This is a genomic window from Arthrobacter sp. UYEF20, from assembly GCF_040546335.1.
GTDB lineage: Bacteria > Actinomycetota > Actinomycetes > Actinomycetales > Micrococcaceae > Arthrobacter.
In genome coordinates this window covers 285,597-342,298 of record NZ_JBEPNP010000003.1, presented here as the reverse complement: position 1 = coordinate 342,298, position 56,702 = coordinate 285,597, and the positions used below count along the sequence as shown (strand labels likewise).

50 protein-coding genes, 3 pseudogenes and 1 riboswitch (2 of these 54 cut by a window edge) are annotated in these 56,702 nt (G+C 66.1%); of the genes and pseudogenes, 30 read left to right on the top strand and 23 right to left on the bottom strand.

Annotated elements, in window-relative coordinates; translation table 11 throughout:
• Window positions 1–1,227, top strand: partial view of an APC family permease gene (locus tag ABIB26_RS05735; protein ID WP_354240395.1) — the 3' portion only. 255 nt of this gene lie to the left of the window's left edge; only the last 1,227 of its 1,482 coding nucleotides appear in the window; the start codon falls outside the window, past its left edge; it ends in the stop codon at window positions 1,225–1,227.
• 231 nt (window positions 1,228–1,458) lie between these two features.
• Window positions 1,459–1,566 (top strand): annotated as a pseudogene (locus ABIB26_RS05730) (L-serine ammonia-lyase, iron-sulfur-dependent, subunit alpha); the annotation flags it as partial.
• Between the two features lie 14 nt (window positions 1,567–1,580).
• Here the strand turns inward: ABIB26_RS05730 and ABIB26_RS05725 are convergent.
• Window positions 1,581–2,210 carry an NUDIX hydrolase gene (locus ABIB26_RS05725; RefSeq protein WP_354240393.1) on the bottom strand — a complete coding sequence of 210 codons (630 nt, stop codon included), beginning with the start codon at window positions 2,208–2,210 and terminating at the stop codon, window positions 1,581–1,583.
• A 3-nt stretch (window positions 2,211–2,213) separates the two neighbouring features.
• Entirely contained in the window at window positions 2,214–2,831 is a 618-nt protein-coding gene (locus tag ABIB26_RS05720) for a TetR/AcrR family transcriptional regulator (RefSeq protein ID WP_354240391.1), read from the bottom strand.
• 342 nt (window positions 2,832–3,173) lie between these two features.
• On the opposite strand from ABIB26_RS05720, the gene ABIB26_RS05715 reads away from it, so the two are divergent.
• From ABIB26_RS05715 to ABIB26_RS05670, 10 genes are read left to right on the top strand one after another with little or no spacing between them, the layout of a single operon-like run.
• Window positions 3,174–4,694: an ABC transporter substrate-binding protein gene (locus tag ABIB26_RS05715; RefSeq protein WP_354240389.1), complete on the top strand. Its 1,521-nt coding sequence runs from the start codon at window positions 3,174–3,176 to the stop codon at window positions 4,692–4,694.
• Window positions 4,695–4,723: 29 nt separating this feature from the next.
• Window positions 4,724–5,725: an ABC transporter permease gene (locus ABIB26_RS05710; RefSeq protein WP_354240387.1), complete on the top strand. Its 1,002-nt coding sequence runs from the start codon at window positions 4,724–4,726 to the stop codon at window positions 5,723–5,725.
• Window positions 5,722–6,621, top strand: a complete 900-nt coding sequence (locus ABIB26_RS05705) for an ABC transporter permease (RefSeq protein WP_354240385.1) — start codon at window positions 5,722–5,724, stop codon at window positions 6,619–6,621. Before ABIB26_RS05710 ends, ABIB26_RS05705 begins: the two co-directional genes overlap by 4 nt.
• Window positions 6,618–8,402: an ABC transporter ATP-binding protein gene (locus tag ABIB26_RS05700; RefSeq protein WP_354240383.1), complete on the top strand. Its 1,785-nt coding sequence runs from the start codon at window positions 6,618–6,620 to the stop codon at window positions 8,400–8,402. The genes ABIB26_RS05705 and ABIB26_RS05700 overlap by 4 nt, the downstream gene beginning before the upstream one ends.
• Before the next feature lie 11 nt (window positions 8,403–8,413).
• Window positions 8,414–9,217, top strand: a complete 804-nt coding sequence (locus tag ABIB26_RS05695; RefSeq protein WP_354240381.1) for an SDR family NAD(P)-dependent oxidoreductase — start codon at window positions 8,414–8,416, stop codon at window positions 9,215–9,217.
• Window positions 9,214–11,307 (top strand): acetate--CoA ligase family protein, encoded by a 2,094-nt coding sequence (locus tag ABIB26_RS05690; RefSeq protein WP_354240379.1) that lies wholly within the window; start codon window positions 9,214–9,216, stop codon window positions 11,305–11,307. Before ABIB26_RS05695 ends, ABIB26_RS05690 begins: the two co-directional genes overlap by 4 nt.
• A gap of 47 nt (window positions 11,308–11,354) precedes the next feature.
• Window positions 11,355–12,527, top strand: a complete 1,173-nt coding sequence (locus ABIB26_RS05685) for an acyl-CoA dehydrogenase family protein (RefSeq protein ID WP_354240377.1) — start codon at window positions 11,355–11,357, stop codon at window positions 12,525–12,527.
• Window positions 12,528–12,532: 5 nt separating this feature from the next.
• Window positions 12,533–13,318, top strand: a complete 786-nt coding sequence (locus tag ABIB26_RS05680) for an enoyl-CoA hydratase/isomerase family protein (RefSeq protein ID WP_354240375.1) — start codon at window positions 12,533–12,535, stop codon at window positions 13,316–13,318.
• Window positions 13,315–14,178 carry a 3-hydroxybutyryl-CoA dehydrogenase gene (locus ABIB26_RS05675; protein WP_354240373.1) on the top strand — a complete coding sequence of 288 codons (864 nt, stop codon included), beginning with the start codon at window positions 13,315–13,317 and terminating at the stop codon, window positions 14,176–14,178. The genes ABIB26_RS05680 and ABIB26_RS05675 overlap by 4 nt, the downstream gene beginning before the upstream one ends.
• Before the next feature lie 31 nt (window positions 14,179–14,209).
• Window positions 14,210–15,220: an alpha/beta fold hydrolase gene (locus tag ABIB26_RS05670; RefSeq protein ID WP_354240372.1), complete on the top strand. Its 1,011-nt coding sequence runs from the start codon at window positions 14,210–14,212 to the stop codon at window positions 15,218–15,220.
• Between the two features lie 96 nt (window positions 15,221–15,316).
• Here the strand turns inward: ABIB26_RS05670 and ABIB26_RS05665 are convergent, their stop codons facing one another.
• The 11 genes from ABIB26_RS05665 to ABIB26_RS05615 all read right to left on the bottom strand — a co-directional run bounded on the left by ABIB26_RS05665 (window position 15,317) and on the right by ABIB26_RS05615 (window position 28,409).
• On the bottom strand, window positions 15,317–16,501 hold the full coding sequence (locus tag ABIB26_RS05665; RefSeq protein WP_354240370.1) for a thiolase family protein: 1,185 nt from the start codon (window positions 16,499–16,501) through the stop codon (window positions 15,317–15,319).
• 71 nt (window positions 16,502–16,572) lie between these two features.
• Window positions 16,573–17,511 (bottom strand): cytochrome b/b6 domain-containing protein, encoded by a 939-nt coding sequence (locus tag ABIB26_RS05660; RefSeq protein ID WP_354240368.1) that lies wholly within the window; start codon window positions 17,509–17,511, stop codon window positions 16,573–16,575.
• The gene (locus tag ABIB26_RS05655) at window positions 17,502–18,512 is read right to left on the bottom strand and encodes an electron transfer flavoprotein subunit alpha/FixB family protein (RefSeq protein WP_354240366.1); all 1,011 of its coding nucleotides are present in this window, start codon (window positions 18,510–18,512) and stop codon (window positions 17,502–17,504) included. Before ABIB26_RS05655 ends, ABIB26_RS05660 begins: the two co-directional genes overlap by 10 nt.
• Window positions 18,513–18,526: 14 nt before the next feature.
• Window positions 18,527–19,309 carry an electron transfer flavoprotein subunit beta/FixA family protein gene (locus tag ABIB26_RS05650; RefSeq protein WP_354240364.1) on the bottom strand — a complete coding sequence of 261 codons (783 nt, stop codon included), beginning with the start codon at window positions 19,307–19,309 and terminating at the stop codon, window positions 18,527–18,529.
• Window positions 19,310–19,360: 51 nt separating this feature from the next.
• Entirely contained in the window at window positions 19,361–20,518 is a 1,158-nt protein-coding gene (locus tag ABIB26_RS05645; RefSeq protein WP_354240362.1) for an acyl-CoA dehydrogenase family protein, read from the bottom strand.
• A 62-nt stretch (window positions 20,519–20,580) separates the two neighbouring features.
• Complete coding sequence (locus ABIB26_RS05640; protein WP_354240360.1) at window positions 20,581–22,005, bottom strand: aldehyde dehydrogenase family protein; 1,425 nt, start codon at window positions 22,003–22,005, stop codon at window positions 20,581–20,583.
• Window positions 22,002–23,603: a thiamine pyrophosphate-binding protein gene (locus tag ABIB26_RS05635; RefSeq protein ID WP_354240358.1), complete on the bottom strand. Its 1,602-nt coding sequence runs from the start codon at window positions 23,601–23,603 to the stop codon at window positions 22,002–22,004. Before ABIB26_RS05635 ends, ABIB26_RS05640 begins: the two co-directional genes overlap by 4 nt.
• A complete protein-coding gene (locus ABIB26_RS05630) occupies window positions 23,600–24,406 on the bottom strand; it encodes an SDR family oxidoreductase (RefSeq protein WP_354240356.1) in 807 nt (268 codons plus the stop codon). The genes ABIB26_RS05635 and ABIB26_RS05630 overlap by 4 nt, the downstream gene beginning before the upstream one ends.
• Before the next feature lie 11 nt (window positions 24,407–24,417).
• Entirely contained in the window at window positions 24,418–26,502 is a 2,085-nt protein-coding gene (locus ABIB26_RS05625; protein WP_354240354.1) for an acetate--CoA ligase family protein, read from the bottom strand.
• A complete protein-coding gene (locus tag ABIB26_RS05620; RefSeq protein ID WP_354240352.1) occupies window positions 26,499–27,710 on the bottom strand; it encodes a Glu/Leu/Phe/Val dehydrogenase dimerization domain-containing protein in 1,212 nt (403 codons plus the stop codon). The genes ABIB26_RS05625 and ABIB26_RS05620 overlap by 4 nt, the downstream gene beginning before the upstream one ends.
• 84 nt (window positions 27,711–27,794) lie before the next feature.
• Window positions 27,795–28,409, bottom strand: a complete 615-nt coding sequence (locus tag ABIB26_RS05615) for a TetR/AcrR family transcriptional regulator (RefSeq protein ID WP_354240351.1) — start codon at window positions 28,407–28,409, stop codon at window positions 27,795–27,797.
• A 146-nt stretch (window positions 28,410–28,555) separates the two neighbouring features.
• Between ABIB26_RS05615 and ABIB26_RS05610 the strand changes: the two genes are divergently transcribed.
• From ABIB26_RS05610 to ABIB26_RS05585, 6 genes and pseudogenes are all read left to right on the top strand, one after another.
• The gene (locus tag ABIB26_RS05610; RefSeq protein ID WP_354240349.1) at window positions 28,556–29,422 is read left to right on the top strand and encodes an ABC transporter substrate-binding protein; all 867 of its coding nucleotides are present in this window, start codon (window positions 28,556–28,558) and stop codon (window positions 29,420–29,422) included.
• Between the two features lie 8 nt (window positions 29,423–29,430).
• Complete coding sequence (locus ABIB26_RS05605; RefSeq protein ID WP_354240347.1) at window positions 29,431–30,531, top strand: amino acid ABC transporter permease; 1,101 nt, start codon at window positions 29,431–29,433, stop codon at window positions 30,529–30,531.
• Between the two features lie 8 nt (window positions 30,532–30,539).
• Window positions 30,540–31,283: an amino acid ABC transporter ATP-binding protein gene (locus ABIB26_RS05600; protein WP_354240345.1), complete on the top strand. Its 744-nt coding sequence runs from the start codon at window positions 30,540–30,542 to the stop codon at window positions 31,281–31,283.
• A gap of 34 nt (window positions 31,284–31,317) precedes the next feature.
• Complete coding sequence (locus ABIB26_RS05595; RefSeq protein ID WP_354240343.1) at window positions 31,318–32,088, top strand: enoyl-CoA hydratase/isomerase family protein; 771 nt, start codon at window positions 31,318–31,320, stop codon at window positions 32,086–32,088.
• Window positions 32,089–32,125: 37 nt separating this feature from the next.
• Window positions 32,126–32,454: pseudogene (locus ABIB26_RS05590) on the top strand (transposase); the annotation flags it as partial.
• Between the two features lie 16 nt (window positions 32,455–32,470).
• Window positions 32,471–32,902, top strand: a pseudogene (locus ABIB26_RS05585) (L-serine ammonia-lyase, iron-sulfur-dependent, subunit alpha); the annotation flags it as partial.
• Between the two features lies 1 nt (window position 32,903).
• Here the strand turns inward: ABIB26_RS05585 and ABIB26_RS05580 are convergent.
• The gene (locus tag ABIB26_RS05580) at window positions 32,904–33,473 is read right to left on the bottom strand and encodes a TspO/MBR family protein (protein ID WP_354240341.1); all 570 of its coding nucleotides are present in this window, start codon (window positions 33,471–33,473) and stop codon (window positions 32,904–32,906) included.
• 138 nt (window positions 33,474–33,611) lie between these two features.
• On the opposite strand from ABIB26_RS05580, the gene ABIB26_RS05575 reads away from it, so the two are divergent.
• Both ABIB26_RS05575 and ABIB26_RS05570 read left to right on the top strand, forming a co-directional pair.
• The gene (locus ABIB26_RS05575; protein ID WP_354240339.1) at window positions 33,612–34,685 is read left to right on the top strand and encodes a lipid II:glycine glycyltransferase FemX; all 1,074 of its coding nucleotides are present in this window, start codon (window positions 33,612–33,614) and stop codon (window positions 34,683–34,685) included.
• 33 nt (window positions 34,686–34,718) lie between these two features.
• The gene (locus ABIB26_RS05570; protein ID WP_354240337.1) at window positions 34,719–36,215 is read left to right on the top strand and encodes a threonine/serine exporter family protein; all 1,497 of its coding nucleotides are present in this window, start codon (window positions 34,719–34,721) and stop codon (window positions 36,213–36,215) included.
• A 247-nt stretch (window positions 36,216–36,462) separates the two neighbouring features.
• Here the strand turns inward: ABIB26_RS05570 and ABIB26_RS05565 are convergent, their stop codons facing one another.
• Both ABIB26_RS05565 and ABIB26_RS05560 read right to left on the bottom strand, forming a co-directional pair.
• Window positions 36,463–37,302 carry a siderophore-interacting protein gene (locus ABIB26_RS05565; protein ID WP_354240335.1) on the bottom strand — a complete coding sequence of 280 codons (840 nt, stop codon included), beginning with the start codon at window positions 37,300–37,302 and terminating at the stop codon, window positions 36,463–36,465.
• Between the two features lie 65 nt (window positions 37,303–37,367).
• Window positions 37,368–38,168: a uracil-DNA glycosylase gene (locus ABIB26_RS05560; protein ID WP_502913625.1), complete on the bottom strand. Its 801-nt coding sequence runs from the start codon at window positions 38,166–38,168 to the stop codon at window positions 37,368–37,370.
• Window positions 38,169–38,260: 92 nt separating this feature from the next.
• Between ABIB26_RS05560 and ABIB26_RS05555 the strand changes: the two genes are divergently transcribed.
• The 6 genes from ABIB26_RS05555 to ABIB26_RS05530 all read left to right on the top strand — a co-directional run bounded on the left by ABIB26_RS05555 (window position 38,261) and on the right by ABIB26_RS05530 (window position 44,296).
• Complete coding sequence (locus ABIB26_RS05555) at window positions 38,261–38,578, top strand: DUF3263 domain-containing protein (RefSeq protein WP_354240333.1); 318 nt, start codon at window positions 38,261–38,263, stop codon at window positions 38,576–38,578.
• Window positions 38,579–38,659: 81 nt separating this feature from the next.
• Window positions 38,660–39,277, top strand: a complete 618-nt coding sequence (locus ABIB26_RS05550) for a LytR C-terminal domain-containing protein (RefSeq protein WP_354240331.1) — start codon at window positions 38,660–38,662, stop codon at window positions 39,275–39,277.
• 160 nt (window positions 39,278–39,437) lie between these two features.
• Complete coding sequence (locus ABIB26_RS05545; protein ID WP_306913114.1) at window positions 39,438–39,641, top strand: cold-shock protein; 204 nt, start codon at window positions 39,438–39,440, stop codon at window positions 39,639–39,641.
• 74 nt (window positions 39,642–39,715) lie between these two features.
• Window positions 39,716–40,978: an ABC transporter substrate-binding protein gene (locus ABIB26_RS05540; RefSeq protein ID WP_502913627.1), complete on the top strand. Its 1,263-nt coding sequence runs from the start codon at window positions 39,716–39,718 to the stop codon at window positions 40,976–40,978.
• A gap of 315 nt (window positions 40,979–41,293) precedes the next feature.
• Window positions 41,294–42,931 carry a chaperonin GroEL gene (gene groL, locus ABIB26_RS05535; RefSeq protein WP_354240329.1) on the top strand — a complete coding sequence of 546 codons (1,638 nt, stop codon included), beginning with the start codon at window positions 41,294–41,296 and terminating at the stop codon, window positions 42,929–42,931.
• Between the two features lie 381 nt (window positions 42,932–43,312).
• Entirely contained in the window at window positions 43,313–44,296 is a 984-nt protein-coding gene (locus tag ABIB26_RS05530; protein ID WP_354240327.1) for an RNase H family protein, read from the top strand.
• A 29-nt stretch (window positions 44,297–44,325) separates the two neighbouring features.
• Here ABIB26_RS05530 and ABIB26_RS05525 read toward each other — a convergent pair whose 3' ends face one another.
• From ABIB26_RS05525 to ABIB26_RS05500, 6 genes are all read right to left on the bottom strand, one after another.
• Window positions 44,326–44,613: a WXG100 family type VII secretion target gene (locus tag ABIB26_RS05525; protein WP_354240325.1), complete on the bottom strand. Its 288-nt coding sequence runs from the start codon at window positions 44,611–44,613 to the stop codon at window positions 44,326–44,328.
• A gap of 302 nt (window positions 44,614–44,915) precedes the next feature.
• Window positions 44,916–46,505, bottom strand: a complete 1,590-nt coding sequence (locus ABIB26_RS05520) for a sensor histidine kinase (protein ID WP_354240323.1) — start codon at window positions 46,503–46,505, stop codon at window positions 44,916–44,918.
• Window positions 46,506–46,507: 2 nt separating this feature from the next.
• Complete coding sequence (locus ABIB26_RS05515) at window positions 46,508–47,221, bottom strand: response regulator transcription factor (RefSeq protein WP_354240321.1); 714 nt, start codon at window positions 47,219–47,221, stop codon at window positions 46,508–46,510.
• Window positions 47,222–47,289: 68 nt separating this feature from the next.
• The gene (locus tag ABIB26_RS05510) at window positions 47,290–48,936 is read right to left on the bottom strand and encodes a DNA repair helicase XPB (protein ID WP_354240319.1); all 1,647 of its coding nucleotides are present in this window, start codon (window positions 48,934–48,936) and stop codon (window positions 47,290–47,292) included.
• Complete coding sequence (locus tag ABIB26_RS05505) at window positions 48,933–51,428, bottom strand: helicase-associated domain-containing protein (protein WP_354240317.1); 2,496 nt, start codon at window positions 51,426–51,428, stop codon at window positions 48,933–48,935. Before ABIB26_RS05505 ends, ABIB26_RS05510 begins: the two co-directional genes overlap by 4 nt.
• Window positions 51,429–51,438: 10 nt before the next feature.
• The gene (locus ABIB26_RS05500) at window positions 51,439–51,672 is read right to left on the bottom strand and encodes a hypothetical protein (RefSeq protein ID WP_354240315.1); all 234 of its coding nucleotides are present in this window, start codon (window positions 51,670–51,672) and stop codon (window positions 51,439–51,441) included.
• A 194-nt stretch (window positions 51,673–51,866) separates the two neighbouring features.
• Here ABIB26_RS05500 and ABIB26_RS05495 point away from each other — a divergent pair, with 194 nt between their 5' ends.
• From ABIB26_RS05495 to ABIB26_RS05485, 3 genes are read left to right on the top strand one after another with little or no spacing between them, the layout of a single operon-like run.
• On the top strand, window positions 51,867–52,250 hold the full coding sequence (locus tag ABIB26_RS05495; RefSeq protein WP_354240313.1) for a cold-shock protein: 384 nt from the start codon (window positions 51,867–51,869) through the stop codon (window positions 52,248–52,250).
• A gap of 8 nt (window positions 52,251–52,258) precedes the next feature.
• The gene (locus ABIB26_RS05490) at window positions 52,259–52,861 is read left to right on the top strand and encodes a DUF3027 domain-containing protein (RefSeq protein WP_354240311.1); all 603 of its coding nucleotides are present in this window, start codon (window positions 52,259–52,261) and stop codon (window positions 52,859–52,861) included.
• A 41-nt stretch (window positions 52,862–52,902) separates the two neighbouring features.
• The gene (locus ABIB26_RS05485; protein WP_354240309.1) at window positions 52,903–54,273 is read left to right on the top strand and encodes an MFS transporter; all 1,371 of its coding nucleotides are present in this window, start codon (window positions 52,903–52,905) and stop codon (window positions 54,271–54,273) included.
• Between the two features lie 40 nt (window positions 54,274–54,313).
• Here ABIB26_RS05485 and serC read toward each other — a convergent pair whose 3' ends face one another.
• Complete coding sequence (gene serC, locus ABIB26_RS05480; RefSeq protein WP_354240307.1) at window positions 54,314–55,441, bottom strand: phosphoserine transaminase; 1,128 nt, start codon at window positions 55,439–55,441, stop codon at window positions 54,314–54,316.
• Window positions 55,442–55,774: 333 nt separating this feature from the next.
• Here serC and ABIB26_RS05475 point away from each other — a divergent pair, with 333 nt between their 5' ends.
• The gene (locus ABIB26_RS05475) at window positions 55,775–56,485 is read left to right on the top strand and encodes an iron-dependent transcriptional repressor DtxR (protein WP_354240305.1); all 711 of its coding nucleotides are present in this window, start codon (window positions 55,775–55,777) and stop codon (window positions 56,483–56,485) included.
• Window positions 56,486–56,634: 149 nt separating this feature from the next.
• Window positions 56,635–56,702, top strand: a riboswitch (cyclic di-AMP (ydaO/yuaA leader); it runs 147 nt beyond the window's last position.

Genomic DNA, 56,702 nt, shown 5'->3' with positions numbered 1-56,702 from the left:
TCACGTTGGCCTGTTGCCGGCGGAGTCTGCCTTTGGTCTAGATCCCTTCTCGGGCACACCTACAGCTGGTACGCAGGATGGGCCTATATCTGGACCCTGATCATCACAGTTGCCGCTGTGGCCTTCGGTGGAGGCACATTTCTTGCCTCATTGCTAGGCATAGAACAGCCTGACACCACAACGAAAATCATGCTGGGCGCCGTCATCCTATTAGTGAGTACCATAGCCAACTCCGCCGGAAGGAAATGGCTGAGTCTGCTAGTGACTGTGAGCATCGCGTGCGAGGTCATCGCCAGCCTGGGAGTCGGGTTGGTACTCATCATCTTCCATCGCCGAAATTCCCTCAGCACGATTCTGGAGTCTTTCGGAACCGCACCCGACACAACTGCATATGTCTTTGGGCCTTTCCTTGCCGCAGTGGCAATTATCGGATGGTCGTTTGTGGGATTTGAAAGTGCGGGCGCAATAGCCGAGGAAGTTCGATCTCCCGAACGCAAAGTGCCGCGGGCAGTACTGACGTCGCTGGTCACGGTGGCATCTGTCATAACGTTTTCATGCCTGGCCCTGCTCCTCGCAATCCCGGATATTGACGCCGCCATGTCGGGGGCAGACCCGGACCCGATTACGACAACCCTCACGGCCAATCTTGGCGAGGGAATCACCAAACCCCTCCTGGTGACCATCGTCCTGGGATTCATCGCGGGGACGGTGGCGCTCCAGGCGGCTGTATCTCGATCGATTTTCGCATTCGCCAGGCTGGATGCTCTACCTGCGGCCAAGGTTCTGAAGCGTCTCAGCAAGACCGACCGACTGCCCATCAACGCCCTCCTAGTCTCCGCGGTCGCTTCGCTGATTGTCCTTGCTCTGTCGGCATCGCAGGTGTATGGCGCCCTTATTGCCTTCGCAACGGCGGGCTTCTACGTGGCTTTCATATTTCCAGTGCTGGCCGCGCTGATAGTTCGGCTAAAAGGAGAGTGGAAGACCGGACCCTTCAGCCTGGCAGTTCTCGGCCCAGTCGTAAACATGGCGGCGCTGCTGTGGTTGGGTTTTGAGATCGTCAATATTGCATGGCCGCGGCAGCCAGAAGCACCCTGGTACCAGAACTACGCAGTGATTGTGGTTTTCGTGATCCTTGGCCTGGCGGGTCTTGTGGTGGAGAAACGCCTGCGCCAACGCAATAGCGGCTCCATCGAGTCAGAGCCGGAACTGATGAAAGTCGGGCCGTGAGCGCCGCCCAGCAAAAAGCTGACCAATAGTCCCAAACACAAGATGAGAGGCCCCGTGATCACATGAATATCGGGGCCTCACATTTATTCTGCGTCGCAGCGACTGGCAGCTGCACTGCTTCTAATACGCACGCATAAGCGCCTCTGCTTTTTTGATTCGCGAGAATCCGCTCGCGCATCACTTCGGCGTAGCAGGGCGGGCGGCCGCGTGGTCACCGCCCCCACCAACGGCGCCGCGGAAATCGCGATGGAGCACAACCTCGGCCTGACCTGTGACCCGATCGGCGGGCTCGTGCAGATCCCGTGCATCGAACGCAACGCGATCGCCGCGGCCAAGGCCGAGCCTGGCGGGACCTAGCTGGCGGTAAAGGCCGGTTCGGCGAGCTCCGCCACACGCAGCTCGCGCCCCCGCAGCACCACCTCAGCGAACTGCCACAAGATGGCGCCCGTTGGCGCGTGGACCACCATGTCACGGCGCAGCGGCATTTGGAGGAGCGAACCACCGGCTGGCTGCGGTTGCCAGCGCGGGACCCCCGGGGCCGTCAGGACCCCTAGTGGCAGCGGGTGCAGCGAGGCCACTTCGGCCGGATGCCTGCGGGGCCGCTGCGGCCCGTCCAACAGGACAACAACGGGAGTGATGACGATGCCGCGGCTGGCCGGAAAATCGTCCAGCACGCCAACGACATCGTCACGCGATGCCGCGATCCCCGTTTCCTCGTGCAACTCGCGCAGTGCTGTGTCCACAAGATCCTCGCCCGGATCCATCCGTCCGCCGGGAAGCGCCCACTGCCCGGCGTTGGAGCCCCTGGCCACACGCTTGATCATCAGAAAGTGAGGGGCGTCGGCCTTTGCGTAGACGGTGATGGCGACGGCGGCACGGCGCAGTCCGGGCCCGTCCTGGCCCGCAGCGTGGCGGGTCCGGTGTTCCAGACGGGAACGCCACAGGCCACGAAGTCCATGTTGTGGCACTGCCATGCCGGTCATGGGTCAGACCACGCTTTGGGTCAGGTTGAGTTCCTTGTCCACAATGGACACCAGCATGGTCCGCATGACATCAACCGTCATGTCAGGGGCGCCGGTCAGGATCTTGATGGCTGCGCCGTCGGTGGCCGAGGTCAGCAGGCGTGCGAATCCCACCGCATCAATGTCGCGGAAGATTCCCTGGCGCTGGCCGCGGCGGACAATACTGACAACTGCATCCATCCAGCGGGCGTAGAAGTCGTTGTGGATGGGCCGCAGCGAAGGGTTGAGGCAGGTTTCGGACCAGAACTGGAGCCAGATGGACCACTCGTTGCGTACTTGGATGCCAACCGGCAGCTGAAGCTCAATCAGCGCCAGCAGGCGCTTGTGCGCATTGTCTATCTGGCTCAGCACCGCGCCCTGGCGAACGAAGGCCTGGTCCACGCAGTAGCGCAGTGCCTCGCGGAGGACATCGTCCTTGCCGGGGAAGTAGTAGTGGATGGTGCCGGTACTGGTGCCGCAGATCCTGGCTACGTCCTGCACCCGGACATGGTGGTACCCGCGCTCAGCTATCAGCTGCCACGCGGCTTCAAGAATCGCGTTCCTGCGTTCCTGGGATCCCCTGGACTCGGCCGCATCACTCATTGCAGTTCCTTCCACGGAACATCGCTTGTATCGACGACTATAGCTTAGTTCAAAACTGACCCGTCAGTCAAAGATTTGGTGTGAAGTTTCAGGCGGAGGCTGGGCGGTCGCCAGAATTCTCCCGTTTATGACAGGCCGATTTTTGCCTAGATGTAGGCATCTATGGTCTCAGAGCAGATCTGAGTCTTGACAGTTGTGATGGGAGACACAAAGCTAGACAAATGACCGACGCGTCAGTCAATGCGTCAGGATCCTTCAAACCTTCCTTCATCGCCGCAGGAGGCACCGCCCATGACCGTCCACCGACGCCACAAGAGTTTTCACCTCATTACTGCTCTGGCCATGAGCGTTTCGCTTCTGGCACTGTCCGGGTGTTCTTCAGGTGCGGCAGCGGACCCGGCCGCGGCCGCCGCCGGCTCTACACCCAAACCCGGCGGCAATCTGCGCGTGGGCCTTGTGGGTGGATCAGCCAAGGACACCCTGGATGCCCACGCACCCGTGACGCATCCGGATGAAGCCCGTGCCATCCAGCTCTACGACACGCTGGCCAGCTACGACAACGAACACAAGATCCAAATGGCGCTGGCTGACACGATTACGCCGTCGGCCGATGCGACGTCGTGGACCGTGCACCTGCGGGCCGGCCTGAAGTTCAGTGATGGTAAACCCATCACCGCCGACGACGTCGTCTTCACCTTCAAGCGGATCACAGATCCCAAAGCGCCGATGGCCGGTGCCGCGGCCCTGGCCACGCTGAAGCGCGACGAACTCACGGCAACTGACTCCCAGACCGTCGTCTTCACCTTCAGCGCACCGTACGCCACGTTCCCTGACACAGTCGCCCAATACACCTCCGGCATTGTCACCGCCGGCTACGACCCCAAGAAGCCAGTCAGCTCCGGTCCCTTCATGCTGGACAGCTTCACCCCTGGCCAGCAGAGCGTGTTTGTGAAGAACCCGCACTACTGGCGGGCCGGCCAGCCGTACCTGGATAAAGTCACCATCATCGACTTCCCGGATGATACTGCCCGGGTGAACGCGCTCCTCGGCGGCCAAGTGGACGCCATCGACCAACTGCCGCTGGGACAGGTCAACGTGGTCAAGGCCAATCCGGCCATGAAGGTCCTCGAATCGTCCACGGGCTCATGGCTGCCGTTCACCATGCGGGTTGACCAGGAACCATTCAACGATCCCAAGGTGCGCAAGGCCTTCCGGCTCATTGTTGACCGCAAGCAGATGGTTGATCAGGTGTTGGGCGGTCACGGGAGCATCGGCAACGACATGTACTCGCCGCTTGATGCCTGCTACCCCTCAGACGTTGCACAGCGCAGCCAGGACATCGACAAAGCCAAGTCGCTGCTGGCCGAGGCCGGCAAGAGTAACCTCAGCGTCGATCTGGTGACGTCGCCGGCGGCGGCCGGACTGGTTGAGGCAGCACAGGTCTTCGCTCAGCAGGCCAAAGCAGCGGGTGTGACGGTCAACGTCAAAAAGGTGGACCCGGGTGAGTTCTATGGGGAGCAGTACCTGAAATGGAACTTCTCCCAGGACTTCTGGTTCACCCGCGACTACCTGCCTCAGACAGCGGCGTCCGGACTCACGGGAGCGCCTTACAACGAGACCCACTGGGATAATCCGGAATGGTCGGCACTCGTCAACAGCGCCCAGTCCACCACGGATGAGGCAGCACGCTGCGGGCTCATCAAGCAGGCCCAGAAGATCGAATTCGACCGCGGCGGCTACATCATCTGGGGCTTCCCCAACAGCGTAGATGCCCACAGCTCCGCCGTCACCGGGTTGGTGCCGGACAAGAGCGGGATCCCGCTGACGTCCTTCGGCTTCCGCAGCGTCTGGTTGAACAAATAGTGGCAACCCCGGTCATGAAGGGACAAGTCATGAAGGGACAAGCCGTGAACATCCGGGCCCCGAAGCCCGAGTGCGGGGGCATCCGGAGACTGTTGGTCCGGCGCTCAATGTTCGGGCTGTTCACCCTCTGGGTTGTTTCGCTGGTGGTCTTCCTCGCCACCCAGGCATTGCCCGGTGACGCGGCCCAGGCCATCCTGGGCCGCGAGGCCACCCCGGAACGGCTCGCTGCCTTGCGCGAACAGCTCAACCTCGGCGGATCCCTTCCGGAACAGTACTTCGGCTGGCTGGGACACCTGCTGACGTTCAACCTGGGCACGTCGCTGGCGGGCGGAGCACCCGTCAGTGATGCCGTCGCCCCCATGCTTCAGAACTCGGCCGTCCTGATGGCGTGTGCCGCCGTCATCGCCATCCCCCTCTCGATCGGCATCGGAACCTGGAGTGCGCTTAAGAAGGACACGGCTGTGGACCACGTGACGGGAATTGTCACCCTGGTTCTGGCCTCGCTGCCGGAATTCGTGGTGGGAGTGCTGCTGGTCCTGCTTCTGGCAACCGGGCTTTTCCATCTGTTCCCGGCCGTGTTTGTCCTCATCCCGGGTGAACAGGTCTGGAGCAACCCGGCACAGCTGGTGCTTCCGGTCCTGACCCTGGTGCTGGCTGTCTCCCCGTACATCATCCGCATCATGCGGGCCACCATGCTCGAGGTCCTGGACAGCCAGTACGTCCAGCAGGCACGGCTCAAGGGGCTGCCGGAGCGCATCGTGATCCTGCGCCATGCCTTGCCGAATGCCATCGGCCCGGTGGCCCAGGTGATTGCGCTGCAGCTCGCCTGGCTGATCGGCGGTGTGGTGATCGTCGAGTTCCTGTTCCGCTTCCCGGGCGTCGGATTCCAGCTGATAGACGCCGTAAACAACAGGGACCTGCCCGTGGTGCAGGCACTGGTTATCGTCATAGCCCTCTTCTACGTGGTGGTGAACCTCCTTGCCGATGTGGTCACCCTCGCCGCCAACCCGAAAGTAAGGACGGCACCATGAGCATCAGCACGAGCACCCGGACCGCCGGCAGTTCCGCGGAAACAGGCCGCGCCGCCCGCAAGCAGGGGCTTTTCAGGCGGGCACTTCAGTCCAAACGCACGGTGGTGGGCCTTGTGCTGAGCCTGGCCGTTCTGGCCGTGGCATTCTTCGGCCCGTACCTGGCACCGCATTCCCCCACGGACTTTGTGGCGGCGCCTTTCTCAGCTGCGGGCACCGGTGGGCCGTTCGGCACCGACAACCTCGGACGGGACGTCCTTTCGCGCTTCCTTGCAGGCGGGCAGACCCTGATGATCCTCGCGATCGTCGCCACCGCCCTCGGCGTGGGCCTGGGCGCACTGGTGGGAGTGCTGGCCGCCTACCGGAGGGGCTGGCTGGATGAATTGCTGATGCGCACCGGCGATGTGGCCCTGGCGTTTCCGCAGATCGTGCTGGCTCTCCTGTTCCTCTCCATCATCGGTCCGCAGCTGTGGCTGCTTGTACTGATGGTGGGCCTCGGCCACCTTCCCCGGGTTGCCCGCGTGGTCCGCGGCGCCGCGCTGTCCGTGGTGGAGCGGGACTTCGTCAAGGCCGCCGAGTCGGTCGGCATTCCGCGCTGGCGCATCATGATCGGCGAGATCGTCCCGAACATCAGCAGCACGCTGGCTGTGGAAGCCGGCCTGCGTCTGACGTACTCGATCGGGCTGGTTGCGGGGCTGAACTTTCTGGGACTCGGAATGCAGCCGCCCGCTGCGGACTGGGGCCTGATGATCAACGAGAACCGGATTGCCCTGACAATTTCCCCGTGGTCGGTGGCCCTGCCCGTCATCGCCATCGCCGTGCTGACGGTCGGCACAAACCTGGTGACCGACGGTCTGGCCAAGGCATCCATCGGCAGCGACAAAGGAGTCACGGTATGAGCACGGCCGCACCCACCCTGGTGGTGGAGGATCTGAAAATCATCGGTGTTCCGTCGATGGCTGCGATCATCGAGGAGCTGTCCCTTGAAGTCCGTCCCGGCGAAATACTGGGGGTCGTCGGCGAATCGGGCTCCGGCAAGACCACGCTTGGCCTGGCATTGCTGAATTATTGCAAGGAAGGCACCCAGCTCGACGGCGGCAGCGTCAGCGTGGCCGGGCAGCAGCTGGCCGGGTTGCACTGGCGCCAGGTGCGCCAGCTCCGCGGGCGGACGGTTGCCTACATCCCGCAGTCGCCGGCGTCAGCGCTGAACCCGGCCCTTCGCATCGGCACCCAGCTGAAGGAATGCCTTTCCGGCCCATCAGCCCAGGTGCTGGGCCGGGTCCGAGAGGTGCTGCGGGAGGTGGCATTGCCCGACGACGACGCCTTCCTGGCGGGGTACCCGCACCAGTTGTCCGGCGGCCAGCAGCAGCGCGTAGCCATCGCCATGGCTTTCACCGCGCGTCCGGCATTGATTGTTATGGATGAACCCACGACGGGCCTGGACGTCAGCACCCAGGAGCACGTTCTGGCCACCGTGCGCTCCATGTGCAAGACCTACGATTGTGCCGCCGTCTACATCAGCCACGATATGGCGGTGGTTGCCGAGCTGGCCGACCGGATTGCCGTGATGTATTCCGGCCGGATCGTGGAAATCGGCAGCACAGCCGAGGTCCTGGCCAATTCACGCCACCCCTACACCGGGCGCCTGCTCCTGGCGGTGCCGGATCTTCACGCCAAGCGCCCCATGATCGGGATTCCCGGCCACGCGCCGTCGCCGCTGGCCCGGCCGCAGGGCTGCGCCTTCGCGCCGCGCTGCCCGCTGGCGGACGCCGGATGCGGCACGGACGCCCCCGCAGCCATCGAGGTTGGCCCCCGGCACACGGTGCGGTGCTTCAAACCGGAGCAGCCGCTGCCTCCGGTCCCGGTCCGGATTGCGCCCGTCCGTTCCGCCCCGGCCCCGGAGCGCCAGCCTGTTGTCACAATCGACGGGCTGACCGCCGGCTACGGCAGGAACACTGTCCTGGAGGGCATCAACCTCGAGGTGTACGCCGGGGATTGTGTGGCGCTGCTGGGCGAATCCGGGTCCGGAAAGACCACCCTGAGCCGCTGCATCGCCGGGCTGCATCATGACTACACCGGCTCCATCTCGCTGCACGGGGGCACCCTGGCACCAAGCAGTTTCAAGCGCACCAAGGATCAGCGGCGCCGCGTGCAGTACATCTTCCAGAACCCGTACGAGTCCCTGAACCCCCGGCGGACGGTGGAAGAACTGATCCTGCAGCCCGTCACCGCCGTGCGCGGCAAGGTGAGGAATGCCCGCGAGATCGTGGCCACGGCACTGGAACGTGCTTCGCTGCGGCCGGACCACGCCACACGCTATCCGGACCAGCTCAGCGGCGGTGAACGCCAGCGCGTGGCAATCGCCCGCTCACTGGCCACCGAACCCGAGGTCCTCATCTGCGACGAAATCACCTCGGCCCTGGATGTCTCGGTGCAGTCCTCGCTGGTGGACCTGCTGCGCGGGCTGCAGGCGGAAATGGGTCTCACCCTGGTCTTCATTACCCACAACATCGCCCTGGTGCGCAACATCGCGCAGCAGGTGGCCGTGCTGGAGCGCGGCCGGATCGTCGAATTCGGAGAGGTGGAGGGCGTGTTCGCCGACCCCCAGCATCACTACACACAATCGCTGCTCACAGCGACGCCCAACTTCCAGCTTCCCGACAAACTGAGGGCCTCGTGAACGGGGCAGGGGTGCCCGCACCCAGCTTCCACGCCGAAGCCCTGGCAGGAAAGGTTGTCCTGATCACCGGCGGCGGCACTGGCATCGGCCGTGCCACGGCCCTCGCCATGGCCGGCTGCGGTGCGAAGCTCGTGCTCGCCGGCAGGCGGGAGGTCCTCCTGAAGGAAACAGCCGAACTGGTCCGCCGGGCCGGCAGCGAGGCCATCGCCGTCGCAGGGGATATCCGCGAGCCGGAGCAGGCCACCGAACTTGTGGACGCCGCGCTCGCCACCTTCGGCCGGATCGACGTCCTGGTCAACAACGCCGGAGGCCAGTTCCAGTCCCCGGCCGAGGACATCTCGCTCAACGGCTGGCGTGCCGTGCACCGGCTCTCGGTGGACTCCGTCTGGAACCTCACCCGCGAGGTGGCCACGCGGAGCATGATCCCAAACCGCTCGGGCCTGCTGGTCTTTATGGCGTTCTCGCCACGGCGCGGCATCCCAGGCATGGTCCATGCCACGGCCGCGCGTGCCGCCGTCGAAAATCTCGCCTCCGGGCTGGCACTGGAGTGGAGCCGCTTCGGGATCCGCTCCGTGGCCGTGGCCCCGGGCAGCATCATGAGCGACGGCCTGGAACAGTACCCGGCCGAGGCCCGCGCCGAATGGGAACTAGGAGTCCCGCTCGGGCGTCTCGGCCAGCCGGAAGACGTGGCCGACGTCATCACGTTTCTGGCCACCGACGCCGCACGCTACATCACCGGAACCACCATCACCATCGACGGCGGAGCCGACGCCTGGGGCTCAGGCCGTCCCGTCCCCGCCAAGGAGCTCTCATGACTGCAATCACGGACCTGTCCGTTCTGCCCGCCGCCGGCGCCGATGCAGCCGCAGGCAACCTGCGCGCACTGTTCGCACCCAACGCCGTGGCGATTATCGGCGCCAGCGACGACACCCGCAAGTACGGGAACTGGATCGCCGTCCAGGCGCTCAAAGGCGGCATCCCGGTCCACCTCGTGAACCGGAGCAAGTCCACCGTGCTGGGCCGCCCCGCCGTTCCCAGCGTCGCCTCCATCGGCAGCCCTGTGGAGCTCGCGGTCATCGCCGTTCCGGCGGCCGGATTTGAGGACGCCGTGGACGACGCCCTGGCCGGCGGTGCCAAGGCGATTGTGGGCATCAGCGCGGGCCTGGGCGAAGCCGGTGGGGAAGGGCTCCTGCTGCAGGAACGCATCACGGCCAAGATCCGTGCCGCAGGCGCCCGGCTCCTGGGCCCCAATTGTCTGGGAGTGCTGGACCACAGCAGCTCGCTCATGCTCGCCTCCAACGAATTCCCGGTCGGCAACATCGGCGTGATCTCCCAGAGCGGCAACCTTGCCCTGGAACTGGCCACCCTCCTGGTGGACCACGGACTGGGCGTTTCCCGGTTCGCATCCCTGGGCAACCAGGCGGACCTCGAGGCCGCGGACCTGATCGACGCATTTGTGGAGCATGAGGGCACCGCCGCGATCGCCGTGTACTGCGAGGACTTCCGCGACGGACGCCGTTTCGCCCGTGCCGCCCAGCGCGCCGCGGAGGCCGGCAAACCTGTTGTGCTGCTGACCGTCGGCGCCACCGACGCCTCGGTCCGCAACGCGAAGTCGCACACCGGCGCCATGGTGTCCGCCGGAATCGTTGTGGAGGCTGCCTGCCGCGCCGCCGGAATCGAACAGGTCACCTCGCCCGCCCAGATGGCGCATCTCCTGCAGGCCCTGGTCCGGAGCCGGGTGCCGGCCGGCTCCCGGACCGCCGTGTTTGCCGACGGCGGCGGGCAGGCATCCGTGGCCAGCGACAGCGCCGCTGCCCAGGGACTCGACGTCGTCGAGTTCGGCGCCGCACTGCAGTCGGCCATCGCCGCGGAGCTGCCGCCGACGGCCGCGGTCAGCAACCCGGTGGACGTCGCCGGCGGCGGGGAGCAGGACATCATGTGCTTCCAGCGGATCCTCGGCCACCTGACGGCGAGCGACGACGTCGACGCCACCCTCATGAGCGGCTACTTCGGCGGGTACGGAAGCTACGGGCCCGAACTCGCAGCACGCGAAGTGGAGGCCGCCCGACGGATGGCGGCGGAGACGGCCGCCAGCGGCGGCACCGTCCTCGTCCAGACGATGAACTGGCAGTCAGCCGCTGCCTCTGCACTCCGCGAGGGAGGCATCCCCGTCTACCGCGGCATCGAGGAAGCCGCGTGGGCGCTGGGACGGCTCGCCCGGCGCCACACTGAACCGGCCACCGGAATTCCTGCGCTGCCATCCCCGGCACTACCCGTTGAAGGGACGGGTTACTACCCCTCACGCCAGCTCCTGGCCGGCGCCGGCATTCCGTTCGTCGGGGCGGCCGAGGTTTCGAGCGAGGACCAACTCCTGGATGCCGCGGCAACCCTCCGCTACCCGCTTGTCCTCAAGGCCCTGGGGGATGGCCACAAGTCGGACCGCGGGGGTGTCATCCTCAACATCGCCGACGAGACAGCGCTGCTCGCGGCGTGGCGGGATGTCGGCGCCAGGCTCGCACCGCCGTCGTGCTCCATCGAGGAAATGGCGGACCTCGCCGGCGCGGTCGAACTGCTGGTGGGGGTGCGACGCGATCCGCGCTTCGGCCCGCTGGTGCTGGTGGGCCTCGGCGGGGTTTTTGCCGAAATCCTCCGTGACGTGCGCTGCGCACTCGGTCCCGTGACAGCCGCACAGGCCAAGGACATGCTGCTGTCCCTGCGCGGGGCGGCGCTCCTGACCGGGGCCCGCGGCCGGACGCCGGTGGACATTGACGCGGTGGCCGACGTCGTCGCCCGGCTTTCAGAGGTGGCCGCCGCCCACCCGGAGATCACCGAAATCGAATGCAACCCGGTGGCGGCAATGCCGGCGGGCGCCATCGCGCTGGATGCCCGGATCGTGCTCGGCTGAGCCGTTCCGCAAGACAAACCAAGCAAGCCACCTAGAAAGAGGACCCCATGGATTTCCAGATGACCCCCCGCCAGATCGAAATCAAGCAGCGCGCCATGGCCTGGACACATGAGATGTACCAGTACGAGCTCGACTGTGAAATGGATAACGGACTCACGGATGACCAGCACGCCAAGGTCAGGCAGCTGGTCATCAACCACGGTCTCGCCGCCATCAACATGCCGTCGGAGTGGGGCGGCGCAGGTCTCAGCGTGCTGGAACACGCGATCGTCTCCGAAGAGGTGGGCAAGCTGACCGGCGCCCTGTGGGACACACTGTGGCGCCCGGCCAATGCCCTAAAGGCCTGCACCCCTGCGCAGCGCGAGGAATACCTGATCCCGGAAATCCGCGGTGAACGCCGCGACGCCGTCGCCATCACCGAGCCGGAGGCCGGATCGGACCCCCAGAACATCCAGACCACCGCGGACAAGGACGGCGATTACTACATCATCAACGGTGAGAAGCTCTTTGTCACCGTCGGGGATGCGGCGGACTTCATCCTGGTGCTCGCCAGCGTGGAGGGTGCCCCCACCATGTTCCTGGTGGACAAGGACCTCCCGGGTGTCTCCGTAACCCGGACCCCGCGCTACACGCACACCTTCGTCTACGAGCACCCCGAATTCCTTTTCGAGGACGTGCGGGTGGGGGCGGACAAGATCCTGGGTGAGATCGGCCAGGGCTACGAACTGACCCGTGACTGGTTCGTGGAGGAGCGGCTCATGATCGCGGCCCGCACCATCGGCGCCGCTGAAAGGGCCACCCTGCTCGCGGCCGAATTCGCCAAAAACCGCGTGCAGTTCGGCAAGCCCATCCTGGAATTCCAGCTCATCCAGAACATGCTCGCCAAGAACACCGTGGACATCATGACCAACCGTGTGCTGACGTACCAGGTGGCCTGGGAAGCGGACCAGGGCATGGACCGGAAGCTCCTCAACGCCAAGGCCGCTGTCATCAAGCTCGGTGCCTCAGAGGCCTCCAACCGCTGCGTGGACAACGCCCTGCAGATCTTCGGCGGCCGCGGGTACATGCGTGAAAACCCGGTGGAACGCCTGTGGCGCGAACTCCGCGTGGATCGCATCTGGGAAGGCACTTCGGAGATCCAGACGGTCATCATCGGTAACGAAATCAACAAGCGGGGCGCTGAGGGCCTGCTGGGCTACGCCGGCGCGGTGGCCAAGTGACGTCGGTGGCACACACTGCAGAACATCAATCCGCCGTGACCGGCCGCGCCTCCCAGGATCCCGGCGTCGAGCCTCTCGTCAAGCTGCAGCGCCATGGCAAGGTGGTGGTGCTGCAGCTCAACCGTCCCGGCAAACTCAATGCCCTTTCCACCGCCTTGGAGCAGGCGCTTCTGGACGCGCTGCGCTCGCCGGAGGTGGCGGGCGCTTCGGCGATTGTGCTCGCGGGTTCGGAGCGGGCCTTCTCGGCCGGCGCGGATACGTCCGAGCTGCCGGAGATGACACCCCAGCGGATCGCGGCCTACTACCGGGGGAGCGGTTCACTGTATGAGGTCGTGTCGCGGTTGCCGCAGCCCACCGTGGCGGCCGTGTCGGGGTACTGCCTGGGCGCCGGCTTCGAGCTCGCGCTGGCCTGCGATATCCGGATCGCGGACCAGACCGCCAGCTTCGGCCTGCCGGAGGTGGGACTCGGCATCCTGCCCAGCTCCGGCGGGCTGACGCGGCTGGTCCGTGCGGCCGGCCCCGCCATTGCCCGGGAGATCGTCCTGTTCGGAGAGCGCTTCACGGCGGCAGAGGCGCACCGCCTGGGCCTGGTCCGTGAAGTGGTACCGGCTGGTGATGCCCTGACCGTTGCCCTGGCGCGGGCGGAGTTCCTGGCCCAGCAGCCGGCGATGGCGGTGGCCTGGACGAAAGCGGCAATCGACGCCGCCGCGGAGTCCTCGGCCTCGGCTTCGCTGCTCATCGAACAGCTGGCCTACGCCGCCCTAAACCGTCCCGCGGGGGAGCCCGGATGAACGTCGGCGAATTCCAGCGGGTAGGCGTGCTCGGGTGCGGACTCATGGGTTCCGGCATCGCGGAGGTCTGCGCCCGGGCCGGTGCCGGCGTGGTGGTTGTTGAAGCCGACGACGCCGCCGTGGCCGCCGGGCGCAAGCGGCTCACCGCTTCGCTGGAAAAGGCTGTGACTGCCGGCCGGCTGGATTCCGCGGACAAGGACGACGCCCTGGCCAGGATCAGCTTCGGCACGGATATTGAGGCCTTCTCGGACAGGCAGCTGGTGATCGAGGCCGTGCCCGAGATCATGGATCTCAAACTCGATGCGTTCCGGCGCATCGATGCCGTGGTCCGGGCCCCTGAGGCGATCCTGGCCTCCAACACCTCGTCGATGCCGATCGGCCGCATTGCTGCCGCCACCCGGCGCCCGGAACACGTCCTGGGGGTGCATTTTTTCAATCCGGTACCGGTGCTGCCCCTCGTGGAGCTCGTCACCGGTCTGCAAACCAGCCGCGACACCCTGGCACGGGCCCGCGCATTCGCGAAGGGTCTCGGCAAGGAGGTCATCGTGGCCAAGGACCGTGCCGGGTTTGTGGTCAATGCTCTCCTTATCCCGTACGTGCTGTCCGCCATCCGGATGGTGGAAGCTGGTCATGCCTCGGCGGCCGACATCGACACCGGGATGGTGGCCGGCTGTGCGCATCCGATGGGCCCCTTGAAACTGGCGGATCTGGTGGGCCTGGATACCGCGCTTCATGTGGCCAACTCGCTGTACGAGGAATTCAAGGAACCGCACTACGCCCCGCCGCCGCTGCTCTTGCGGATGGTGGATGCAGGCAGGCTGGGCCGCAAGAGCGGACGCGGCTTCTACGACTACACATAACTTCTACGACTACATATAGGTGGACACAGCCATGGATGTATTGACTGACGCTGTTGAAGCGATCCAGGTCCGGAATTCCGGCTTCGATCCGATGGGTCCGGTGGTCTGCTCCGCCGTCGTGGGCTCCGGCCGCACGGTGAACTACATCGACGACGGCAGGGCCGGGGCGGTTCCGCTGCTGTTCCTCGGCGGCGCCGGAACGACCGTCCGGGCATTCCGGCTCCTGGAGTTCGCGCGCTCGTTCCGGCAGGAGCTGGGGATCCGAGTGGTGTCCGTGGAGCGCAACGGACTGGGGCAGACGGCGTTCGATCCCGCCGTCGGATGTGCCGAGTACGCCGAGGACGTCTGGTCCCTGCTGGATACGCTGGGCATCGGCCAGGTCTCCGTCATTGCGATTTCCGGCGGGGGTCCGTACGCAGCCACGATCATTGCGGCCCGCCCGGGGCGGGTGCGCTCCCTGCATCTGGCCTGCGCCTTCGGGGAGATGCCGGAGGGGGCGGACTCCCACCTGGAGGCAGGCACTGTGGAGGCAGGCACTGTGGCGGCGGATCCGGTGGCCTGGTGGCGGTTCCCGGCCGAAAGTTCCGTCCACTCGATTCCTGGCTTCAGGGACTCGGTGATCGAGGAGGCCACGCGGGGGCTTTTTGCGAAGGGACGGGACGTTTCCCCCGAAGGGCTGAGACAGGCCTTTGAGCTGTACGCCTCCCAGCCGCTTCCGGACCTGTCGTCGGTCCGGGCCCCGGTGTTTCTGTACTGGGGGAGTGCAGACGAGCTGGTCCCTCTGGCGCAGATGGAGCGCTGGAAGTCAGCGCTGGCAGGGCGCGAAACGGTGGAACGGGTCTATCCGGGCGAGGGCCACGATGTCCAGTATCGCCACTGGGATCAGATCCTGGCGGATGTGGCATTCCTGGGTGGCCGGATTGTGGCAAGCAGCGACGGCCGGACACAGTTGATTGTGCCGATGGAAGAGGACGGCTTCCTTGCGGCTGGCGGCATCCTGGGGCTCGCCGCCTGGCAAGACCCGGGAACGCTCGTGATCTAACGGTAGGCCACTTGCAGGCGCACCGCTGCTGCCGGGCCGCGTATGCCGGAGAGTTGCCCAGCGGTCCTTTGGCGGCTTTGGCCCGTAGTTTGCAGCTCAGGAAACCCGGCGGAACAAGGCGGCGAGGGCCTGGCCACCACCGATGCACATCGTGACGACACCCAGTTCCAGGTCTCGCCTCTTCAGATCCTTGGCGACGCGCAGGCTGAGCATGGCTCCTGTCGCCCCGACAGGATGCCCCAGCGCAATGGCACCGCCGTAGGGGTTGGTCTTCTCCGGATCGAGCTTCGCGTCGCGGATCACGGCCACTGCCTGCGCTGCAAAGGCCTCATTCACCTCGAACGTGTCGATATCCGCCGGGGTTGTCCCCGTCTGCGCGAAGAGTTTCTCGAGTGCGAGCACCGGCGCATAGCCCATCAGCTCCGGTTCCAGGGCCGCCGTCGTGACGGCTTCAAGGGTGACCAGCCCAACCAATCCTCTCTCCGCAGCAGCGCTCCCGCTCGCCAGCACCACTGCGGCTCCGCCGTCGTTGATGCCGGAGGCGTTTCCTGCGGTAACCGTTCCACCCTCTTCGAAGGCCGGGCGAAGCTTGGCGAGAACTTCCAATGTCGTGTCTGGTTTGGGATGCTCGTCTGCGACGACGGCCCGGCGGTTCCGGCCGCCGATCTGCACGGCCGTGATTTCTTCCGCGAATGCAGCCGTGGCGGCGTGGGTGGCGGCCCTGCGCTGGGATTCGAGCGCGAAGTCATCCTGGTCCTGCCGGGAGATGCCGTACTTTGCGGCCACGTTCTCGGCCGTGACGCCCATGTGCATGCCGTGGAACGGATCCGTGAGCATTGCGACCGTTCCGTCGACCAGGGTGCGGTCACCAAGACGGTAGCCGGATCTGGCGTTGAAATCGTAGAACGGCATCCGGCTCATTGACTCGTTGCCGCCGGCCAGCGTGAAATCCGCCCCGCTCCAGCGCATCTGCATGGCCGCCGACCAGATGGCCTGCAGTCCGCTGCCACACAATCGGTTGACTGTGTAGGCGGGTGTGGATCTGGCGAGACCGGCAGCCAGCGCCACCCGCCGGGCGTTGTAGGCGTCCGGGCCGACCTGCCCGATGCATCCCATGACAACTTCGCTTATGTCCGCCGCTTCAATCCCTGAGCGCTCAAGGGCTCCTTTGGCGGCAATCGCTCCCAGCTCAAAGCCCGGGATGTCCTTGAAGACGCCTCCGTAACTTCCGATCGGTGTGCGGGCACCATCGAGAATGACAATCTTTTCTGCATCGCTCATGAGTGCAAGCTCTTTCCTCTGTAGTGGCTCTGTTTTGGGCAGAGCAGCTTGGCCCGGCACGGCAATTTTGCTCAGCGGGTGACGGATCCGCTCAGTGATGCGATGGGGCGCAGGAACAGGGGCCTGGCCAGGAACCAGGCGGCGATCATGAGCACCAGGGAAGCCGCGAAGATCCAGAAGCCCACCCAGCTGCCGTCGTCGCCCGCGCCGTACATGTGATTAAGGTTCCTTAACGCGCCCGTGGCCAGCACCAGGGTCACGTGCACGGTGACGAACCCCACGAAGTACAGCATGACCGGCAGGTGGACCGCCCGGGCCACCTCGATCGGATAGAGCCTGCTGAGTCTCGTGGCTTGCTTCGGCCAGAGCGAGGACATCCGCAGACCTGTGGCCAGCGCCAACGGGGCCGCCACGAAAACGGTCACGAAGTACGCCAGCAGCTGCAGGCTGTTGTAATTGACCCAGCCGTCCTCAACCGGCCAGTCCGTCGACGCGTACTGGATCGCCGCCGAGAGCGCGTTCGGGAACACCTCCCAGCTTGTCGGCACGATCCGCATCCACTGGCCGCTCGCAAAGAGCAGCACCAGGAACACAACACCGTTCAGCAACCACAAGGCATCGAGGCTGAGATGGAGCCACAGCTCAAGGCTGATCTTCGCCGGCGCGTTCTTCGTCCGGAGCAGTCCTTTGTTGTTCCGCGTCCAATAAGTGTTCGGGCGGGCCGTGGTGCGCACCTGCCAGCCTGAACGGATGATCAACACGATGAACAGTCCGTTCAGGAAGTGCTGCCATTGAAGCCAGCCCGGCAACCCGACGGGGGCTGCCCCAGGCAATTCCGAGTGCCCGGGAAACTCGGCCACGAACGACTGGACACCGGGAAGGTCCCGGAGCCATTTGGCCACCAGGACGAGCAAAAACAGGATCACTAACGCAGCAAGGGCGGTCAGTGCAGGCCTGGACCCTTTGCTCCTGTTGCTCGTGGTCTTCGGAGTGGGTTTCGTCAATGCCATGACGCAACATTCTTCTCAGGGTTGGCGGAGCCGCCGCGTCGGGCTTCGATCGCTTCAATCAACTGCGGAACCACCGTGAAGACATCGCCGACGACGCCGAAGTCCGCGACGTCAAAAATCGGGGCGTCCGCGTCCTTGTTGATCGCGACGATCGTTTTCGCGGTCTGCATCCCGGCCCGGTGCTGGATCGCCCCCGAAATACCCAGGGCAACATAAAGCTCCGGTGAGACCGTAATACCTGTCTGGCCGACCTGCGAGCTCTGCGGAACGTAGCCGGCGTCCACGGCCGCACGGGAGGCACCCACGGCCGCCCCAAGGGCATCCGCAAGCTGCTCAACGAGCACGAACTTCTCCTTCGAACCCAAGCCACGACCCCCGGAGACAACCCTTGCAGCGTCCCGGAGTTCCGGCCGGCCCGAGCCCTCGGCGGCATGGTTGACTGACTCGATCACGGCAGAACGAGCCGGATCTGCGGAAACCGTCACGGTAGTCACGTCCGCGGACGACGCGGCAGCCCGCTCCTCGATGGCCCCATGCCGGACCGTCACAATGGCCAGGCCGCCCTCAATAGTGGATTCCACCGAATACGCGCCGCCAAAGACCGAATGCGTTGCCACAATGGCTCCGCCGTCCAAACGCACATCGACAGCATCGATGGCCAGGCCGGCCTGGGTTCGGGCTGCCAGCCGGGCCGCAACGTCGCGGCCCTCCGTCGAGTTGGCGATCACCACTGCCGCAGGTTCCAGGGCTGATACCGCCGCGGAGAGTGCCTCCAGCTGCGGAGCAACCAGGAGCGAGCCGAGCTGTTCGCTCTCGGCCATGAAGACGTGCTCAGCACCGAGCGAGCCGAGCTCCCCGGCAAGATTCCTCCCGCTGCCGGGTGCCACGGCCACAACAGCCACGGGGGTACCGAGCTTGGCCGCGGCGGCCAGCAGGCCGGGAACGGAATTCCCCAGCCCTCCCGTGCTCGACGTTTCAATCAGAGTCAGTATGTTCGCCATGTCCGGCTCCTCCCTCAGACCAGGTGGCCTGCGACAAGGAAGTCCGCAAGCTCGATGCCTGCGTTTCCTGTATCGACAGTCTTTTTTCCGGCGGTGCGCGCCGGACGCTCACTCACGGAGACGATGACAGAACGGCCCAGCAGCGGAAGCATCGTGGCGGGGTCCATCCCCAAATCGGCCAGGGAAAGCACCTGCAGCGGCTTCCGCTTGGCTGTCAAGATTCCCTTGAAATTCGGGAAACGGGCCTCAGCGGCGCGTTCCGTGACCGAGATGACGGCCGGCAACGACGCGCCGACACGTATTGACCCGCTCTCGGTGCCGCGCTCCCCACGGACCGTGTCCCCGGTGATCTCCACAGAATCAAGGAAACTCAGGTGCGGCAGGCCAAGGTGTTCGGCAACCATCGCCGGAACCACTCCGCCGCGGCCATCTGTGGACTCATTGCCTGCAACGACGAGGTCGAATCCCGCGGTTTTCACGGCGGCCGCAAGCACGACGGCGGTCCGTGCCACATCCGCTCCCGCGAGTGACTCATCGAGTACCTGAACGGCGGAGTCGGCGCCCATCGTCAGCGCCTTCCGCAGTGCCTTGGTCACGGCCTCGGGCCCCATCGAAACGGCAACGACTTCCGTCCCCTTGTGCGAGTCCTTGTATCTCAGCGCCACCTCCAGCGCGCGCTCATTGATTTCGTCGGCGACACTCTCGCCCGCACTGCGATCGAGTGCGCCGGAGGCTGGGTCGAGCTTGCGCTCTTCCTCGGTATCCGGCACCTGCTTTACCAGCACCAGGATCTTCATGGGACTGCTCCTTCTGTTGCTTTGACCTCGAATGGAAACGCGGCTCGCCGGCTAGAGGTTGCGGGAGATCACGAGCCGCATGATGTCCGAGGTGCCCTCTTCGATTTCCTCAAGCTTCGCGTCACGCATCCACTGCTCCACGGGATACTCGCGCGAGTATCCCCAGCCGCCCAGCGTCTGGACCGCACCCCAGGTGCAGAACATGGCCGTCTCCGAAGCCTGGAGCTTGGCCATGGCGGCGAGGCCGTTGACGTTCTCGCCGGCGTCGAGCTGCCGGGCGGCGTGCAGAGTCATCAGCCAGGAGGACTCGATGCGGGTCGCCATGTCGGCCAGGCGGAAGGCCACGGCCTGGTGCTCGATGATCGGCTTGCCGAACTGCGTGCGGGTGCGGGCGTAGTCGAGCGCGTACTCGTAGGCGGCGCGGGCCGCACCGCTTGCCGCCGCGGCAAGAACCACTCGCGAGATGTCGAACGTCTCCATCAGGCCGTAGAAGCCCTGGCCCTCACCGCCAAGGCGGTCCTCTTCCGGGACGAAGACGTTGTCGAAGAAGATCTCGCGGCAGACTATGGCGCGCTGGCCCATTTTCTTCATCGGCTCGCCGAAGGTCATGCCCTCGGCACCCTTTTTGATCAGGAAGGCCGAAACACCTTTCGAGCGCTGCGTCGGGTCAGTCTTGGCGAACACCACATACTGGTCGGCGAGACCGGCGTTGGAGATCCACGCTTTCTGGCCGCTGATCGAATAGCCGCCTGCGACCTTGTTGGCCCGGGTCACGATCGACGCCGAGTCCGACCCCGAGCCGGGTTCCGACGTCGCGAGAGACGTGAAGCAGGCATTGGGACCGGCCAGCGGAGAGAGCCACTTTTCTTTCTGCTCGGGTGTGCCGAGTGCGAGGACCGGATCCGCAAAAAATCCGTTCGAGCAGACGAAGTTGCCGATGCCAGGGTCCCCCCAGCACAACTGCTCCTGGACGAGGCATTGCGTGAAGGCATCGGTGAATCCGCCGCCGCCATACTCCTCGGGAAGCATGAAGTCGGTGATGCCGACCTTCGCAGCACTGTGGAAGATGTCAACGGGCGACACCACGTCCGCCTCGTCAACTTCACGGCCGCGGGGACGGATTTCCTCGCTGGCAAACTGCCTGCACAACTCAACGATGTCGCGTTGCTCATCGCTTAGCGGCCAGTACTCAGTGGCTTTTTTGGCCATGGTTTTCTCCTGTTTCTTTCTTGTGCGTTAGCAGTTGTCGGAACGAATGGTTTGGGGACGGTTCACCGCTGAACCGCCGTGATTTCGGTGTACTCCTCCAGGCCGGCGACGCCCAGTTCGCGGCCCATACCGGATGCCTTCCAGCCGCCAAAGGGCGCTTCCGGATTGAATGCCGCACCGTTGATGTCGACCTGTCCGGTGTCCAGCTGCCGCGCGATCCCGAGGGCGCGGGCCTCGGTGCCGGCCCAGACTGCTCCACCCAGACCGTAAGGGGTACCGTTGGCAATCTCGATGGCTTCCGTTTCGCCGTTGTAGGGGTGGACGACGAGGACCGGACCGAAGATTTCCGATTGGCTGGCCGGATCGGAGGGATCCAAATCGGCGAGGATGGTGGGCCTCACGAAGTGCCCCTTCTCGCTCGGGCGGGATGAACCGCCGGCCACTGCGCGTGCTCCGCGGGCGATGGCGGCGTCGATCACGCCGGCAACGTCGTTGCGCTGTTTGGCGCTGATGAGCGGTCCGACATCAGTCGCTTCGGACTGCGGATCACCGACGACGAGGCTGTTGGCATGATCGCCCGCAATGGCCAGCGCCTCCTCGTACCGATGGGCCGGGACGAGCAGCCTGGTCCAGGCACTGCAGGTCTGGCCGCTGTTGAGCATGGCCGAGTCGACGCTGGCTTCCACGGCGCTCTTGAGATCGGCGTCTTCGCAGACGATGCTTGAGGACTTTCCGCCGAGCTCCAGGCAGACGCGCTTGAGTTGGGCCGCGGCGTCGGCCCCGACCTGCCGGCCCACTGCGGTCGAACCGGTAAAGGACACCAGATCGACGTCGGGATGGGTCGCCAGTGCAGAACCGACCACGCTGCCGGCGCCAGGAACCAGGTTGAACACGCCCTCGGGAAGCCCGGCGGCAATGGTCGCTTCCGCGAAAAGGTACGACGACAACGGTGCGAGCGCGGCAGGCTTCAGGACCACCGTGCAGCCGGCCGCCAAAGCCGGCCCGACTTTGGCGGCGAGTTGGTACAGCGGGTAGTTCCATGGCGTAATGCACGCCACCACCCCCACCGGTTTGCGGAGCAGGAGTGAATTGCCGAGCTCCTGCTCGAAGTCATAGTTCCGTGCGTTCGCAGATGCCGACTCGATCAGCTCGATCGCGAGGTCAACATGCCAGGCGCGTGCGTTGACCACCGAAACGCCCACCTCGGCAACCGTGACGTCGACGAGCTCGTCGCGCATGCTGCGCAGGGCCCGGGCCAAGGCCGCGAGGGCGTCCGCGCGTGCGGCGGCCGGCGTCAATGCCCAGCCTCGGCCCGCCTTGCGGGCGGCGGTGACCGCCGCATCGACCATGGATCCGTCGCACAAGGCGCTCGTGCCGATGACCGTTTCAGTGGCAGGATTCTCGACGTCGTCCGTCGCCGTCGCCTGGACCCAGGCGCCACCGATCAGGGCGTCGTCGCGGTAGGTATCCGTCTGCGGCGCGTTCACAGCATGGCCTCCGACGCGCGGCTCTGCTCACGCAGATGCAGGACTGTGGGGCGGTCGCCGTCCAAAGCGGCCTTGATGGCCCGGGGCAGATCGGCGGCCGACTCCAGGTGGGCCGCCTCGCAGCCGAGCGAACGGGCCAACGCCACGAAGTCCGGCCGCCCCAGGGCGACGGCATGGACTGGTTCGTTGCGGTCGGCCATTTCGTTGCGGATCTCACCGTAACCGCCGTTGTCCACGACGACGATGGGCAGCGCAAGGCGCAGTTCTGCGGCCATCGCGAGCTCCGCCACCGTGAACATGATGCCGCCGTCCCCCTGCAGCACCAATACCGGCACGTCCGGGTTGGCAACCTTGGCACCGATGCCGGCCGGAAGCCCGTAGCCGAGGGTGCCTGCGCCGCTCGGGTAAAGGAATGCGTTCGGGCGGTACAACGGCAGGTTGGACAGCGCACCGTAGTAGCACGCCATCGAACTGTCGGCAGCAACGATCGCGTCCCAGGGCAAGGCTTCGGCAATGCCCGCCACGATCTCCAGCCACGGCCCGCCCTCGGCCTGGGCGTCAGCCTGGAACCGTTCCCGCCAGCTGGCTGCGCGGCCGCTGCCGTCGTTCTTGGTGCCGTCCAGACCCGCGAGCAGCGCCTCCAGCACGGCCGCGCTGTCACCGACGAGTCCCAGGGCCGGCACGGCGTTCGTGTTGACCGACGTGGCGTCGACGTCGATGCGGATCAGTTTGCCCGTGAACTCGGGCACACCGTTCCACCAGTCCGAAGGCGCCAGTTCGGTGCCGATCGCGAGCACGCAATCGCTGTCGTCGATGGCGTCGAGAACCGCCCGGTGCTGAAGACCCGCGCCGATCGACAGTGCGTGGTCTTCCGGAAGGGTGCCTTTGCCATTGGCCGTGGCGAGCACGGGCGCACCGAGTGCTTCGGCAATGGCCTTGACCTGGGCGGACGCCCTGGAAGCCCCGCCGCCAATAATCAGGAGCGGTCTTTCGGCGGCGGACAGGGCTGCGCCAGCGGCAGCTACAGCGTCAGCGGGAGGGTTGAGGACTCCTGCCGAAACAGGCTTGACGAGGACAACCTCAGCGGATTCATCGAGAAGATCAAGGGGGATTTCAAGGTGCACGGGGCGCGGGCGGCCTGTCGACATCGCGGCGAACGCCTGGGCAACAGCCAGGGGGATTTCCTCAACGCTGGTGACGCGGTGGCTGTAGGCAACGAGGGAAGCCATCGCAGCGCTCTGGTCCTTGACCTCGTGCAGCATTCCATTGCCGCGTCCCGGGTGGCGCAGCGGCAGCCCCGGGGAGATGAACAGCACCGGCACGGAGTCCGAATAGGCCTGCGCGGCCGCGGCGGCCGCATTGAGAATTGCCGGTCCCGTGGTTGTCAGGACAATCCCCGGGCGTCCGGTGGTGCGCGCAAAGCCGTCGGCGGCATAGGCGGCGCCCTGTTCGTGACGCGGCGAGATGTGCGTTATGCCGTATTTGGCGAGGGCCGCGTACGCGGAAAGGTTGTGGGTACCGGGGATGCCGAAGATAGTATCCACGCCATGTTCGGCCAGACCTGCAACGAGTGCTTCCCCTCCGGTCATGATGCTCATGAATTGCCCTTTTCATCCGTGTAGACGGACTTGCCCAGCCACTGGCCGCCGTCGACGACGAGAACCTCGCCGGTAATGTAGTCGGCACGGTCGCTCATCAGGAAGGAAGCCGATTCGGCAATCTCTTCCGGACTCGCGAACCGTCCCGCGGGCACGCCGCCCTGGACGCGGGCGCGTGCGGCATCGGTGCCCCACAGGGCCTTGCCTGCCCCCTCGGTCTCTGTGGGTCCTGGTGCAATGCAGTTGACGCGCACGCCCCGGGCAGCCCATTCGACGGCAAGCGTGCGGGTCATCGCTACGATGCCCCCCTTGGCGGCAGCGCTGTGGACAGTGCCGGGATGGCCGTGCCAGGCGTAGGTGGCGATGACGTTGAGGATCGAGCCCGAACCGGCTGCGAGCATGTGCTGGGCAGCGGCGTGGGTCGCATAGAAGGAGCCATTCAGGACGATGTCGATGACGGCCTTCCACCCGTTAGGGCTGAGGCTCTCACCCGGCGCCACGAAGTTGCCTGCGGCGTTGTTGACCAAGCCGTCGATGCGCCCTTCGCGGGCCACGACGCCGTCGATCGCCTCGGCAACGGCTGCGGCGTCGCGGACATCGCACTGCACATAGTCGGCCGATCCGCCGGCTGCGGCGATCAGTTCAACGGTTTCCTTGAGCGGCTCTTCGCGCCGGCCGAGGACAATTACTTTGCCGCCGGCAGCACCGTACCTTTGGGCGATGGCCCGGCCGATGCCGGAGCCGCCGCCGGTCACGACGGTCACGCGCCCTGCGAACTCATTGCGGATGTCAGGAACGCTCACGGGGTTCTCCTTCATGCTGTGACCGCGGTGGCTGGGACGAGCAGGGCGTCGACGGCCAATGCACCCTGGGGTGCAACACGGATGGGGTTAACTTCGAATTCGCTCAGTTCGGGGCTGGCGGCGATGGCTTCCGAGCCGGAGACGACGATGGCCGCGAGGGCTTCGATGTCAGCGGCTGCGTTGCCGCGCCAACCGTCCAGCAGGGGGAAGCATCTGAGCCGCCGGATCATGCCGAGCGCGGTGGCGTGGTCCACCGGGGCGAGTTCCACGACGACGTCACGGTGAAGCTCGGCCTCCGTGCCGCCCGCGCCGACTGCGATTAACGGCCCGAAATCCGGGTCCTGCCGCCCGCCGACGAGCATCTCAACCGCGCTGGACCGCGTGTCTTGCTCCTCCACAACATACTCCCCGTCACCGAGGCGCCCCCGCATATCCTCGTAGGCGGCCACTAGTTGCTCGAGCGAATCGAGGCCAAGCTTGACGCCGCCGTGCTCGCTCTTGTGCTCGAGCCAACCCGCCTTGAGGACGAGCGGAAAGCCCAGCCGCTGGCCGGCCTGTTCCAACTCCTCCCGGGAGGAGATCCGCCTTCCGGCAGGGACGGCGATGCCAAGCTCGGCGAGGAAGCCCCGTGCGGCCCAATACCCTGGCTCCGGAAGGCTCCGGGCGGCGTCGGGCCCTTTAGTTTCACGGCCCGGCCAGGCTGCCAGATCCGCCGCCTGGGCCACCGCTTTCATGGCGAACTCGATGCCGGCAAACACGGGGATTCCGTGGTCCCACATCCTGCCCACGGCTGTTGAGTCCGGACTCATGCTGTGCACAATAAGCGGCAACTGCGAGCTCCGGGCGGCTTCCCCCATGCGGTCGATGACGGCAAGTTCAGCATCCTCGATCCCCGCCGTATCTTCACCGTAGCAACCCAGATAGCCGGAGAGTACGACGGCGTCGACCTCGCCGGACTTGAGGAGCCGCTGGCTCAGTTCCGCGTAGACGTTCAGATCCGCCTCCCCGGCACCGGCGAGGTCGACCGGGTTGGAGACGCCGGCTCCGACCGGCAGGATCCGGGCCAGGCTTGACTGCAGAGCATCTGAGAACACCGGGGTGGCCAGACCGCAGGCCGCGGCGACGTCGGCGGCGATGCCGCCCTGTCCTCCGCTGTCACTGACGACGGCGACGCGCCGGCCCCGCGGCTTGGGGGCAACACCCAGGTAGCGCGCCACGTCGACAAGTTCATTCGGCGTGGACACCCGGATGGCGCCGGCAGCACGGCAGGCCGCGTCGACGGTGGCCAGCGCCGAGGTCAACGAACCGGTGTGCGAGCGGGCGAGCCGCTGGCTGCCCTCGCTCGCGCCGGTGGTCAGGATGATCGTCTGTTTCCCGGCTTCGCGCAAGCTGCGCAGGGTCTTCACCAGGCGCCGGCCATCAGCGAAGCTCTCAAGGTAGAGGGCGATCATCTGTGTCGCATCGTGGTCCAGGAGGTCTTCGAGCAATTCGGGGGCGCCGACGTCGAGCTGGTTGCCCAGGGAGATGAAGCGGGACACGCCAAGTCCGGCGCGGGCACCGAGCTTGGCTATCTCGGAGCCGAGTTGGCCGCTTTGCGAAACGATTGCCAGGGAGCCGGCCTTGAAGTGGCCCCAGGTGAGCTGCAATTCAGCGGGGGCATCATAGAGCCCCAGGCTGTTGGGGCCGATGATGCGTGCTCCAGCGGCCCTGATCATGCCGCCGATGCGCTCTTCGTCCGGCACGCCGGCGGTGATGCCGAGGAACGCCTTGACGCCCTTGGCAAGCGACTCCACCACCACACCTTCAACGAATCGCGGAGGGACGGAGAGGACCAGCAGTTCCGGCGCTTCGGGCAGTTCCGAAACGCTCGGGTAGGCGCGTTCCCCGTGCACTGTCTTTGCCGTGCTGTTGATGAGATAAACGGGACGGCGGTGCCTTCCACCCAAGGCTCCTTGAGCCAGCCAGTAGCCCCATTTCGACGGGTCATCGGAAGCGCCCACCACGGCAACGGATACCGGGTTGCGGAACGGATCAAGTGAGGACGGGGCCAGGACTTCGCTGTGGAACTCGCTAACGAGCTGCTCGTGCTGTGTCATGACCGCCCAAAGCGGGTCTCGATCGCCTGCAGCTGGTCAGCGGTGAACGCCAGGGCAGCCTCGCGGAGGGTGATGCCGCGGTGCCCTGCCCGGGCGAACATATCGGTGACTATCCGCCTCATCTCGGAGCGGATTTTGGCCTCGGACTGCTCGGCGTCGTCGCCAATGTCACCGAACAGCGTCCACCACCACCATGCGTTGGTTGCCGAGTTGGACACGAAGTCCGGTACCACCTGCGTGCCGCGGGCGGCCAGGAGAACCTCGGCCGCCGGCAGCACCGGCATGTTCGCCGCCTCGACGATGAGCGATGCCGTGATCTGGCTTTGGTTTTCCGGGGTGATGCAATAGGAGATCGCGGCCGGCACCAGGACATCCGTTTCCACGGCAAGCCACCGGCTGCTCGGCAATTCCGCGTCTTCGGACCGCAGGGCGGACCTGTCGATTTCGCCGAAGGAGTTCCGTGACTTCAGCAGGGTTTCTACGTCCAGGCCCGCGGGATTGACAATGACTCCGTTGGCATCGGCAATACCGACGACGAGCATTCCTGCCCGGGCCAGGTACCGGGCAGTCGCCCCGCCCATCGAGCCAAAGCCCTGGATGACCACCCGGGTTCCGGCGATTGGCCGGCCCAGTTCGTCAAGGGCCGTCAGTACCGACTCCGCAACACCGAGTCCGCCGGCCAGCTCGCCGAGTCCGATGCCGTCCACGTCGATGCGGAAGGCCTTGTCCAGGCGCTCGATCGCGCTTGCCCGGTCTTCAAGCAGCGGGTAGACGGCCTGAATCGAACTCTGCAAACCGAGCTCGGCGATGACGTTGTCAATGAGCTTCTGTTGAAGCCCCAGGTCCTCGCCCATTGCCCAATGTGTCTCGAGCAGGGCGCTGATCCCGTGGATGTAACGCGCCAGGACACCGCGCATGTCCGGATCGTGGGGATCGCAGTCGATTCCGCCCTTGGCCCCGCCGAGCGGCACGTAGCGATTCTCTGGCCGGTAGTAGAGGCTCTCCTTCAACGTCATGCCCGCGGCCAGGCCGCGGACCTCTTCGAGGGTGCAGCCTTTCCGCATACGGAGACCGCCGCTGCAGACTCCTCTGACAAGACGGTCAATGACGAGAAACCCTCGGCATCCACTCACAGGATCGGTCCACGTCACCTCAAGGAGGGGCGGCTGCGTGGTCAGCGTGTGCTTCTCTTCGACTGCGATCGACATAGCTCGGCTCCTGATTCGCATGCAACTTCTTACTGAATGATGAGTCAGTCTGTATTGCATCTTGAGAGCTTGTCAAGAGGGGTCTCATCCGGGCTGCGGCACGAGGTCCGATTCCTCGACGCCAAGCTCACAGGCCACCTGACGAACAAGCCAGCCACGCAGGACCCCGCGCTTGAACTCGACCTTGTGAACCAACATCCGCACGGCGAGGCCGTCGAGGAGGGAGGTAATCCTGGTGGCGGCATCATGCGCATCGTCGGTGTGGAAGACGCCCTCAGCCACGCCTTCATCGATCACCCTGGCAATGACGCCGGTCCATTGGTCCTGGAGATCGGAGAAAACCTTGGAAAGCGTCATATCGCGCATGGCGGCGGACCAGCCGTCCACCCAGACCTGCCAGCCCCTGGCCTGCCCTGTTGGCGCATACCAGTCGAGGGCAGCCATCAGCCGGGCGGCGGGCGAAGTGGTTTCCCGCATGATTCGATGCAGCTTCAGCAAGTCACGTTCAGCGGCGTGCTTCAGCGCTTCGACAAGCAGGTTCTCCTTGGTTTCAAAGTGGTAGATGATCAACGCCGGGCTAACATCCATCGCACTCGCAACGTCCGTAATCCGCATCGCAGTCATGCCTTTTTCGCGGATCTTCTTCAGGGTCGCCTCGAGTACTTCCACCCGGCGCGCCTGGGCGCTCATTCTCTTCATGACTCGCACTCTATCGGCGCCCTCCGTCCGCAGAAACATTTGAGGAACGGTTGACATGCCGTGTGAGGCGCGGCACAGTCTAGCTATTACCTGTACAGCGAGTCAGTACCGGGTTTCCCTGTCAGCAACAGAACGGAAGCGAAACGATGGCTAGATACCGGCTTGGAACCATTGCGGCAGCTGCTGCCGCGGCGAGCCTGACCCTGTCCGCCTGCGGCGGTGCCGCCGCGCCGAAGGCCGGCGACTTCGGCTCCTGCACGGTTTATGGCGAGAAGGGCTCGATTTCGATCAATCCGGTCACGCCGGACACGCTCACGGTCCAGACAAACCTCCCGTCGCCCGGCTGGTGGAAGGGCACATCTCCCGAAACCATCGATGGCGGCTATGAATATTGCCTCGCCGCGAACATCGCCCACCGCGCGGGCCTGTCCAGCGTCAAGGTCATGAATGCGTCCTTCGATGCACTCGTCGCAGGCCAGACCAAGGACTACGACATCGCGATGGCCCAGGTGTCCATCACGCCGGCCCGGGAAAAGGTGGTCCAGTTCTCCCAGCCGTACTTTGACTCCAACGTCGCTGTCCTGGTCAAGAAGGGCTCGGACCTTACGGCGGCCAACATCTCCTCAATGAAGCTCGGTGTTGCGCTGGGCACCACGTCGGTGGACTTCGTGAAGGATAAGACCCAGCCTTCCACGCCGGCCAGAGTCTTCCAGGACACCGACACCATGGTGACCGCCGTGGCTTCCGGACAGATTGACGCAGCCGTCCAGGACACGGCGATCCTGCTCGGTTTCGCCAAGGGTTCCTCCGGTGCCCTGGAAGTTGTAGGGCAGTACAAGACGGGCGAGCAATACGGCGCCATCTATCCGAAGGGTTCTGCCAACGCCGCACCGATGGACAAAGCAATCGCCGCAATGAGCGCTGACGGGACACTCGAAAAGCTGTCGGCCAGCTGGCTTGGCCCGACGCTTGGCGGGGATCCGGCCAAGGTTCCGGTGTTCGCGGCTCCATGAATGACCTGATGACTACCCGGGAAGGTGTCCTGGAAACCGTCCAGCCACGCCGCTCCACTCCATCGGCTGTCCTGCCGCTGGCCGCCACCGCGATCATCGTCGTGATTGTCGCCGCAGGAAGTGCCTACTTTGCACTCAGCGGCGTCCAGGCACTGTACGGTTCCTACGGCCTGGCCACCGCCCTGGTGGTCACGCTCGGTTCCGTGGCGGCCTGGGCGCCGGTCATCCCGGCCATCCGGGCCTTGGCCCGGGCCAGGCGGCGGAGCTCGTTGATGCGCCAGGACAGGATCGTCGAGGCGCGCCATACTGCCGCCCTCGGGCGGGAATCGGCCTTGACCAGCATGGGCTATTCGGCGGCGGTGTTCCTGCTGGCATGCCTTGTGGGCTTTGCCGTGACAAACGACGGCGCCATTGCCCGTACCTTCCTTCGCGGTTCGTTCATCGCCGAAACCTGGGGGGACATTGCAAAGGCTTTCTGGGTGAATGTCCAGGTGTCTATCGGGGCCGAAATCCTGGTCCTGGTCCTCGGCCTGGCCATCGCCATCATGCGGATGCTTCCGGGCCGGGCCGGTCGGCCCCTGCGCGCCATCGCAATCCTCTATACCGACACTTTCCGGGCCATCCCGGGAATCATCGTGCTCTACCTGGTGGGCTTCGGCTTGTCGCTGGCAAAGGTGCCGGTGTTCAAGGACCTGCCGCCCATCTGGCTGGCCATTTTCGCCTTGACCCTCACCTATGGGGCCTATGTTGCCGAGGTCTACCGCGCCGGACTCGAGTCGATCCACCCCAGCCAGTGGGCGGCGGCACGCTCCCTCGGTCTCTCCTACACGATGACGTTGCGCAAGGTCATCGTGCCGCAGGCCGTGCGGCGGGTGATCCCGCCGCTGCTGAACGACTTCATCGGCCTGCAAAAGGACACGGCCCTCATCGGCGTCATGGGCGTCATCGACGCGTTCACCCAATCGCGCTTGGCGGCATCGTCGGTATTCAACCTGTCGCCGGTTGCCGTGGTCGCCATCATCTTCGTACTGGTCACCATCCCGCAGTCCCGCTTTGTGGACCGGATGGTCGAAAAGGATCAGGCTCGGCGTCGAGCCGGGTCAGATTAGGAACCGCCATGACATTTCTGCAGATCCGCGACCTCCACAAATCCTACGGCCAGACGCCCATCCTCCAGGGCGTCTCGCTCGAGGTAGCCAAGCACGAGGTCGTCTGCCTCATCGGGGCTTCCGGCTCCGGTAAGTCGACCCTGCTGCGTTGCATCAACGCGCTGGAGAACATCAGTTCCGGCGAGATCCTGGTTGGCGGCGACCAGGTGACTGGCCTCGGCGTCGATCTCAACGCGCTGCGCCGGAAGGTCGGGATTGTTTTCCAGTCCTACAACCTCTTTCCACACATGTCGGTGCTGAACAACATCACCCTGGCTCCCACCATGATCGGCGGCATCCCCAGGGCGGTCGCCGCGGAGCGAGCAATGGAGCTGCTGGACAAGATCGGCCTCAAAGACAAGGCCGGGTCCTACCCGGACTCTCTGTCCGGGGGGCAGCAACAGCGCGTCGCCATCGTCAGGGCCATGGCCATGGATCCGGAGGTGCTGCTGCTCGACGAAATCACGGCCGCGCTCGATCCCGAGCTCGTTGGCGGCGTACTCGAAATTATTCGGGAACTTGCGGTCGGCGGCCTGACCATGCTCCTTGCCACGCACGAGATGGGATTCGCACGGGAGGTTGCTTCACAGGTCTGCTTCCTTCACCGAGGCAAAATCCTCGAACGTGGAACCCCCGAAGAGATTTTCGAGAACCCGCGGGAAGAGCGGACCCGGCAGTTCCTCAGCCGCGTGCTCACAGCCGGCAGGATCTAAGGACCCTGCCGGGCAGGTCAATGGAAGGAAACGAATGAACTTCGAGCACATCAAAGTCACGCGGGACGGCGCAATCGTGTGGCTGACATTGAATCGCCCGGAACAGGCCAATGCCCTGACAATTGCCATGGCCGAGGACTTCTGTGCAGCCGTATCCGAGGCCGAGGCCGACCCCGGGTGCCACGTCCTCATTCTTCAAGGTGCCGGCAAATACTTTTGCGGCGGCGGCGACTTGGCCGGCATGGCGAATTCCGACGATCCCGCCGGCTTCCTGCGGACTCTTGCTGGAAAAATGCATGAAGGACTTCTGGCCCTGGCCCGGTCCAGGCTCGTGACAGTAGCCGCCGTGCAGGGTGCAGCAGCCGGGGCGGGGCTCGGTCTGGTTCTCAATGCCGACTTCGTGATCGCCACACCAACCGCATCGTTTCTGAGCGCCTACTCACGCCTCGGATTGACCCCCGATTGCGGAGTCTCCTACCTGCTTCCCCAGGTGGTCGGACCGCGCCGCGCCGCGGAGATGGGCCTGGGCGGCCGCGTGGCAGCTGCTAAGGAGGCCTTGGACTGGGGGCTCGTCACAGAGCTGGTTGAGGAATCCCAACTGCATGGCAGGACCGTGGAGCTGGCAGCGCAACTCGCCGGTGGGGCCACCCAGATACTGGGCCCGACGAAGCGGCTGCTGACCGCGGCAAGACTCTCGGCTTATGCCGGGCACCTCGCCGACGAGGTCCAGTCGATTACAGCCATGATCTCCCAAGCAGACACCGGCAGCCGCATCGCGGCCTTTGTGGAGCGCATAAAGGTTTAGGGCCCGTTGACAGGGGGTGCTGGACGGGGCGCGGCGCAACTCCCGCAACGGCAGAAACACCCAGCAGATCCATACCCTGCAGCGGCCGGTGGAGATCACGGTCCCGCGGGACCGGAAGGGCACGTTCGAGCCTGTGATCGTGCCGAAGGGCCCGCCGGCTGGGCAGGGTCGAGGACATGATCCTCTCCCTTTACGCCCCGGGATATCGGTTCACACCTGGAGGAAACCTACGGGGCGACCGTCTCGGCAGCGACGATCTCCAGGGTCACGGAAGTGATCGCGGATGTGATCACCCAGTGGCAGAACCGGCCGTCGGAAGCGGTGTATTCCATCGTCTATCTCGACGCGATCTGGCTTAAAATCCGGGGACCGCAACGAGACGATCGTCAAGTTCCTGCTGACCGCCGCCGCCGTCGGAGTGCTCTACAAGGAACAGGCCTCGATCTCCGGCGCCGAGGTCGGCTGCCAGGGCGAGGTGGGCTCGGCGTCGTCGATGGCCGCCGCCGGCCTGGCCGAAGTCATGGGCGGCACGCCCCAACAGGTGGAAAACGCCGCGGAAATCGCGATGGAACACAACCTCGGCCAGACCTGCGACCCGATCGGCGGGCTCGTCCAGATCCCCTGCATTGAACGCAACGCGATCGCCGCGGCCAAAGCCATCAATGCCGCCAAGACGGCGCTCTGGGGCGACGGCACGCACCGGGTCTCCCTCGACGAGGTCATCGTGACCATGCGCGAAACCGGCAAGGACATGTCCTCCAAGTACAAGGAAACCGCCACGGGCGGCCTCGCCGTGAACGTGGTGGAGTGCTGAATCAATTGTTCAGCGCTGCCCAGAGGTTCAGCGACGAGGCAAACACAATCCAGGCGACGTAGGGCAGCAACAGCAGCCCGGCCGTGCGGCTGATCGGCCCGAAGTAGAGCACCGTGACGGCCACGGCCACCGCCAGGGCCACGATGATGGCAAAGGCGATCCACAGCGCCGGGGTGCCCATCGCCGGGTACAGGCCGAAGAAAACCGGCGTCCAGAGCAGGTTCAGCGCCAGCTGCACGGCGTAGGCGGTGAGGGCGGCCCGGGACCGTTCGGCGCGGCTGTCTTCGGTCCGGCGGCGCCAGACCAGCCACGCCGCGAAGGCCATCGCGAGGTAGAGCACCGTCCAGACGGGCCCGAACACCCAGTTCGGTGGCGACCACGGCGCCTTGTCTGCGGTGGCATACCAGCCGTTGACGTTGTTGGCGGTGGCCAGTCCGCCGATCCCCGCAACCAGGGCGGAGGCCGCGAGAAAGACCAGCAGTCCCAGCAGCTGGGGACCGATCGCGAGCTTTCCGGTCGGATGTCCCGTGGTTCCGGATCCTGCGGCTAGTGATTGCTGATCAGGCGGCATGCTTCCAGCGTAGCGGCTCCGTTCCGGGTCTGTTCGAAGGCCGGTTCCGCGCCTGAGCACGGGGGCGGGCGGATAGACTTGAGCGTGCATGTCCGCATGCCGCCGAAGCTCGTACCGCACTGATTGGATACCGCACCCTTGCGTGAATTCACTGCCCGCTTTGCCTCCGCCGACGAGATCGCCAACTGGGATGCCCACGTCACCGCGAACCCCAATGGCGGCAATCTCCTTCAGTCAGAGGCGTTCGCGGAGGTCAAGCAGCACTTCGGCTGGAAGCCACTCCACCTCGTCTACGAGGCGGCCGACTACACGAGCTACAACCTCGTCCTGGAGAAGTCCTTCCCCCTCCTGGGCAAACTCTGGTACCTGATCAAGGGCCCGGATGTCGCCTCTGTCGAGGACATTCCCGGCATCGCCGCTGCCAACGCGGACTTCGTCAAGCGCGCCCGGCTGGGCGTCTTCGCCATCAAGATCGAACCGGACATCGAGCTGAGCGATGAGGCAAGGCGTGTCATTGAAGGGGCCGGGCTGGTCAAGACCCACAACCTGCAGCCCAATGACTCGACGGCATTGCTGGATATCTCGCCGGAGGACAACCAGCTGTTGCGCAACCTCCATTCCCGCGGCCGCAACGCCGTCCGCCGTGCCATCCGCGAAGGCGTGGAGGTCCGCAACGTGGAGCCCACCGAAGAGAACTTCCGCGCCATGTATGCGTTGATGACCACCACAGTGGAGGCCAAATCCCAGGTCCGGGTCCGTGAGTACGAGTACTACCGCCGGTTCTGGACCAACTTCCTCGACCGGGGCCAGGGCCGGCTGCTGTTCGTCCACGAGAACGGCGTGCCGTCCGTGGGCGCCTTCGTCATCAACTACGGCCGCAAGGGCACATACAAGGATGGCGGCTCGCTGCAGAAACGCAGCCAGTACGGCGATTCCCACCTCGTCCAGTGGACAGCCATCAACCAACTCAAGGAGGTGGGCTGCACCGAATATGATTTCTGCGGCACGCCCCCGAGCGACCAGCTTAAGGACACGTCCAACCCGTTCCACGGCTTGGGCCTGTTCAAGACCAGCTTCAGCAAGACCGTCACGGACTTCGTCGGCTGCTACGACCAGGTGCTCAGCCCGCTGAAGTACAAGGCCTGGATGGCCGCGGGGGAGCGCCTGGCCCGCCAGGTCTACACCCGCCTCACAGGCCAGCAGTTCTACTAAACCGGCTGCACACAGGAAATTGAGGAGGCCGGAATGACCAAGGAACCCGACGGCCACGGCAGGCCGCACACGGACGGACTGCCCCCGACCGAGCCGATGTCGCCCATCCAGGTGCGCCAGAACGCCGCCGCGAAGCGTATGTTGCGGCGGCTGGTCCAGGGCGAGAATCCGCCGACAGCCCCCATGAGCATCGTGGACCGGCTGGCCGGCAGCCCCTACGCCAACCCGATGATCCAGGTCGGCGGCGTAGACACCTCGGCCCGCAAGACCATTGACTTTGCGCTGCATCTGGCCGAGTCCATGTTCCGGTACGGCGCCGGAGCCCTCGAAGTCGAAACCAGCATCATCGCCATCACGGCGGCCCTGGGCCTGAAGAACATCGAGGTGGACATCACCAACCAGTCGGTGGCCATCAACTACGCACCCAAGGACCAGACCCCCATCACCCTGCTCCGCGTTGTGCGGTCCTGGACCAACAATTACGCGGGTCTGGCAAAGGTGCACCAGCTCGTCACGGACATCGTCGCCGGCGGGGTGGGACGCGAGGAGGCCGTGCGCCGGCTCGAGGAAATCACCCACAGTTCCAAACCCTTCCCACGCTGGATGGTCACGGTGGCGTACGGGGTGTTCTCGGCCGTCTTCGTCGGTGTGCTCGGCGGCGGGCCCGGCGCCTCCGCCGTCGCCTTCCTCTCCAACCTGCTGGTCAGCCTGCTGGCCCGAAAGCTGGCGCGCTGGCGCACGCCGGACTTCTTCGTCACCGCCTCGTGTTCCTTCCTGGTCACCTTTGTCGCCCTGCTCCTGTGGCGGTTCGGGGGCTTGGTCGGGATCCAGATACCTCCCGCCATCGTGGTGGTCGGGGGCATCCTGCTGCTGCTGCCGACAGGACGGCTTGTCTCCTCGGTGCAGGATGCGATCAACGGCTTCCCGGTCACGGCGGCGGGCCGCTTCCTCTCCACCATGCTGACCTTCGGCGCGCTCGTCACCGGAATCGCCGTCGGCTTCGTGGTGGGGGACATGACCGGGATGGAGCCGATCAACGTCACCGAAACATTCCCTCCGGCGTATCCGTGGTGGGCCGTGGGCATCATGATCGCCGTTGCCGTCGTCGCGATCGGGATCACCGAACAGACCAGCTGGACGCTGCTGCTCCCTACCGCGGCCGTGGGCGTCATAGGCTATCTGGTCCTCATCGGGGGAGCCGCCCTGGGGATCGGGCCGCGGTTCGCGCCGGCTCTCGCCGCGGTCGTGATCGGCCTGCTGGCCCGTGTGGTGGCCCTGCGGATGGGTGCACCGCAGCTGGTTGTGGCCGTTCCGGCTGCCCTGATCCTGCTACCCGGACTCACTATATTCCGGTCGATGTATGTATTGACGATCGAGGAATCCGAGATCCTGATGGGTGCCGGCGGGATGCTCAACGCCGGCGCCATCGTGCTGGGCGTTGCGGCGGGCATCGTGCTCGGAGACACCCTCGCCCGGCCGCTGACGGGGAGCCTGGCCAGCAACGAACGACGCCGGGCGCGGCGCCGCTGACATGAAAATGACATTTTCAGCCCGGAACGGGCGTCCCACAAGGGACACATTGGCTGGTGGTCATTTTCGTTAGTTCGTCTGGGGTTCAGGGGGCCAAAACCTCTTCGGGTCGGGAGGACATGCCCATTCCTCGCGCCCGGGTCCGGACATAATCGGACTATGTCCATCCGCGGCTCCGGCGCGGGGCATGTCCGTGAGCCCGGCCACCCGCCGCCGGGACCTGACCGCGGCGAGCTGACGCTGCCGGTCAGATCTGCCCTACGGGTAGTTTCTTCTCCGCCTGGAAGTCGTCCTCCACGCGGCCCTTCGCCCAGTAGCCGGAGAGCGAAACCTGTCCGCGCTCCAGTCCGCGCTGGGCATAGAAGACGTCCCGCAGACTCTTCATGTACCCGCGCTCACCGTGCGCGAAGACTTGAACCCGGCCGTCTGGCCATTCGGTGTCCCGCACGGCGTTGACCAGCAACTCGCCGGCGCCGGCAGGCACGCCGTCGCGCAGGAGCCACCGCAGTTCCATGCCGGCCGGCGCGGCGACCGCCTGGATCTCGGCGTCGCTGTCCACCTCCAGGAAGGCGAGGCCGCGGGCGTGCTCCGGCAGGGATTCGATCGCGGCGCTGATCGCCGGCAGGGCGGACTCGTCGCCGGCGAAGAGGTGCCAGTCCGCCGTCGGGTCCGGGTTGTAGCCGCCGCCCGGCCCGGTGAAGACGAGGCTGTCGCCGGGCCGTGCGGAAGCCGCCCAGGGTCCGGCGAGGCCCTCATCGCCATGGATCACGAAGTCGATGGCGAGCTCCCCGGCCGGCTCGTCCACCCAGCGGACGGTGTAGGTCCGGGTGTGCGGCCACTCTTCGCGCGGCATGGATTCCCTGATGGCCCAGAGGTCCAGCGGCTCCGGGTAGTCGATCCCGGGCTGCGGGAACGCAATCTTGATGTAGCGGTCCACGAAACCGTTATTGACGTAGCCGTCAAAGCCCGGGCCGCCCGCGACGATCCGGACCATATGCGGGGAGAGTTGCTCGCGGCGCAGCACGGAGAGGTTGGTCTGCGGTCGCGATTTCCGGCTTGCCGAGGTGGTGGCGGGAACTGAAGTCATGGGCTAAGCCTAGCCAAGAAGCCTGTGTATGAAGCGTGCCCGTGACGCCGGACAACGAAGCCCGGCTACGGAAGCGGTGGCAGTTCCCAGTCCACCGTGCCGTTGCCCTGGGCCTGGAGCAGGGCGTTGGCCCGGCTGAAGGGGCGCGAGCCGAAGAAGCCCCGTGAGGCCGACAGCGGGCTGGGGTGCGCGCTGGCGATCACCGGCGCCGGCCCCAGCAACGGGCGGACGGATTCGGCGTCCTTGCCCCACAGGATGACGACGAAGGGCGCCGGGCCGCCGGCCGCGGTCCGGCGGTTCGTGACTGCGCTGATAGCAGCTGCCGTGATCGCTTCCCAGCCCTTGTTGCGGTGCGATCCTGCCGCCCCAGCCCGGACGCTCAGGACCCGGTTCAGCAGCAGGACACCCTGCTCCGCCCAGCCGCCGAGATCCCCGTGGATCCGCGGCGGGAGGCCAAGATCGGCGTCGAGCTCCTTGTAGATATTGGTGAGGCTGCGCGGGATGGGACGGGTGCCGCCGTCCACCGCGAAGGACAGGCCCACGGCGTGGCCCGGCGTCGGGTAGGGGTCCTGGCCCACAATCAGGACCCGGACGCCGGCCAGGGGCTGCCGGAACGCCCGCAGTACGTTCGACGGCGGCGGGAGCACCTCGTGCCCCCCGGCGGCCTCCGCCGCGAGGAAGCCCAGCACCTGCCGCAGCTGCCGTTCCACGGGAATCAGCGCCTCAGCCCAGTCGGGCGCGACGAGTTCGCTCAGCGGCAGGCGTGCCAGTTCGGCGAAGCCCAAGGTGTCACCGGCCGGCCGTTCCAGCTCGAACAGTGCATCGGAATCACCGGGGTCAGAGTGAGGGGAAACGGAAGCAGGCACGGCTCCATTCTTGCAGGGCGCCAAATGACAACCCTGTTATTCGCCCGTAGCATGGGCACTGACCTTTGTCGGATCCAGCCAGGGAGTGTGTCGTGGCCGAAGCAGTACCGGAGCACCTTTCCACGGCGGAATCAGTTGCCGGGGATTTCCGCAGCGAGTCGCCGCTGAGCAGCCGCGACCAGCAGATGCTGGCCCTGGAGCGGCAGTGGTGGAAGTACGCCGGGGCCAAAGAACAGGCCATCCGTGAGCTCTTCGATCTGTCCGCGACGCACTTTTACCAGATCCTCAATGCGCTCATCGATACCGAGGATGCGCTGGCGCACGATCCCATGCTGGTGAAGAGATTGCGTAGACTACGTACGTCACGCCAACGTGCCCGCACTGCTCGCCGCTTGGGTTCAGACGCGTAAAGCACGGCCGGATGCGCAGGCGATCTGCGCGGAGAAGGCCCTGGCAACTCGTAAGAAATCAGCAAGGACGTCGTTTTTACCATGACCAAATACGCGCGGGATGAATTTGACCGGGTCCCGGAGACCCCCACACGGCAGGGTGTCCACCGTGCAGCCGCCGAATCCCGACGCCGCAGCCTGGGCCCCATCCTGGCGGTCGGCGCCGCCGCCCTGGTGATCGGCCTCGTGGCCTTCCTGTTCCTGCCGAAGCTCGGCTTCAACCCCGCCGGAAACTCAGCAGCCGTGACTGCCGAACAGCCTGCCGGGAGTCCCACCGCCTCACCGGCGCCCAGCGCCACCAGCACGGCTCAAGCCAGCCAGCGCGCCACCGGCTCCGCAACACCGTCCGGTTCCGCATCACCCACAGCCACGCCGGACGACGCCGTGGACAAGACGCAGCCCGTCACTGTCTACAACGCCAGTGGCACGCCTGGACTGGCGGGCCGGGTGAGCACAAGAGTCGCCGCCGACGGCTGGACTCCGGGACCGCTGGGCAACTGGACCGGCGCGCCGCAGACGGGCTCCGTGATTTTTTACGACGGGCCGGAGCAGAAGGCCAACGCCGAAGCCTTGGCCTCGCTGCTCGGCATCCAGGCCCTTGTCGACTCGGCCGAGTTCAACATGCCGCTTGTTGTCGTCCTGGGACCCGGCTTCCAGTAGCCGGTTTCGGTTACGCCTGAATAACTATTAGCCGCCAACGCGGTCCGCAGCCTGCACTCCCGCGCGCTGCCGCGGGTACAGTATTTTGCGGACTTCGTTTCGCATTCCGCGGCGCACATCGGGGTGGGCCGCCCGCAAGCTAGCTGAAAGTGTGGACACCATGGCATTGGGAACCGTCAAGTGGTTCAACGCCGAAAAGGGCTACGGCTTCATCACCGTGGACAATTCCGGAGACGACGTCTTCGTGCACTGGTCGGCCATCGTGGGGGAGGGCTACCGCGCCCTCGACGAAGGCCAGCGCGTGGAACTGGAAGTGGGCGAGGGCGAGAAGGGCCCACAGGCCGAAAGCGTCCGGCCGGCCTAGTGGCACCCCCCGCGGCAGCGCACGTCCGGCAGGTTCCTGCCGGACCGAAACCCGTTCGACGCCGGACGGCCGCCCTGCGGCTGGTCCGCTGCGCCGCGGTGGGGGCCGTTGCGGTGCTGGCGCTGGCTGGTTGCCTGGCGCCCGCGGGCGGCGCCCGGGTGGAGCGCGCTGACGCCAGCGGGGACGGCACGCTGAGGATTGGCCTCATCCTGGACAACACGGGCAAGCAGGATTTTCTCAACGCATCCCAGCTCACGGCGGCGAAACTTGCCGTGAGGGAAATCAATGCCGCCGGCGGTCACAAGGGCAAGCCGGTCGAGCTGCTGCCGGAGACCATCAGCTCTGACGCGGCCGCCCAGGCCAAGGCGCTCGCGGCCGCCAAAGCCGACGTCGTGATCGGGCCGACGGACTCCAGCCGCGCCCCCGGCGCCATCGATGTGCTGTCCAACGCGAAGATCGCCTTGATTTCCCCTGCCAACGCGGCGAGCGGTCTGAGCACCTACAATAGCGGCGGCTATTATTTCCGCACCTCCGCTGCCGATGTCGCGCAGGCCTCGGTCCTGGTCAAACTCGCCCAGGACGGCGGCGCCAAAACGCTCGCCATCGTGTACGAGGAAGGCAGCTACGGTACAGACGTCTCCACTGCCGTGGGCGCTGCCGCCAAACAGGCGGGCCTCGGGCCCGTGGCCGTGGCTTCCTTCAAACCGGGCCAGGCGCAGCAGGCGGCCGCGGCCGCCAAAGCAGCGGCTCCGGACGCCGTCGTCCTCGTCTCCCGTGACGGAGCGCAGGGCGCCATTGCCGAGCTGAACAACGCCGGCCTCGCGGGACGCAAGCTCATCCTCAGCGACGGCGCCGTCAGCCAGTACGGCTCCGGTCTCGGCTCCCGCGCCCTCGACGGGGCCCGAGGTATCCTTCCGGGGGCGTTTCCGTTGGCCCACTTCCAGGGCGAACTGGTGGCGGTTGATCCGGGCCTGAAAGACATGACCTTTGCCGCGGAAACCTACGACGCCGTCAACCTGGCCGCCATCGCGGCGGCCGCGGCAGAGGACGACGCCGGCACCTCCATTGCGGCCCGGCTGATTGCCGTCTCCGGCGGCAGGGCCCAGACCGCCAACGGGGCCCAGCCCTCCGGCGAGGCTGCGGTGTGCACGTCCTACCAGAAATGCGTCGAGGTCCTGCGTGCGGGCAACCGCCCCGACTACGACGGCGAATCCGGGCCGATCAACTTCGATGCCAATGGCGACGTCACGGCGGCGAACTACATGGTGTTCGGCTACGGCGCCGATAACAAGGCCGCCATGAGCGGAAGCGAGACGGCCCGCAGCAGCGGCGGCTGATCGCTCGTAGCGTATTGTGCCGCAGCACAAGCCGGGCAGAGAGCCGATGCGGGCCCGCGCGGGAGGCACACTGGTTGCACTCTCCCCGGGGGAGTGCTAATTATTGACTTAGCACTCCCGCGTATTGACTGCTAAAACGTCGCCCGGTTCGACCGGCCGCGAAGTGAGGCAGCCGGACCGGAAGCGAAAGAAATACCAGGCTGGGTGAGATCCCGGACCCAGTGGCGTACAGAGGCCGCCGGGGAAGGATCGTCCGTCGCGGGCACCGCAGCCAGGTTCATTCTTAACGACTGTCCCGAAAGGACTACTGCCGTTATGGCCAAGATCATTGCATTTGATGAAGAGGCACGCCGCGGTCTTGAGCGGGGCCTGAACATCCTCGCCGACGCCGTCAAGGTCACCCTCGGCCCGCGTGGACGCAACGTCGTCCTCGAAAAGAAGTGGGGCGCCCCCACGATCACCAACGATGGTGTTTCCATCGCCAAGGAGATCGAACTGGACGACCCGTACGAGAAGATCGGCGCCGAGCTGGTCAAGGAAGTTGCCAAGAAGACGGACGACGTCGCCGGCGACGGAACCACCACCGCAACCGTGCTGGCACAGGCCCTGGTCAAGGAAGGCCTGCGCAACGTCGCGGCCGGCGCTGATCCCCTGTCCCTGAAGCGCGGCATTGAAAAGGCTGTCGAAGCCGTCACCCGCGAACTCCTGGCCTCGGCCAAGGAAATCGAAACCAAGGAAGAGATTGCCGCTACCGCGTCGATCTCCGCCGGTGACGACGAAATTGGCGCCCTGATTGCCGAAGCCCTGGACAAGGTCGGGAAGGAAGGCGTCATCACTGTCGAGGAGTCGAACACCTTCGGCCTGGAGCTCGAACTGACCGAAGGCATGCGCTTCGACAAGGGTTACATCTCCGCTTACTTCGTCACCGACGCTGAGCGCCAGGAAACGGTCCTCGAAGATCCGTACATCCTGATCGTCAACTCCAAGATCTCCAACGTCAAGGAACTGGTTGCTGTCCTCGAAAAGGTCATGCAGTCCTCCAAGCCGCTGCTGATCATTGCCGAAGACATCGAGGGCGAGGCCCTGGCCACCCTGATCGTCAACAAGATCCGTGGCACGTTCAAGTCCGTCGCCGTCAAGGCTCCGGGCTTCGGCGACCGCCGCAAGGCGCAGCTCGCGGACATCGCCATCCTCACCGGTGGCCAGGTCATTTCCGAGGAAGTCGGCCTCAAGCTTGAGACTGCCGGCCTCGAACTCCTGGGCCGCGCCCGCAAGGTCGTTGTCACCAAGGATGAGACCACCATCGTCGAGGGTGCAGGTGACGCTGACCAGATTGCCGGCCGCGTTTCCCAGATCCGCGCCGAGATCGAGAACTCCGATTCGGATTACGACCGCGAGAAGCTGCAGGAGCGCCTGGCCAAGCTGGCCGGCGGCGTTGCAGTCATCAAGGCCGGTGCCGCAACCGAGGTCGAGCTCAAGGAACGTAAGCACCGCATTGAGGACGCAGTCCGCAACGCCAAGGCTGCTGTCGAAGAGGGCATCGTCGCCGGCGGTGGCGTTGCCCTGATCCAGGCCGGCGCCAAGGCATTCGCCAACCTGCAGCTCGAAGGTGACGAGGCAACCGGTGCGAACATCGTCCGCGTCGCCATTGACGCCCCGCTGAAGCAGATCGCATTCAACGCCGGCCTCGAGCCGGGCGTAGTCGTGGACAAGGTCCGCGGCCTGCCCGCAGGCCACGGCCTGAACGCTGCAACCGGCCAGTACGTCGACCTGCTGGCTGCCGGCATCAACGACCCGGTCAAGGTCACCCGCTCTGCCCTGCAGAACGCGGCTTCCATCGCCGGCCTGTTCCTCACCACCGAGGCCGTTGTGGCCGACAAGCCGGAGAAGAACTCCCCGGCCATGGGTGGCGGCGACGACATGGGCGGCATGGGCGGCATGGGCGGTTTCTAACCACCCGGCTCCTATGCCACTGAACATATAGTTCGACACATATAGTTCGACGACGGCGGTCTCACCTCAGGGTGGGGCCGCCGTCGGCGTTAACCCGCCCGCCCCAACCCGACCCTCCCTCAGTTCTCGCACTGTTCCAGCCGACGCTCCCTCAGATCCTTCCCTTTCCGCACGGGGGCTCCCGCACTGATTGTCCGCTTCGCCGGCTCGCTCCCCCAGATGACGGCAGCCGGTACCGGATGTGGGGAGCGTCGGTGGTATTGCGGCGGAATGTGGGGGAGCGTCGGTGGTATTGCGGCGGAAAGTGGGGGAGCGTCGGTGGTATTGCGGCGAAAGGTGAGGGAGCATCGGTGGGAGCGGGGGATCTGGCAGGATGGACCAGTGACGATTACAGCAGCAGCCGACGGTTCGGCTTTAGGAAATCCCGGTCCGGCCGGATGGGCCTGGTATGTGAACGACGACTGCTGGCGGGCCGGCGGATGGCCGCACGGCACCAACAACATGGGCGAGCTGATGGCCGTCCTGGACCTGTTCCGGGCCACGGCACACCTGCCCGGCGAGGATCTGCACATCCTCTGCGACAGCCAGTACGTCATCAACTCCGTGACCAAGTGGATGCCGGGCTGGAAGCGCAAGGGCTGGCGCAAGTCTGACGGCAAGCCCGTCATGAACGTGGACCTGCTCAAAGAGATCGATCAGGCGCTGGTTGGCCGCAAGTACAAGTTTGAATGGGTGCGCGGACACGCCGGGCACGACCTCAATGAGGCAGCGGACGACCGCGCAAGGGCGGCGGCCACGGCTTTCCAACAGGGCGTGGCTGCCCGCCAGGGCCCAGGGTTCGGCCCGACGGCGGAGAGCGCCGCGCCCGCGCCGCAGGCCGCACCAGCCGCCGCGCCCGCCGCCCTGCGGCCGGCGTCGGCGCCGGACGGCCAGCAGGGGCTGTTCGGCCAGACCGGTTCCTTCGACGAACCCGATCTATTCAGCGAGCTCGAAGAGGAGTCCACGCCGGCGCCCTGCACGGACTCCAGCCCGGAAGCCGTCGTCGAAGCGCTTGAGCGCGAGTTCCTCCTTCCGGAAACCCGGGCCGACATCGGACGCACCGGCGTGCTGCTGCACCCTGACTTCACCGAAATAGGGAGCTCGGGCCGTATCTGGACACGGGACGCCATGATGATGGCCCTGGAAGAGAACCCGAAAGGACCCACCGAACTCGAGATTCTGGGCGCAGACCGTCTGGGCGAGAGCGCCATCCTGCTGACCTACCGCAGCTTCGCCCGCTCGGGAACGGTCCTGCGCAGCTCCCTTTGGGTCCATGACGGGGCGCAATGGCGGCTCCGCTTCCACCAGGGCACTCCCGAGGCTTAGGACCGGGAGCGGGGCCGGTGCGGCGCCGCTCAGCTGAAGCGCTGGGTGTTGTTCAGCTCGGTCTGGTCATAGCTGGCCGCCGCCGAATTGAGCGCCAGATTGATGGACGCCAGGGACGACTCAACCCTGCCTTGGGTCAGGGCCCACTCGGCGACGAGGGCTTGGAAGTTGCTGGCCGCGGAGCCTCGCCAGCTGGCCTGCAGCTCGTCCAGGCCGCGCTTCATGGCTTGGACGTCCGCGCTGATCCGCTCGACTGTGGCCTTCACATTCGCTGACTTGAGCTGGAGTAGTTCCGTGTCGACGGAGATGATGCTCATGGGGGTAGCCTCTCGACGGTGCCTGGAAGCAGCCCCGCTCCAGCGTCACGAAGGCGACGCCGGAAGGGGGCTGCCCCGTCCGGACTTTCCGGACACAACGAGCCTAGGCCGGCGAGACCAGCGCGGCCCGCGGCCAATTCGGCTATGTGGACAACCGGCGTGCGGAGAGCCCAGACAGAGAGCCCCAGACAATGAGCCCAGAAAATGAGGCCGGCCGAAGAGCCCCGGACAATGAGCCCGGCCGAAGAGCCCCGGACAATGAGCCCGGCCGAAGCGAGGAACCAAGGGGCCCCGATCAGGAATCAGGTGTCGGCTGGGGCTCCGGGGCCGGCGCTCGCCGGTGCGTCGGCTGACACAGTTTCCCCTGACGGTGCGTCGCCTGCCCTGGCCTCATCCGACCTGGCCTCATCCGACCCGGCCTCGTCCGACCCCGCCTCATCCGACACGGCGTCGTCGGCCGCGGCTTCGTCCACGAACGGAAGGCTGACCACGAGGGTGGCGCCCCCGCCGTCGGTCTTCTCGACCCGGACCGTGCCGGAGTGCGAGCCGACGATGGCCGCCACGATCGCGAGCCCGAGCCCGCTGCCGCCGGTTTCCCTGGTCCGGGAGGTGTCCGCGCGGTAGAACCGCTCGAAGACCCGGGAAGCTTCCTCGTCGGGCACTCCGGGGCCGTGGTCCCGGACCTCGAAGACGGACTGCCGCGTTCCGTCCCCGGACGTCCGGACGCCGACGGCGAGTTCAATGGGGGTGCCCTCCGGCGTGTAGCGCAGGGCGTTGCCGACGAGGTTGCCGACCACCTGCCGCAGTTTCGCCTCGTCGCCCAGCACCGGCGCGGGGCGGGGGGGACCGCCGTCGAGCCCCGTGAGCGAGATGCTGCGGCTGCGGTCGCTGGCCTGGGTGTCCACCATGGCGTCGTGGGCGAGCAGCAACAGGTCAGCGGGCTTCTGCTGCAGCGGCCGCTGCTCATCGATGCGGGCCAGCAGCAGCAGGTCCTCCACCATGGTGCCCATCCGCTTTGCTTCACTTTCGATCCGCCCCATGGCGGTGGCTACGTCCTCCGGGGTGGACAGTGCGCCGTGCCGGTACAGCTCCGAGAACCCGCGGATAGTGACGAGCGGGGTCCGCAGCTCGTGGGAGGCGTCGGCGGCGAAACGACGCATCCGGGACTCGGACGCCATGCGGGCGGCGAAGGCGGTTTCGATATGCGCCAGCATGGCGTTGAGAGAGCCGCCGAGCCTGCCCACCTCGGTGTTGGGGTTTTCGATTTCCACCCGCCGCGAGAGGTCGCCGGCGGCGATGGCCGCCGCGGTCTTTTCCACCCGCGCCAACGGCCGGAAGGACCGGGAGATACTCCAGGTGGCGATGAAGAAGGCCAGCACCAGGGTCAGCAGCCCGACGCCGACCACCACCAGGACGGCGTGTTCCATCACCGAATCCACCGGCGCCAGCGGGAGCCCGATCACCACCACGGAGGTGCGGTCGTTGCTGTCGACCACGCTGAGGGCCACCACCCGCCAGTTGTGCCCGTCCGTTCCGCTGACCTGGTAGGGCGCCTGCTGGCGCACCCTGGCCTCGGCGGCGGAAATATTCTTGATGTCCGGGTGTGATCCCTTGTCGCCACCGAACGGAAAGGGCGCCAGCCCGGGGCTGAAGAGCATCAGGGAATAGTCGGTGGGAATGTTCGGGTTCTGCTCCTGCAGCTGGCTGAACGACTTTTCCTGGCGCACTGAGTCGACGGCGGCCTTGAGCTTGTCGTCCACCTGGCCCTGCAGATAGCTGTGCAGCAGCGTCAGGGTGCCGGCGCCGGTGGCGGTGAGCGCCACCAGCATCAGGGCAGTCATGATGGCGACGAGCTGCGACCTCAGCGAGGCCGATTTCCAACGGTGCAGCAAGGTCAGCGCTTCTCTGCCGTCCGCAGCACGTAGCCGACGCCGCGCTTGGTCTGGATCAGGGCCGGGGCGTCCGGATCGATGTCCACCTTGCGGCGCAGGTAGGAAATATAGGATTCCACGATCGAGGCGTCACCGTTGAAATCGTATTCCCAGACGTGGTCCAGGATCTGGGCCTTGGACAGGACACGGTTGGGGTTGAGCATGAGGTAGCGCAGGAGTTTGAATTCGGTGGGGGAGAGCTCGATCACGGTGCCGCCGCGGCGTACCTCGTGGGCGTCGTCGTCGAGCGTCAGGTCATCCACGCGGATGACGGCGTCGTCGTCGTTCTGCAGCGGCTGGGTCCGGCGCAGCACGGCACGGATGCGCGCCACCACTTCGTCGAGACTGAACGGCTTGGTGACGTAGTCGTCGCCGCCCACCGTCAGTCCCATGACCTTGTCCTCGGTGTCATCCTTCGCGGTCAGGAAGAGCACCGGAAAGTGCTTGCCCGCGGCGCGCAGCCGGCGCGTGACGGTGAAGCCGTCCATGTCCGGCAGCATGACATCCAGCACGGCGAGGTCGGGGGAGTGGAGCTCCGCCGCGGCCAGCGCCTCGCGCCCGTTGCCCGCGGAGACCACCTCAAAGCCGGCGAAGCGGAGCGACGTGGAGAGCAGCTCGCGGATGTTCGGTTCATCATCGACGACGAGGAGCTTGGCTTCTGGACCGTTCTTTTTCATAACTCCCATGTTCCTCCCAGAGTCTGGGAGTTTTCTGAATGGCAGATGTATGTTGTTTGGGCGTGCACCTAGCTCGCGGTGCCCACGTCCTTGGCATCCATGATCCGGTAGGCGTAGCCCTGCTCGGCCAGGAAGCGCTGGCGCTTGGCTGCGAAGTCCTGGTCCAGGGTGTCCCGGGCCACGAGTGAATAGAACCGGGCCGCGCGGCCGTCCTTCTTGGGCCGCAGCAGCCGGCCCAGGCGCTGGGCCTCCTCCTGGCGGGAGCCGAAGGAACCGGAAACCTGGATCGCGACGGAGGCCTCGGGCAGGTCGATCGAGAAGTTGGCGACCTTGGACACCACGAGGGTCTGGACTTCGCCGGCGCGGAAGGCGTCGAAGAGCTTCTGGCGATCCTTCACGGAGGTGTCGCCCTTGATCACCGGGGCCTGGAGGCGTTTGCCGATCTCGTCCAGCTGGTCGATGTACTGCCCGATCACCAGCAGCTGCTCGCCGGCGTGCTCGGCCACGAGCTGTTCCACCACGAGCGTCTTGGACTCGGAGGTGGCGCACAGGCGGTACTTGTCCGCGTCTTCGGCCATCGCATAGGCCACGCGTTCATCGCGCGGGAGATCGATCCGGACCTCCACGCAGTCCGCCGGAGCGATGTAGCCCTGGGCCTCGATGTCCTTCCACGGCGCGTCATAACGCTTGGGGCCGATCAGGCTGAAGACCTCGCCCTCGCGCCCGTCCTCGCGGACCAGGGTGGCGGTGAGCCCGAGCCGGCGCCGGGCCTGCAGGTCCGCGGTCATCCGGAAGATCGGGGCGGGCAGCAGATGGACCTCGTCGTAGATGATGAGCCCCCAGTCATTGCCGTCCAGAAGCTCCAAGTGGGGGTACAGGCCGCCGCGCTTGGTGGTGAGCACCTGGTAGGTCGCGATCGTGACGGGACGGACCTCCTTGACGGAGCCCGAATATTCGCCGATCTCCTCCTCGGTGAGGGACGTCCGCTTGAGCAGCTCGTCCTTCCATTGCCGGGCCGACACCGTGTTCGTCACCAGGATCAGCGTCGTGGTGGAACTCGTGGCCATCGCGGCCGCCCCTACCAGCGTTTTGCCGGCTCCGCAGGGAAGCACGACGACGCCGCTGCCGCCGGCCCAGAAGTTCTCCATCGCCAACTGCTGGTACGGGCGCAGCTTCCAGCCGGACTCGTCCAGCATGATCGGATGGGGCGTGCCGTCGACGTAGCCTGCCAGGTCCTCCGCAGGCCAGCCGATCTTGAGCAGCAGCTGCTTGAGCTGGCCGCGCTGGGAGGAATGCACCACCACGGTCTCGCCGTCGATCCGCGGGCCCAGCAGGGGAGCGATCTTCTTGGCGCGGCTGACCTCCTCGAGCACCGGGTAATCGGAGGTGCGCATCACGAGGCCGTGTTGCGGATCCTTCTCGAGCCGCAGCCGGCCGTAGCGGGACATGGTCTCTTCGACGTCGATCAGCAGGGAATGCGGCACCGGGAACCGGGAGTACTTCAACAGCGTGTCCAGGACCTTTTCGGCGTCGAGCCCGGCGGCCCGGGCGTTCCAGAGGCCCAGCGGTGTCAGCCGGTAGCTGTGCATGTGTTCCGGGGCGCGCTCCAGTTCCGCGAAGGGGGCGATGGCGTGGCGTGCTTCGGTGGCCAGTTCGTGGTCGACCTCAAGCAGGATGGTTTTGTCACTCTGGACGATCAGTGGTCCGTCATTCACTGGAGCAATTCCTCAGCGGCTTCTACGTCAATAATCCGGTGGATGGACAGGACGCGTTCGGTTTCCTTCTCCGGGTCAAAGACCCGCACGCGTCCGCCGTTCACAGCTACCGGAACAACCGTTTCGCGGTTGGCATTCCCCAGGCTGTCCACCACGTTCATCACCACCCGCTGTTTGAGCCTGATCGCCTTCAGCAGGGTTTCCAGTCCCAGCTGCGTGGCCTCCTCGCTGCCGGGAGGCGCCGCGGGATGGCCGCCGGACCCGCCGGCTGCGGGGCGCCCGCTGCGCAGCACGGAGAGTTGCGCGTCGACGTCGGCTGCCGGCGGGGCGGTGCGCGGCGCGGTGTACACCGGGCGCGCGGAGCCGGGCACGGCGGTGCTGCGGCGCAACCTGAGGACGGCGGACTCGGGCTCCTCCAGGGCCGGGGACAGCCCCAGGCTCCGGAGCAGCTGCGCGGTTTCCCGGGGCGCGGCCTGGGAGATCAGCACGGTAGGTGCGATCTGTGCCAGGCCCAGGCCGGCCGCAGCGGGGGTATTGAGCAGCTCCAGCAGCGCCGTTTCATCGTCGCTCTGGATGAAGCTGGCGGCGGCGCCGACGCGGAGGCTGGCGTGGCGGGCGGCGGTGTCCTCGATCAGGTAGCTGAGCGGCTGCGGGATGTCCGTGGCCGAATGCTGGCGCAGGAAGTCCAGCAGGGCCCGGGCGTCCTGGCCGGCGTCGAGCGCCCGGCGGACTGAGGAGACGGAGAAGCGGTAGATCGTGGCCGGCCCCTGGCCCTCGGCGTCGGCCATGGTCAGGAGTTTCTCGCTCAGTTCCGGGGCGAGGTAGCCGGGCGCCACGGCGGTCAGGTCGGCCTGCAGCAACACATGGTTCAGTGCGGCGGGCAGGTGCTCGCCCAGGATGCCGAGGGCATCGTCGGGCCGCTCGGCTGCGATTGCCGCCCCGATCTGGCTCAGGGCGCCGGAGCCGATGAGGCCGAGCATTTCGGCCTCGGCCAGGACACCGCGGATCAGCGAGCTGAAGCGCCGGGCCATCCGGGGCTGTGCCCAGTCGGCGCGTTCCAGGACGGCCGCGGCGTCGAGCACCGGCGCCTGCCCGTCCGGCGCCGAGGCTTCCTGGGTGAGTTCATTCAGGATTTCCAGGATCCGTTTCCGGACTACCGGGGCATCCGGCCGCTGGGCCTCGGCTGAGAGCGCATTAATGGTGGTGCCTGCCGGGCCACGGTGTGTGGCCGGTCCCGGCGCGCCGCCGTTGACGGGCTGACCGACGAGCGAGGGAGCACGCTCGCTGGCGAGCCAGGCGTTGACCAGCCAGAGCCATTGCTCCTGGCGCGGCAGCGTCAGCCACTCAAGCTGGGGCGGCTGGACCCAGGCGGAGCTGTCGACGTCGAGGCGCAGCAGGCCGGCGAGGGCGCACAGCTCGGCGAGCACGCCGGCCTCGTGCAGCTCGATCCGCAGTGAATCGGCCAGGCGCTTCAACTCCCGCACCCCCACGCCGCCGCTGCGCAGAGTGACCAGCGGTTGTTCACGGGCGACGTAGATCAGCTCGCCGACGAGGCGAAGGGTTTCGGCGATTGCTCCCAGGGCGGCGTTGCGGCGCAGCGCAGCGCTCGTTGAACCCAGCCGGGGTACCGGGGGAGCCAGCGCGAAGTTCTCAATGACGAAGCCGCCGCGCAGCGAGACGCCGACGCTGTGCGGAAGTTCCACGTGGGCGGCGTCCAGCGGCACCAGCAGACCCCGGCCCAGCAGCCAGTCCACGGGTCCGACGTCGGAGCCTTCGGTGACCACGGAAGCGCGGCGCTGCGCCTGGGGCACGGCACCCATGGCCCAGTTCCCGAACCGGGCGAGCAGCGCCGTCGTGCGTTCCGGGGCGGTGGCGAGGATCTGCTGGAGTGCTTCGGGCGAGGCTGTCCAGTGCTGCAGCGACAGGGCCGCCTCCATCGGCGTGGTGGCGGGGGAGATGGCGGCGCCGCTGCGGTGCAGCTCCCCGACGAGCTGGACCACGCGTTGGGCAAACGCGGGCTGGAGCCGCACGAGCTCGGTGTAGCTGCGCCCCAGCCCGGCCGGGTAGATGCCGATGACGTCTTTGAGGCAGCCGACCGGAAGGTAGTAACGCTGCCGCGCGGCGGCGGCCGGCGCGACGCCGTGCGGGGGCTCGGCCCGGTGCACGAGCGCCAGCTCCTGCAGCGAATGCAGCACCCGGTCGATCGATGTCAGGGAGGAGCCGTTGATCAGCTTCTTCAGCATCGCAGACGAGGCGCTGTGGCCGGTGTCGGTGTTGGTGCACAGGTGCAGCGTTTCCAGCACCTGCATCTCCGGGCGGTTAAGCCGCTCCAGGGCGCGCTGCACGCTCACCCGGCCGCTCGCCCGGGCGGCGAGGGCGGCGAAGTCCGGAACACCGGGGGAGATGAGGTCCGGCCGCGCGGAGAACAAGGCCCGCAACGAATCGTCGCTGCGTGCCTCCAGTTCCTTGCTGAGCGCGCGAATAAGGGACATCAGTCCAACGTTACCTTTCCACCGGCTCGCGCGTCCGGCGCCGGGCCGCGACACCGTCTAGCACGAGCAACAGCATTAGCAGGAAAGCAACGGGCAGTCCGTAGAGAGCCACGGAGGTGGTCCAGGCCGGGGCCACCAGATTGCTGAACGCCATGGCCATCACCATGCCCACTGCAAGCAGGGACAGCACGGCGACTGCTGCCGCAATGATCAGGAGGGGCAGGCGGAAGCGCAATGGTGTCATGGGGGCAACGCTAACAGTCCGGCTTCCTCCGCGTCTCACGCCGTCAAAGTTGGGAAGGCAGGATAACCTTGGGGAACAGACCAACACGGTCCGGACGGCCATACTTTGAACCCAGTCATACTTTGAACCCGCATATCCATGCGGATGCGGTGGCCGTCGGCTGTGTCCCCAGCAGAACGAAGAAGGTTGATTACGTGCCTACCGGCAAGGTCAAGTGGTATGACAAGGACAAGGGCTTCGGATTCCTCGCAGCAGAGGACGGCCAGGAGGTCTTCCTGCCCAAGTCGGCGCTGCCCGAGGGTGTCATGGAACTCAAGGCCGGGACCCGGGTGGAGTTTGGCGTGGCCGACGGACGAAAGGGCGCCCAGGCACTGGACCTGCGCGTGCTGGACAAGACGCCCTCCATCGCCAAGGCCAAGCGACCCAGCGCCAGGGACCTTGCCCCTCTGGTGCAGGACCTGGTCACCGTGCTGGACAACCTCTCCGGCACGCTCTCCGCGGGCAAGTACCCGGAAGGCAACAAGGCCAAGGCGATCGCCGTCGCCCTCCGTAAGGTCGCCGACGAGCTGGACGCGTAAGGCACCTGATGTCACCGGAAACTGAGCAGAACGCGCCTAAGACAGCCGGCGCAGCCGGAACAAATACAGCCGGATCCAAAGCAGCCGGATCCAAGCCGCGCGCCGGCGTCCCGGTCTGGCGCACCGGCAAACCCGACGCCGTCCTGGCCGACGCCGTCGACGCCGCGCGCGCCGCGGTGGAGAGCATCGCCCCGGCCGAGCAGATCGGCCGGCACCTGGGCGCCCGCACCGAGGGCGACCGGCTCGTCACGCACCTCTTCGAGTCCAATCTGACCGGCTACGGCGGCTGGCAGTGGTACGCCGTGCTGACCCGCAACTCACGGTCCAAGGTGGTCACGGTCGACGAGCTCGGCCTGTTGCCCTCCGAAGACTCGATCCTGGCGCCCGAGTGGGTGCCGTGGGCGGAACGCGTCCGGCCCGAGGACGCCCAGGACGAGGAGACCGCTGAGCAGGCCCCAGGGGCGCCGGTCCCGGAGCAGGCTGCCGACGCCCCCGAAGATGACTCCGACGACGCGGACGGCAATGCCGACGGCGCCGACGCCGACGACGACGCCGACGAAGACTCGGACGCGGACGCCGACGACGGACAGCCGGCCGGAGAGGCTGACTAGGGCTTGAAACGCTTCGGGATGATGCGGGGTGAGGGCCGGGCATGACGTCCACCTTCAAGTCCCTGCACATCCTGAACTACCGGATCTGGTTCATCGGGGCGCTCATCTCCAACATCGGGACCTGGATGCAGCGCACGGCCCAGGACTGGCTGGTCTTCGCCCACCTCACCGAGCACGACGCCGGAGCCATGGGCATCACGATGGCCCTGCAACTGGGCCCCCAGCTTTTCCTCGCGCCCGTGGCAGGGCTGGTGGCCGACCGCTTTAACCGCAAACAGCTCCTCGTCATGACGCAGTCCGCAATGGCACTGCTGAGTGCGGCTCTTGGCATCCTGGTGATCTCCGGGGCCGCACAGCTCTGGCACGTGTACGGCTTCGCCCTGCTGCTCGGCGTGGTGTCCGCCCTTGATGCCCCGGTGCGGCAGACCTTCGTTTCCGAGCTGGTCCGGGACGACTACCTGCCCAATGCCGTGGCGCTCAACAGCGCCTCCTTCAACGTGGCCAGGATGATCGGACCCGCCGTGGCCGGTGTCCTCACGGTTGCGGTCGGCCCGGGCTGGGTCTTCCTGATCAACACCGTCACGTTCCTGGCGATGCTGCTGAGCCTGTGGAGGATTCCCGCGGCCTCGCTCCGCCAGCTGCCGAAGGCGGCGGCCGGCAAGGGCCGCATCCGCGAGGGCCTGCGTTACGTGCGGTTCCGGCCAGACATCGTGGTGGTGCTGGTGGCCGTTTTCATCGTGGGAACGCTGGGACTGAACTTCGTCCTGTTCATCGCCGCCATGGTCGGCACCGAGTTCGGCCTGGACGCCAGCGCCTTCGGACTGATGAATTCCATCATGGCGATCGGCTCCGTCGCCGGCGCCCTGCTCTCCGCCGGCCGGGGAAAGCCCAGGCTGCGGTTCATTTTCGGGGCCGCCGGCGCATTCGGTGTCACCTCAGGCATCGCCGCCCTCGCCCCCGATTATTTCTGGTTCGGCGTGGCGCTGGTGCCGGTGGGCCTCTTCGCGATCACCATGATGACGAGCGCAAACGGCTACGTCCAGACGACCACCGACCCCGTGATGCGCGGCCGCGTGATGGCCCTCTACATGGCGATCTTCATGGGTGGAACCCCGATCGGCGCTCCGCTCGTGGGCTGGGTAGCGAATGTAGCCGGGCCCCGCTGGTCGATGGGCGTCGCGGCAGCCTCCGGCCTCATCGCGGCCTTGATCGGCCTGCTGTGGATCATCCGGGCCCGTCAGTTGCGGATCCGTTTCGATCGCCGGGCGCGGGGACTGCACTATTTCCGCCTCGAATCCGGTACCGCGGGAGGCCGGTCAAACGGCGGCGCCGGCACTTCCGGCGCCGCCCGGGGACGAAAACCAAACGACGCTGACGACGCCGTCGACGCCGGCGACGACGTCGAGCGCTGAAGCAAGCGCTGAAGCAAGCGCCGACGCGGGCGCAGCGGTGCTACTTCTTGAGCTCGCCTACGACGAAGTCGATGCACTCCAGCAATGCTGAAACATCGTCCGGTTCGATCGCCACGAAGGTGGCGATGCGCAGCTGGTTGCGTCCCAGCTTGCGGTACGGCTCGGTGTCCACGATGCCGTTCGCACGGAGGACCTTGGCGATGGCGGCCGCATCAATTGATGCATCGAAGTCGATCGTGGCGATGACGTTGGAGCGGTCCTCGGCCTTGGCCACGAAGGGGGTGGCGTATCCCGAGGCTTCGGCCCAGCGGTAGATCCGCCCGGCGGAGTCCGCGGTCCGGCCCGAGGCGAAGTCCAGGCCGCCGTTGGCGTTGAGCCACTGCACCTGGGCGTCCAGGGTGACCAGGGTGGCCAGTGCCGGGGTGTTGTAGGTCTGGTTCAACCGGGAGTTGTCGATTGCCGTCTGCAGGTCCAGGAAATCCGGGATCCAGCGGTCGCTGGCCTTGATCCGTGCCGCCCGCTCCAGTGCGGCGGGGGAGAACAGGCCGAGCCACAGGCCGCCGTCGGACGCGAAGTTCTTCTGCGGGGCGAAATAGTAAACGTCCGCCTCGGCCACATCCACGTCCAGGCCGCCGGCCGCGGACGTGGCGTCAACCAGCACCAGCGAACCCTCATCGGCGCCGGCCACGCGCTGGACCGGGGCGGCCACGCCGGTTGAGGTCTCGTTCTGGGGCCACGCATACACATCGACGCCGGCCTCAGCGCGTGCGGCCGGACGGGTGCCAGGCTCGGACTTGATGATGGACGATTCGGCCAGGAACGGCGCCTTGTTGGTAGCCGAGGCAAACTTCGAGCCAAACTCGCCGAACGAGAGGTGCTGGGCCTTGGTCTCCACCAGGCCGAAGCTCGCAACATCCCAGAACGCCGTGGAGCCGCCGACGCCCAGAATGACCTCGTAGCCATCGGGAGCGCGGAAGAACTCGCTCAGTCCGTTCCGGACCGAGCCCACGAGGTTTTTGACCGGCGCCTGGCGGTGGGACGTTCCCAGCAGGGTTGCCGAGGCGGCGAGAGCTTCCATCTGTTCCGGGCGGACCTTGGAGGGGCCGGCACCGAACCGGCCGTCCTTGGGTAGGAGGTTTGCGGGAATCGTGATGCTGGTATCGCTCACAGTGGCTCCATTTTCGGCTGGTACAACGCTTGGCGGCTGGTACAACGCTTGGCTTGGGCGGCGGCCCGGCAGGGTGGCTGCAACGAAGCCTCCTTTTCATTCTGCCTGACTGCCGCGGGCGGGCGGGAAAAGAGTCCGTCATAGTCCGGTCATTGAGACAAAGCCGCTCGCCCCGGGCTCGTGCTGAAGCGCCCGGGGGATTATCCGGAGTAATTCAAAATAGGCTAAGCTGTTTTGCGAACGTACGGCCGTTCCCGCCAGGGCACGCTGCCTGCAACCGGCACGCGGTACGGTGGGAATGACGCAAGGACGGCGCTCGAGGAGCTGAGCTGAATGACGGATCTGATCGATACAACCGAGATGTATCTGCGGACCATTCTGGAACTTGAAGAAGAGAACATCGTCGCCCTCCGCGCCCGCATCGCCGAACGGCTGCGCCACTCCGGCCCCACCGTCTCGCAGACCATCGGCCGCATGGAGCGCGACGGCCTGGTGGTTGTTTCGGGTGACCGGCACCTTGAGCTGACTGAAACCGGCCGGAAACGTGCCATCGGCGTCATGCGCAAGCACCGCCTGGCCGAGCGGCTGCTGGCCGACGTGATCGGCCTCGACTGGGCCTACGTCCACGAGGAAGCCTGCCGCTGGGAGCACGTGATGAGCGAGCGGGTGGAACGGCGGATCTTCGAAATGCTCAACCATCCCACCGTCTCTCCTTATGGAAATCCAATCCCCGGGCTCGCGGAGCTCGGCGGCGTGCCCTCCCAGCCATCCTCCGACGGAGTCGTGAATCGAGGAGTCGTGAATCTGCTGGAAGCGATGGCCGGCTACGGGGCCGATTCCCGGATCACGGTGAACCGGCTTGCCGAGCCCATCCAGGTGGAACCGGAACTGCTCGTCCAGCTCGACGAGGGAGGCATCCGTCCCGGCGCCCTTGTGTCCCTGGAACGCGTCGGGGAGTACATCTCGGTCCGCGTTCCGGACATTGAAGGCGCCCTCGAGCTGCCTCCCGAGGTGGCCGCCCACGTGTTTGTTACCCTCGGCTAACCGTCCGGAACCACAACTCGTGGGACGACCCATGAGTTGTGCACAGCAGAGATAACGGGATTATTACTGGGCGGCTTAATCGCCTATAGTTAGTGGCTAGTACCGATACCAAAGCGTTACCTGATCCGGAGCCGAACTCTGCCAGCGGATCAGTCGCAGAGTCACCTTATGGCAGAGGCGGGGGAACCACTTCCGGCTGTCTTCGAGCAGCCTTGGG

Bases quoted from the DNA above. Each gene is read 5' to 3' on its own strand.
- ABIB26_RS05725 (WP_354240393.1), bottom strand. From the start codon at position 2,210: ATGACCGGCATGGCAGTGCCACAACATGGACTTCGTGGCCTGTGGCGT.
- ABIB26_RS05720 (WP_354240391.1), bottom strand. From the start codon at position 2,831: ATGAGTGATGCGGCCGAGTCCAGGGGATCCCAGGAACGCAGGAACGCG.
- ABIB26_RS05715 (WP_354240389.1), top strand. From the start codon at position 3,174: ATGAGCGTTTCGCTTCTGGCACTGTCCGGGTGTTCTTCAGGTGCGGCA.
- ABIB26_RS05710 (WP_354240387.1), top strand. From the start codon at position 4,724: ATGAAGGGACAAGCCGTGAACATCCGGGCCCCGAAGCCCGAGTGCGGG.
- ABIB26_RS05705 (WP_354240385.1), top strand. From the start codon at position 5,722: ATGAGCATCAGCACGAGCACCCGGACCGCCGGCAGTTCCGCGGAAACA.
- ABIB26_RS05700 (WP_354240383.1), top strand. From the start codon at position 6,618: ATGAGCACGGCCGCACCCACCCTGGTGGTGGAGGATCTGAAAATCATC.
- ABIB26_RS05690 (WP_354240379.1), top strand. From the start codon at position 9,214: ATGACTGCAATCACGGACCTGTCCGTTCTGCCCGCCGCCGGCGCCGAT.
- ABIB26_RS05685 (WP_354240377.1), top strand. From the start codon at position 11,355: ATGGATTTCCAGATGACCCCCCGCCAGATCGAAATCAAGCAGCGCGCC.
- ABIB26_RS05675 (WP_354240373.1), top strand. From the start codon at position 13,315: ATGAACGTCGGCGAATTCCAGCGGGTAGGCGTGCTCGGGTGCGGACTC.
- ABIB26_RS05670 (WP_354240372.1), top strand. From the start codon at position 14,210: ATGGATGTATTGACTGACGCTGTTGAAGCGATCCAGGTCCGGAATTCC.
- ABIB26_RS05665 (WP_354240370.1), bottom strand. From the start codon at position 16,501: ATGAGCGATGCAGAAAAGATTGTCATTCTCGATGGTGCCCGCACACCG.
- ABIB26_RS05660 (WP_354240368.1), bottom strand. From the start codon at position 17,511: ATGGCATTGACGAAACCCACTCCGAAGACCACGAGCAACAGGAGCAAA.
- ABIB26_RS05655 (WP_354240366.1), bottom strand. From the start codon at position 18,512: ATGGCGAACATACTGACTCTGATTGAAACGTCGAGCACGGGAGGGCTG.
- ABIB26_RS05650 (WP_354240364.1), bottom strand. From the start codon at position 19,309: ATGAAGATCCTGGTGCTGGTAAAGCAGGTGCCGGATACCGAGGAAGAG.
- ABIB26_RS05645 (WP_354240362.1), bottom strand. From the start codon at position 20,518: ATGGCCAAAAAAGCCACTGAGTACTGGCCGCTAAGCGATGAGCAACGC.
- ABIB26_RS05635 (WP_354240358.1), bottom strand. From the start codon at position 23,603: ATGAGCATCATGACCGGAGGGGAAGCACTCGTTGCAGGTCTGGCCGAA.
- ABIB26_RS05625 (WP_354240354.1), bottom strand. From the start codon at position 26,502: ATGACACAGCACGAGCAGCTCGTTAGCGAGTTCCACAGCGAAGTCCTG.
- ABIB26_RS05620 (WP_354240352.1), bottom strand. From the start codon at position 27,710: ATGTCGATCGCAGTCGAAGAGAAGCACACGCTGACCACGCAGCCGCCC.
- ABIB26_RS05615 (WP_354240351.1), bottom strand. From the start codon at position 28,409: ATGAAGAGAATGAGCGCCCAGGCGCGCCGGGTGGAAGTACTCGAGGCG.
- ABIB26_RS05610 (WP_354240349.1), top strand. From the start codon at position 28,556: ATGGCTAGATACCGGCTTGGAACCATTGCGGCAGCTGCTGCCGCGGCG.
- ABIB26_RS05605 (WP_354240347.1), top strand. From the start codon at position 29,431: ATGACTACCCGGGAAGGTGTCCTGGAAACCGTCCAGCCACGCCGCTCC.
- ABIB26_RS05600 (WP_354240345.1), top strand. From the start codon at position 30,540: ATGACATTTCTGCAGATCCGCGACCTCCACAAATCCTACGGCCAGACG.
- ABIB26_RS05595 (WP_354240343.1), top strand. From the start codon at position 31,318: ATGAACTTCGAGCACATCAAAGTCACGCGGGACGGCGCAATCGTGTGG.
- ABIB26_RS05580 (WP_354240341.1), bottom strand. From the start codon at position 33,473: ATGCCGCCTGATCAGCAATCACTAGCCGCAGGATCCGGAACCACGGGA.
- ABIB26_RS05570 (WP_354240337.1), top strand. From the start codon at position 34,719: ATGACCAAGGAACCCGACGGCCACGGCAGGCCGCACACGGACGGACTG.
- ABIB26_RS05565 (WP_354240335.1), bottom strand. From the start codon at position 37,302: ATGACTTCAGTTCCCGCCACCACCTCGGCAAGCCGGAAATCGCGACCG.
- ABIB26_RS05550 (WP_354240331.1), top strand. From the start codon at position 38,660: ATGACCAAATACGCGCGGGATGAATTTGACCGGGTCCCGGAGACCCCC.
- ABIB26_RS05545 (WP_306913114.1), top strand. From the start codon at position 39,438: ATGGCATTGGGAACCGTCAAGTGGTTCAACGCCGAAAAGGGCTACGGC.
- groL (WP_354240329.1), top strand. From the start codon at position 41,294: ATGGCCAAGATCATTGCATTTGATGAAGAGGCACGCCGCGGTCTTGAG.
- ABIB26_RS05525 (WP_354240325.1), bottom strand. From the start codon at position 44,613: ATGAGCATCATCTCCGTCGACACGGAACTACTCCAGCTCAAGTCAGCG.
- ABIB26_RS05515 (WP_354240321.1), bottom strand. From the start codon at position 47,221: ATGAAAAAGAACGGTCCAGAAGCCAAGCTCCTCGTCGTCGATGATGAA.
- ABIB26_RS05505 (WP_354240317.1), bottom strand. From the start codon at position 51,428: ATGTCCCTTATTCGCGCGCTCAGCAAGGAACTGGAGGCACGCAGCGAC.
- ABIB26_RS05500 (WP_354240315.1), bottom strand. From the start codon at position 51,672: ATGACACCATTGCGCTTCCGCCTGCCCCTCCTGATCATTGCGGCAGCA.
- ABIB26_RS05490 (WP_354240311.1), top strand. From the start codon at position 52,259: ATGTCACCGGAAACTGAGCAGAACGCGCCTAAGACAGCCGGCGCAGCC.
- ABIB26_RS05485 (WP_354240309.1), top strand. From the start codon at position 52,903: ATGACGTCCACCTTCAAGTCCCTGCACATCCTGAACTACCGGATCTGG.
- ABIB26_RS05475 (WP_354240305.1), top strand. From the start codon at position 55,775: ATGACGGATCTGATCGATACAACCGAGATGTATCTGCGGACCATTCTG.